The organism is Enterococcus sp. C102(2024) (assembly GCF_040888205.1).
Classification (GTDB): domain Bacteria; phylum Bacillota; class Bacilli; order Lactobacillales; family Enterococcaceae; genus Enterococcus; species Enterococcus faecalis.
Genome location: NZ_JBFOHH010000007.1, coordinates 115,344 through 173,014, shown reverse-complemented (window position 1 = coordinate 173,014; position 57,671 = coordinate 115,344). Strand labels below are relative to the sequence as shown.

52 protein-coding genes and 1 other RNA gene (1 of these 53 only partly in view) are annotated in these 57,671 nt (G+C 36.5%); 13 read left to right on the top strand and 40 right to left on the bottom strand.

Annotated features, from left to right (window positions below):
* From AB3I34_RS13135 to map, 3 genes are all read right to left on the bottom strand, one after another.
* On the bottom strand, positions 1 to 668 hold the 5' portion of the coding sequence (locus tag AB3I34_RS13135; protein WP_002366956.1) for an MraY family glycosyltransferase. Its footprint begins 469 nt before the window's first position; only the first 668 of its 1,137 coding nucleotides appear in the window; the start codon lies at positions 666 to 668; the stop codon falls past the left edge of the window.
* 110 nt (positions 669 to 778) lie between these two features.
* Complete coding sequence (locus AB3I34_RS13130) at positions 779 to 1,687, bottom strand: YihY/virulence factor BrkB family protein (protein WP_002383768.1); 909 nt, start codon at positions 1,685 to 1,687, stop codon at positions 779 to 781.
* Positions 1,688 to 1,702: 15 nt separating this feature from the next.
* Positions 1,703 to 2,467 (bottom strand): type I methionyl aminopeptidase, encoded by a 765-nt coding sequence (gene map, locus AB3I34_RS13125; RefSeq protein WP_002356886.1) that lies wholly within the window; start codon positions 2,465 to 2,467, stop codon positions 1,703 to 1,705.
* A 174-nt stretch (positions 2,468 to 2,641) separates the two neighbouring features.
* Between map and AB3I34_RS13120 the strand changes: the two genes are divergently transcribed.
* Positions 2,642 to 3,085: a flavodoxin gene (locus AB3I34_RS13120; RefSeq protein ID WP_002356885.1), complete on the top strand. Its 444-nt coding sequence runs from the start codon at positions 2,642 to 2,644 to the stop codon at positions 3,083 to 3,085.
* A gap of 73 nt (positions 3,086 to 3,158) precedes the next feature.
* Here AB3I34_RS13120 and AB3I34_RS13115 read toward each other — a convergent pair whose 3' ends face one another.
* The gene (locus tag AB3I34_RS13115; RefSeq protein WP_002356884.1) at positions 3,159 to 3,632 is read right to left on the bottom strand and encodes a TspO/MBR family protein; all 474 of its coding nucleotides are present in this window, start codon (positions 3,630 to 3,632) and stop codon (positions 3,159 to 3,161) included.
* 157 nt (positions 3,633 to 3,789) lie between these two features.
* The gene (locus tag AB3I34_RS13110) at positions 3,790 to 4,362 is read right to left on the bottom strand and encodes a TetR/AcrR family transcriptional regulator (protein ID WP_002356883.1); all 573 of its coding nucleotides are present in this window, start codon (positions 4,360 to 4,362) and stop codon (positions 3,790 to 3,792) included.
* Positions 4,363 to 4,612: 250 nt separating this feature from the next.
* Between AB3I34_RS13110 and AB3I34_RS13105 the strand changes: the two genes are divergently transcribed.
* The gene (locus AB3I34_RS13105; RefSeq protein WP_010712635.1) at positions 4,613 to 5,851 is read left to right on the top strand and encodes an aminopeptidase; all 1,239 of its coding nucleotides are present in this window, start codon (positions 4,613 to 4,615) and stop codon (positions 5,849 to 5,851) included.
* A 259-nt stretch (positions 5,852 to 6,110) separates the two neighbouring features.
* Complete coding sequence (locus tag AB3I34_RS13100; RefSeq protein WP_002356881.1) at positions 6,111 to 6,491, top strand: PH domain-containing protein; 381 nt, start codon at positions 6,111 to 6,113, stop codon at positions 6,489 to 6,491.
* A 92-nt stretch (positions 6,492 to 6,583) separates the two neighbouring features.
* Here AB3I34_RS13100 and ffs read toward each other — a convergent pair.
* Positions 6,584 to 6,668: signal recognition particle sRNA small type (gene ffs, locus AB3I34_RS13095), an RNA gene on the bottom strand.
* A gap of 40 nt (positions 6,669 to 6,708) precedes the next feature.
* Positions 6,709 to 7,230: a tRNA adenosine(34) deaminase TadA gene (tadA, locus tag AB3I34_RS13090; RefSeq protein ID WP_002362126.1), complete on the bottom strand. Its 522-nt coding sequence runs from the start codon at positions 7,228 to 7,230 to the stop codon at positions 6,709 to 6,711.
* 77 nt (positions 7,231 to 7,307) lie between these two features.
* Here tadA and AB3I34_RS13085 point away from each other — a divergent pair, with 77 nt between their 5' ends.
* Positions 7,308 to 8,159 carry a CdaR family transcriptional regulator gene (locus tag AB3I34_RS13085; RefSeq protein ID WP_002383772.1) on the top strand — a complete coding sequence of 284 codons (852 nt, stop codon included), beginning with the start codon at positions 7,308 to 7,310 and terminating at the stop codon, positions 8,157 to 8,159.
* Between the two features lie 56 nt (positions 8,160 to 8,215).
* On the top strand, positions 8,216 to 9,061 hold the full coding sequence (locus AB3I34_RS13080; protein WP_002359887.1) for a PhzF family phenazine biosynthesis protein: 846 nt from the start codon (positions 8,216 to 8,218) through the stop codon (positions 9,059 to 9,061).
* Positions 9,062 to 9,087: 26 nt separating this feature from the next.
* Here the strand turns inward: AB3I34_RS13080 and AB3I34_RS13075 are convergent, their stop codons facing one another.
* Together AB3I34_RS13075 and AB3I34_RS13070 are read right to left on the bottom strand one after the other, a co-directional pair.
* Positions 9,088 to 9,426, bottom strand: coding sequence for a hypothetical protein (locus AB3I34_RS13075; RefSeq protein ID WP_002356871.1), 339 nt, complete (start codon positions 9,424 to 9,426; stop codon positions 9,088 to 9,090).
* Positions 9,427 to 9,509: 83 nt separating this feature from the next.
* Positions 9,510 to 10,214, bottom strand: a complete 705-nt coding sequence (locus AB3I34_RS13070; RefSeq protein WP_002384290.1) for a zinc metallopeptidase — start codon at positions 10,212 to 10,214, stop codon at positions 9,510 to 9,512.
* Between the two features lie 198 nt (positions 10,215 to 10,412).
* Between AB3I34_RS13070 and AB3I34_RS13065 the strand changes: the two genes are divergently transcribed.
* Positions 10,413 to 10,766, top strand: a complete 354-nt coding sequence (locus tag AB3I34_RS13065) for a YxeA family protein (RefSeq protein ID WP_002387247.1) — start codon at positions 10,413 to 10,415, stop codon at positions 10,764 to 10,766.
* A gap of 37 nt (positions 10,767 to 10,803) precedes the next feature.
* Here AB3I34_RS13065 and AB3I34_RS13060 read toward each other — a convergent pair whose 3' ends face one another.
* A complete protein-coding gene (locus tag AB3I34_RS13060) occupies positions 10,804 to 11,808 on the bottom strand; it encodes a nucleoid-associated protein (RefSeq protein ID WP_002356866.1) in 1,005 nt (334 codons plus the stop codon).
* Positions 11,809 to 11,935: 127 nt separating this feature from the next.
* Positions 11,936 to 13,402 (bottom strand): PTS system trehalose-specific EIIBC component, encoded by a 1,467-nt coding sequence (gene treP / locus AB3I34_RS13055; protein WP_002388267.1) that lies wholly within the window; start codon positions 13,400 to 13,402, stop codon positions 11,936 to 11,938.
* A 211-nt stretch (positions 13,403 to 13,613) separates the two neighbouring features.
* On the opposite strand from treP, the gene AB3I34_RS13050 reads away from it, so the two are divergent.
* Both AB3I34_RS13050 and AB3I34_RS13045 read left to right on the top strand, forming a co-directional pair.
* A complete protein-coding gene (locus AB3I34_RS13050) occupies positions 13,614 to 13,994 on the top strand; it encodes a VOC family protein (RefSeq protein ID WP_002356864.1) in 381 nt (126 codons plus the stop codon).
* A gap of 21 nt (positions 13,995 to 14,015) precedes the next feature.
* Complete coding sequence (locus AB3I34_RS13045) at positions 14,016 to 14,498, top strand: SRPBCC family protein (RefSeq protein WP_002356863.1); 483 nt, start codon at positions 14,016 to 14,018, stop codon at positions 14,496 to 14,498.
* 43 nt (positions 14,499 to 14,541) lie between these two features.
* On the opposite strand, the gene AB3I34_RS13040 is transcribed toward AB3I34_RS13045, so the two are convergent.
* On the bottom strand, positions 14,542 to 15,654 hold the full coding sequence (locus tag AB3I34_RS13040) for an FUSC family protein (protein WP_010712636.1): 1,113 nt from the start codon (positions 15,652 to 15,654) through the stop codon (positions 14,542 to 14,544).
* Positions 15,655 to 15,826: 172 nt separating this feature from the next.
* Here AB3I34_RS13040 and AB3I34_RS13035 point away from each other — a divergent pair, with 172 nt between their 5' ends.
* Entirely contained in the window at positions 15,827 to 17,968 is a 2,142-nt protein-coding gene (locus AB3I34_RS13035) for a GH92 family glycosyl hydrolase (protein ID WP_010712637.1), read from the top strand.
* Positions 17,969 to 18,008: 40 nt separating this feature from the next.
* On the opposite strand, the gene AB3I34_RS13030 is transcribed toward AB3I34_RS13035, so the two are convergent.
* From AB3I34_RS13030 to AB3I34_RS13005, 6 genes are all read right to left on the bottom strand, one after another.
* On the bottom strand, positions 18,009 to 19,490 hold the full coding sequence (locus AB3I34_RS13030; RefSeq protein ID WP_002359882.1) for a response regulator transcription factor: 1,482 nt from the start codon (positions 19,488 to 19,490) through the stop codon (positions 18,009 to 18,011).
* 11 nt (positions 19,491 to 19,501) lie between these two features.
* The gene (locus AB3I34_RS13025; RefSeq protein ID WP_029656002.1) at positions 19,502 to 21,232 is read right to left on the bottom strand and encodes a sensor histidine kinase; all 1,731 of its coding nucleotides are present in this window, start codon (positions 21,230 to 21,232) and stop codon (positions 19,502 to 19,504) included.
* Entirely contained in the window at positions 21,186 to 21,821 is a 636-nt protein-coding gene (locus AB3I34_RS13020; RefSeq protein ID WP_002362905.1) for a YesL family protein, read from the bottom strand. Before AB3I34_RS13020 ends, AB3I34_RS13025 begins: the two co-directional genes overlap by 47 nt.
* Positions 21,822 to 21,891: 70 nt before the next feature.
* The gene (locus AB3I34_RS13015) at positions 21,892 to 23,358 is read right to left on the bottom strand and encodes an ABC transporter substrate-binding protein (protein WP_002369012.1); all 1,467 of its coding nucleotides are present in this window, start codon (positions 23,356 to 23,358) and stop codon (positions 21,892 to 21,894) included.
* A gap of 23 nt (positions 23,359 to 23,381) precedes the next feature.
* A complete protein-coding gene (locus AB3I34_RS13010) occupies positions 23,382 to 24,305 on the bottom strand; it encodes a carbohydrate ABC transporter permease (protein ID WP_002359877.1) in 924 nt (307 codons plus the stop codon).
* Between the two features lie 11 nt (positions 24,306 to 24,316).
* Complete coding sequence (locus AB3I34_RS13005) at positions 24,317 to 25,273, bottom strand: sugar ABC transporter permease (protein ID WP_002356852.1); 957 nt, start codon at positions 25,271 to 25,273, stop codon at positions 24,317 to 24,319.
* A 285-nt stretch (positions 25,274 to 25,558) separates the two neighbouring features.
* Here AB3I34_RS13005 and AB3I34_RS13000 point away from each other — a divergent pair, with 285 nt between their 5' ends.
* Entirely contained in the window at positions 25,559 to 25,717 is a 159-nt protein-coding gene (locus AB3I34_RS13000; RefSeq protein WP_002369010.1) for a hypothetical protein, read from the top strand.
* 63 nt (positions 25,718 to 25,780) lie between these two features.
* Here AB3I34_RS13000 and AB3I34_RS12995 read toward each other — a convergent pair whose 3' ends face one another.
* Complete coding sequence (locus AB3I34_RS12995; protein ID WP_025187256.1) at positions 25,781 to 26,596, bottom strand: MerR family transcriptional regulator; 816 nt, start codon at positions 26,594 to 26,596, stop codon at positions 25,781 to 25,783.
* 66 nt (positions 26,597 to 26,662) lie between these two features.
* Here AB3I34_RS12995 and AB3I34_RS12990 point away from each other — a divergent pair, with 66 nt between their 5' ends.
* Positions 26,663 to 28,390, top strand: a complete 1,728-nt coding sequence (locus AB3I34_RS12990; protein ID WP_010712639.1) for an ABC transporter ATP-binding protein — start codon at positions 26,663 to 26,665, stop codon at positions 28,388 to 28,390.
* A gap of 52 nt (positions 28,391 to 28,442) precedes the next feature.
* On the top strand, positions 28,443 to 30,221 hold the full coding sequence (locus AB3I34_RS12985) for an ABC transporter ATP-binding protein (RefSeq protein WP_025189404.1): 1,779 nt from the start codon (positions 28,443 to 28,445) through the stop codon (positions 30,219 to 30,221).
* A gap of 53 nt (positions 30,222 to 30,274) precedes the next feature.
* Here AB3I34_RS12985 and trpS read toward each other — a convergent pair whose 3' ends face one another.
* From trpS to AB3I34_RS12935, 10 genes are all read right to left on the bottom strand, one after another.
* Complete coding sequence (gene trpS / locus AB3I34_RS12980) at positions 30,275 to 31,279, bottom strand: tryptophan--tRNA ligase (RefSeq protein ID WP_002356846.1); 1,005 nt, start codon at positions 31,277 to 31,279, stop codon at positions 30,275 to 30,277.
* Positions 31,280 to 31,440: 161 nt separating this feature from the next.
* The gene (locus AB3I34_RS12975; RefSeq protein ID WP_085444105.1) at positions 31,441 to 35,220 is read right to left on the bottom strand and encodes an Ig-like domain-containing protein; all 3,780 of its coding nucleotides are present in this window, start codon (positions 35,218 to 35,220) and stop codon (positions 31,441 to 31,443) included.
* A gap of 10 nt (positions 35,221 to 35,230) precedes the next feature.
* Positions 35,231 to 36,199 (bottom strand): hypothetical protein, encoded by a 969-nt coding sequence (locus AB3I34_RS12970; RefSeq protein ID WP_085444104.1) that lies wholly within the window; start codon positions 36,197 to 36,199, stop codon positions 35,231 to 35,233.
* A gap of 100 nt (positions 36,200 to 36,299) precedes the next feature.
* The gene (locus AB3I34_RS12965; protein ID WP_002389246.1) at positions 36,300 to 36,971 is read right to left on the bottom strand and encodes a hypothetical protein; all 672 of its coding nucleotides are present in this window, start codon (positions 36,969 to 36,971) and stop codon (positions 36,300 to 36,302) included.
* A gap of 12 nt (positions 36,972 to 36,983) precedes the next feature.
* Positions 36,984 to 37,901 (bottom strand): carbohydrate ABC transporter permease, encoded by a 918-nt coding sequence (locus tag AB3I34_RS12960; protein ID WP_002383582.1) that lies wholly within the window; start codon positions 37,899 to 37,901, stop codon positions 36,984 to 36,986.
* Positions 37,874 to 38,776: a carbohydrate ABC transporter permease gene (locus AB3I34_RS12955; RefSeq protein ID WP_002356840.1), complete on the bottom strand. Its 903-nt coding sequence runs from the start codon at positions 38,774 to 38,776 to the stop codon at positions 37,874 to 37,876. The genes AB3I34_RS12960 and AB3I34_RS12955 overlap by 28 nt, the downstream gene beginning before the upstream one ends.
* A gap of 150 nt (positions 38,777 to 38,926) precedes the next feature.
* Positions 38,927 to 40,204: a sugar ABC transporter substrate-binding protein gene (locus AB3I34_RS12950; protein WP_002359868.1), complete on the bottom strand. Its 1,278-nt coding sequence runs from the start codon at positions 40,202 to 40,204 to the stop codon at positions 38,927 to 38,929.
* Between the two features lie 49 nt (positions 40,205 to 40,253).
* Positions 40,254 to 41,396 (bottom strand): glycoside hydrolase family 88 protein, encoded by a 1,143-nt coding sequence (locus tag AB3I34_RS12945; protein WP_002359867.1) that lies wholly within the window; start codon positions 41,394 to 41,396, stop codon positions 40,254 to 40,256.
* Between the two features lie 15 nt (positions 41,397 to 41,411).
* On the bottom strand, positions 41,412 to 43,211 hold the full coding sequence (locus AB3I34_RS12940) for a DUF2264 domain-containing protein (RefSeq protein ID WP_002359866.1): 1,800 nt from the start codon (positions 43,209 to 43,211) through the stop codon (positions 41,412 to 41,414).
* Positions 43,192 to 43,578: a hypothetical protein gene (locus AB3I34_RS12935; protein ID WP_002356835.1), complete on the bottom strand. Its 387-nt coding sequence runs from the start codon at positions 43,576 to 43,578 to the stop codon at positions 43,192 to 43,194. The genes AB3I34_RS12940 and AB3I34_RS12935 overlap by 20 nt, the downstream gene beginning before the upstream one ends.
* 175 nt (positions 43,579 to 43,753) lie before the next feature.
* On the opposite strand from AB3I34_RS12935, the gene AB3I34_RS12930 reads away from it, so the two are divergent.
* Positions 43,754 to 44,815, top strand: coding sequence for a LacI family DNA-binding transcriptional regulator (locus AB3I34_RS12930; protein WP_002356832.1), 1,062 nt, complete (start codon positions 43,754 to 43,756; stop codon positions 44,813 to 44,815).
* A gap of 40 nt (positions 44,816 to 44,855) precedes the next feature.
* On the opposite strand, the gene AB3I34_RS12925 is transcribed toward AB3I34_RS12930, so the two are convergent.
* The 11 genes from AB3I34_RS12925 to AB3I34_RS12875 form a co-directional block, all read right to left on the bottom strand.
* A complete protein-coding gene (locus AB3I34_RS12925) occupies positions 44,856 to 45,689 on the bottom strand; it encodes a hypothetical protein (protein WP_085444102.1) in 834 nt (277 codons plus the stop codon).
* 207 nt (positions 45,690 to 45,896) lie between these two features.
* A complete protein-coding gene (locus AB3I34_RS12920; RefSeq protein ID WP_002356829.1) occupies positions 45,897 to 46,220 on the bottom strand; it encodes a PTS sugar transporter subunit IIB in 324 nt (107 codons plus the stop codon).
* A 9-nt stretch (positions 46,221 to 46,229) separates the two neighbouring features.
* Positions 46,230 to 47,825 carry a solute:sodium symporter family transporter gene (locus AB3I34_RS12915; protein ID WP_010712645.1) on the bottom strand — a complete coding sequence of 532 codons (1,596 nt, stop codon included), beginning with the start codon at positions 47,823 to 47,825 and terminating at the stop codon, positions 46,230 to 46,232.
* Positions 47,826 to 47,848: 23 nt separating this feature from the next.
* Positions 47,849 to 48,739, bottom strand: a complete 891-nt coding sequence (iolE, locus tag AB3I34_RS12910; RefSeq protein WP_010712646.1) for a myo-inosose-2 dehydratase — start codon at positions 48,737 to 48,739, stop codon at positions 47,849 to 47,851.
* A 21-nt stretch (positions 48,740 to 48,760) separates the two neighbouring features.
* Positions 48,761 to 49,780, bottom strand: a complete 1,020-nt coding sequence (gene iolG, locus AB3I34_RS12905; protein WP_010712647.1) for an inositol 2-dehydrogenase — start codon at positions 49,778 to 49,780, stop codon at positions 48,761 to 48,763.
* A gap of 23 nt (positions 49,781 to 49,803) precedes the next feature.
* Complete coding sequence (locus AB3I34_RS12900; RefSeq protein ID WP_002356824.1) at positions 49,804 to 50,811, bottom strand: Gfo/Idh/MocA family protein; 1,008 nt, start codon at positions 50,809 to 50,811, stop codon at positions 49,804 to 49,806.
* A gap of 173 nt (positions 50,812 to 50,984) precedes the next feature.
* Positions 50,985 to 52,442 carry a CoA-acylating methylmalonate-semialdehyde dehydrogenase gene (locus tag AB3I34_RS12895; RefSeq protein WP_002370405.1) on the bottom strand — a complete coding sequence of 486 codons (1,458 nt, stop codon included), beginning with the start codon at positions 52,440 to 52,442 and terminating at the stop codon, positions 50,985 to 50,987.
* Between the two features lie 39 nt (positions 52,443 to 52,481).
* A complete protein-coding gene (gene iolB, locus AB3I34_RS12890) occupies positions 52,482 to 53,321 on the bottom strand; it encodes a 5-deoxy-glucuronate isomerase (protein ID WP_002372122.1) in 840 nt (279 codons plus the stop codon).
* 38 nt (positions 53,322 to 53,359) lie between these two features.
* Positions 53,360 to 55,276 carry a 3D-(3,5/4)-trihydroxycyclohexane-1,2-dione acylhydrolase (decyclizing) gene (iolD, locus tag AB3I34_RS12885; protein ID WP_010712648.1) on the bottom strand — a complete coding sequence of 639 codons (1,917 nt, stop codon included), beginning with the start codon at positions 55,274 to 55,276 and terminating at the stop codon, positions 53,360 to 53,362.
* A 10-nt stretch (positions 55,277 to 55,286) separates the two neighbouring features.
* Positions 55,287 to 56,321 carry a 5-dehydro-2-deoxygluconokinase gene (gene iolC / locus AB3I34_RS12880; protein ID WP_002362153.1) on the bottom strand — a complete coding sequence of 345 codons (1,035 nt, stop codon included), beginning with the start codon at positions 56,319 to 56,321 and terminating at the stop codon, positions 55,287 to 55,289.
* Between the two features lie 158 nt (positions 56,322 to 56,479).
* Positions 56,480 to 57,496, bottom strand: a complete 1,017-nt coding sequence (locus AB3I34_RS12875) for a LacI family DNA-binding transcriptional regulator (RefSeq protein ID WP_002384266.1) — start codon at positions 57,494 to 57,496, stop codon at positions 56,480 to 56,482.
* Between the last annotated feature and the right edge of the window lie 175 nt (positions 57,497 to 57,671).

Sequence of the window (57,671 nt, the reverse complement as noted above, 5' to 3'; positions counted from 1 at the left end):
GCCCCAGTATCTCCTAGAAATATTTTAGCTGGATAAAAATTGTATGGGAAAAATCCCGCAATGCTCGCAACTAAAATAAAAATAACAATTGGAATATAGACCGTTTTAGCATGTAGGAAAAAATACCCTGTAATACCAATCGTGGTTAATCCAATAATGGATACGCCTGATGCTAAACCATCCAAACCATCAATTAAATTTACTGCATTCGTAATCGCTAAAATCCACAATAAAGTTAGTGGTAAACTAAACCAGCGTAAATCAATCATTCCAACAACTGGCAACGTCACAAAATCTATCCGAATTCCAGCAACAAAATAAATAACTAATGCTGCTAACAAAATACCGATTGTTTTTTTCATTGGAGTAATCTCTTTAATATCATCAATGAGGCCTGTCAAAACAACCATTCCACCAGCCAAAATAATCGGCCAAATATAATCTTGTGGGATAATCGAACGAAAAATCAATAAACATGAACTAGCAAAAGCAATGTAGATTGCAAGTCCTCCTGCTGTAGGCATATTTTTGGTATTGATTCGTCGCTCTCCTGGTGCATCATAGGCGCCAATCCGAAACGCTAGAAGCTTAACAAGTGGTGTTAATAGCAAAGATAAGATAAATGTCATAAATAAACGTATCAAAACTTCATAAATAAATAGTGACATAGTCGAACCCACTTTCTTCTCGTTCAGGGTATATTATACCGTAAACTGAAGCATTTACAAGCTGAAACATGTGTTCTGGCAACGGTTTAGACTTTTTTAAAGAAATCCATTTATTTTTTCTTTTTAAACCATCTAAACAAGCGTTGTTCAAAACTTGGTTGTTTTTTTTCTTTATCTCCAGATAAGTATTCATCGACGACAGCGTTGACAATTGCTCCTAAAATAATAATCGTGGCAGCAAAATTCAACCATAACATCAAGATGATAAAACTCCCAATGATTTGATAACTTGCGATTCTAGAACTAAAATATTTTACGTACAAACCAAAAATTTGTGATAATAGCATCCAACCGACTGTCGAAAAAATAGCCCCTGGTAAAATAGAACGTAACGATAATTTCCGATTAGGAACGACCGCATAAATCAAACACATAATCACTAATAAAACAACGGTCGTTAACGGCCATTTTAACGCTTGGAAAGTATCGATCACAGACGTTGAGTAATGGAAAATTGGTTGCAGTAATTCAATAATGTACTGACCCAGACCTAAAATTACTACTACACCAACAATCGCTACCATAAATAACAAAATAACTAAAAATGAGACCACTCTTACGAGAATAAAATTTTTCCTTTGTTCGACACCAAAAGCTTTATTCATCGCGTTTTGTAGTGCATTAATACTTTGACTGGCACTCCAAAATGCTGCTAAAGCGGAAACAGAAAGCAACCCGCCTGAACGTTGAGTCAGTAGTGAACGAATCGCTGGTTCTAAGTTCTTATAAACATCTTTCGGAATCGCCTCTGCAATATAAGGCAACACAGAATTAGGGTCGATTCTTAAATAAGGTAAGACATTACCTACCGCAATCAGTAATGGAAACAGCGAGAGTAATAAATAATAGGCAACAACCACTGAGCTGTTGCCTATTTCGGCTGTGACCATGTGACTTTGCGTTGTCTCAATAAAACGCATCAAAGATTGATTCTTTTTGATGTTGTCGAGAAACTTCATCACACACTCTCCTTATTAATAAGTCAATTCTTCGCCTTGTGACGTTAAGATTCTTGGACCTTCTTTCGTAATCGCTAATGAATGTTCATATTGACAACTTAGACCGCCATCTTCAGTATAAGCAGTCCAACCATTTGGGTCCATTTTCATGCGCCAAGTTCCTGTGTTAACCATCGGCTCAATGGTAATAACCATTCCCTCTTTTAAACGTAGTCCTTTACCTGCTTCACCATAGTGAGGGATCATTGGACTTTCATGGATAGTCGGGCCAATGCCATGACCTACAAAGTCGCGAACTACCCCGTAGCCTTCTCCTTCTACATACGTTTGAATTGCATGACCAATGTCGCCAATTCTATTTCCTACTTGTGCTTGTTCAATCCCAAGATATAGCGCTTTTTTGGTTACTTCCATCAAGCGATCAATTTCAGGTGTTGATTCACCCACGACATAAGACCAGCATGAATCAGAGATTGCGCCCTTTAAGTCGACACACATATCTACTTTGATTAGGTCGCCATCTTTTAATACTTTTTTACGAGGAAATCCGTGGCAAATTTCATCGTTGATACTACAACAAGTAGCATATTTGTAACCTTCATAGCCAATTTGAGCCGCCACGCCACCATGACTTTCAATAAAGTCTCTCACAAATACTTCAATATCCCAGCTTGTAATGCCAGGTTTAATAAACGTCCGTAAATGACGGTGAACATCCGCTAATAATTCCCCTGATTCATCCATCATTTCAATTTCTCGTGGTGATTTTAATGTAATCATACTATCTCTCCTAAACTTGTTTCATTCAAATTATTTTATCACATTTTTTGCAAAAAAGATTGTTCAAACACCAATTTTCAAAAAGTCCCTTAATAAAAGCACTCGCTAGTCTTTTATAAGAAATGCGCATCTGCTATAATAAGTGACAGAATTGTATGAGGGGGAAGAAAGTTTATGACGTTAGCTAAAATTGTGTATGCAAGCATGACTGGGAATACAGAAGAAATTGCCGACATTGTTGCAGAAGCATTTGAAGATTTAGAATTAGAGGTCGAAATTGATGAGTGTACGCAAGTCGATGCCGCTGATTTTGAAGAGGCCGATATCTGTGTAGTAGCTACATATACGTATGGCGATGGCGATTTACCTGATGAAATTGTCGACTTTTATGAAGACTTACAAGAGATTGATTTATCAGGAAAAATCTTCGGCGTTTGTGGTTCAGGAGACACGTTTTATGATGATTTTTGTAAATCGGTGGACGACTTCGAAGCAGTCTTTACTCAAATTGGGGCAAAAAAAGGCGCCGACAGCGTTAAAGTTGATTTAGCCGCTGAAGAAGACGACATCCAACGTTTAGAAGAATTTGCGAAAAAATTAGCAACTGCCGCAGAATAACTACGTTGAAATAAATAAAAAAACACCAGAGAAAAATGGCTAGTTTCCATTTTTCTCTGGTGTTTTGATATTCCTAATTTAAAAATAAAATACTGTAATTTAAAGCTGCCGCAAAAGTAACCCAAAGAATATAAGGAATCATCAACCAGCCACGCGTTATTAATTTATAACGCAAGTAGTCCCACTGTTGAACTATTAATAATAGCCATAACAATGAGATATCAATCACAGATAATAAATTATTTTGTAAAGAAAAAAAGAAAAATGTCCAGAAAAAGTTCGCAATAAATTGTAAAATAAATAGCGTAATCATCCGTTTTTTCTGTTGTTTATTTGGATGAACTAAGATGAAATAAAAAGTAATGCCCATAAAAATATACAACACCAACCACACCGGTCCAAATAACCAGCCTGGCGGAGCAAAACTTGGTAATCTCAACGCTTGATAATATTCTCTCGCATTTACTGAAAATAAGCCCGACAAGAGCCCTAGTCCGGTAATTCCTACAATACTTAGCCATAAACGCTTATCTTTCACTCGGTTCATGTTTTTTGCCCCTTTCTATTTCTCTTCTTTACTGTAGCATGGTTGCGAATAATCTACCATTAATACACTTAACAAAAAAAGACCGTTCTTTTAAGAAACAGTCTTTTGCTGTTACCTCACAGAAGTTATCAGCATGAGGTTACACTTTTTTTAATTTTTATAGGTCAATATCAATTGGTTCATCTCGTTCAAGAATTGCTTCAATACTATCTTTCATTAAATGAATGATTTGTTCTTCTGAAGGATGGATAATTCCAGAAGTCATCAATGCAGCCACACCAGTAGCGACCACCCATGTTCCCATGTGTAAAGAGTCAATTTGAACATCGTTTAAATTAGCATACTCAGGATCAGCTTTTACCGCTTCAGTAAAATAGTGATAAGAGAATTCTTGCATTTTTTTGCCGCCACCATATTCTTCTAAATAAAGCGCACGGTATAACTTACTTTCACTTGTCGCAAAATGAATATAGTTTAAAGCCAAATCAACAATTGTATTCCCGGTATGTTTTACTGGAAATACTTCTTTCGCTAAGTATTTATGAATTTTTTGGAATAAAGCATCGCGTAAATCATCCATGTTTTTAAATTCCAAATAAATCGGTTGGGTGGAACATTTCATTTTATTAGCAATATTACGTGCAGTGAACTTCGAAAATCCTTCAGTGGCGACTACTTCATAGGCAGCTGTTAAAATCTGCTCTTTCGTAATGGTTTTTTTTCTTGCCATAATTCCCTATCCCCTTTATTCATTCATATACAACGCTTCCAAATAAATGCTTATGGTTATTGTAACACGATTTTTCTATTATGCAAAATTAGAACAACTCTTTGTACAAAAGTTCACTGAGCGGGAGCACGACAACTTTTACCCCGACTTAAAATAACAGTTGATAAAGGCTTTATTTCGTTGAGTTCCCTGCTCTTCCGTGTTATGATATGAGCAGTCATTACCCATCAAAATGAAGGAGGAATCACGAATGACCTTAGAGAATTTTAATGAAAATCTAAAGAAATATGCACGTTTAATTGCTGAAACGGGTGTCAATGTTCAGGACAATCACACGGTTGTTTTACAAATCAGTGTCGATCAAGCGCCCCTTGCCCGCTTAATTACGGAAGAAGCTTATCGCTTAGGCGCGGCCGAAGTAATTGTTCAATGGAGCGACGAAACCATTCAACGTGAATTTTTAGCTCATGCTGCAACTGATCGTATTGAAAATGTTCCTCAATATAAAATTGATCAAACCGATGATTGGATTGCCAAAGGCGCAAGCCGAATTAGCGTGGTTTCTTCTAATCCTGATGCATTAGCTGGCGTGGATACACAACGTGTAGCAGCTTTCCAAGCGGCTAATGGGAAAGCATTGGTCAACCTACGAAAAGCAACGCAAGCCAACAAAGTAAGTTGGACTGTTGTAGCTGCTGCTAGTGAAGGTTGGGCAGCTAAAGTCTTTCCAGAATTAGCAACAAGTGAAGAACAAGTTGATGCACTTTGGAATGAAATTTTCAAAACAACACGAATTTATGAAGAAAACCCAGTCATTGCTTGGGATATCCATGATAAAAAATTACAAGAAAAAGCGGCTGAATTAAACGAACAACAATTTACTGCTTTACACTACACAGCTCCTGGGACAGATTTAACGATTGGTTTGCCTAAAAACCATTTATGGGAAGGCGCTGGTAGTTATAACGCGCGTGGGGAAGAATTTATGGCTAATATGCCAACAGAAGAAGTTTTCACCGCCCCAGATAGTCGCCGCGTTGATGGTTATGTTTCTAGTACAAAACCACTAAGTTATGCTGGCACTATCATTTCGGGAATGAAATTTACATTTAAAGATGGAAAAGTTGTTGACTTCTCAGCTGAACAAGGCGAAGAAGCATTGAAAAATCTCTTAGCTATTGATGAAGGTGCCAAACACCTAGGGGAAGTTGCTTTAGTACCCGACCCTTCACCAATTTCACAATCCGGTTTGATTTTTTATAATACATTGTTCGATGAAAACGCCTCTAATCATTTAGCCTTTGGTTCGGCCTATGCCTTCAACTTACAAGGTGGCACGGAGATGAGCGAAGAAGAATTAGCTGCAGCTGGTTTAAATCGTAGCCAAACGCATGTGGACTTTATGGTAGGATCTGACAAAATGAATATTGACGGCATTAAAGAAGACGGGACGGTTGTTCCAGTTTTTAGAAATGGTGATTGGGCATAGTCCTACCAAATGTTGAAACCAAAGTTTTTAGCTCCAAGAAATAAGAAGAAACTGCTTTTATTCAGTAGGTTCTTTTAAAATTTAGAAAGTGAGGCCTAAGTTGCAGCGACTTAGGCCTCACTTTCTTATGCTAAAAAATCAATTGCATTCGAAGGACCTTTAACGTTATAATCAAATTGAAAGCGGATTCTTTTACACGATATAAGTTTACTTTTAAATAAAAGAATTTTTTTCAAAAAAGTAGAATTGGAGAATTAACATGGGATTATTTGATGGATTATTAGGAAATGCAACACAAAATAATAATGAAACAGCTGAAAAAGAATTACGGGATGTTTTAATCCCTAACGAAAAAGTAGATATGGCCTTCACTTTAGTAAGAGATTTAATTGTCTTTACAGATAAACGCTTAATTTTAGTCGATAAACAAGGAATTACAGGTAAAAAAGTTGATTATAAATCGATTCCCTACAAATCTATTTCACGCTTTTCTGTTGAAACTAGTGGACATTTCGACCTAGATGCGGAACTAAAGATATGGATTTCAAGTGCTGAATTACCTTCAGTAAGTCTTCAATTTAGAAAAGATAAAGATATTGTTGCTATTCAACAAGCCTTAGCAGCTGCTGTATTATCTTGAATCCACTAAAAAAGACAGGAAAGCGACCAACTTTCCTGTCTTTTTAATTTTAGATAAAATAAAAAAGGCTTCTCAGCCTTGATACGTTCCTTATTCAATCAGACACATGGCGGCACTTGCTTAGTGCTGCTTCCTTCCGGATCTGACACAATTCACTAGCCCGCCATTGTCCTAGCCTTTCGGCAAAACCTAGTATAACGTATTTTTATTCTTTTGACTAGTCTTTCTTTTGATTTTTTAAAAGTTTCTCTTCTTTTTTCTTTGCCCGTAACTTTTTAAAGAACTGAACTAGCAATAAGCGACACTCTTCTTCTAAAACGCCTGCTTCGACATAGGCCACATGATTGAAGCGTTCATCTTCTAATAAATTCATCAAAGTCCCAGCAGTGCCTGCTTTAGGATCGGTTGCGCCATAATAAACTTCTGGAATTCGTGCCAAAAGCATCGCCCCACTACACATTGGACAAGGTTCTAAAGTTACAAATAATTGGGTTTCTTCTAGACGCCAATTTTCTATCCCGCGACACGCTTCTTGGATTGCATACATTTCTGCATGCGCCGTTGCTTCTTGCCGTGCTTCTCTCAGATTATGCCCGCGGCCAATAATTTCCCCTTGCCGAACAATTACAGCTCCAATAGGCACCTCAGCCAAACCTTCTGCTTTTTTCGCTTCTGCAATGGCTTCTCGCATAAAAAATTCTTTTTCTTCTTGTGTTAACGTTGTTTCTTTTTTTCCCAATTAATTTCCACCTTTCGGCTTTTTCCCACTAAACTTCTGTCTTGCTTCATGGTACAATAAATCAGTGAGGTGTGTCTATGATTATTGAAAATTTATCTCAGCTTTATCCCAAAGGCTATTTATCAAAAACAATTGGTTCCGAAGCCACCTATTCAATTCCTGTTGACGACCAATTTTTCATTGTGAATAAAGCTTTCTTAAGTATTAAAGAACAGCATTTATTGGAAGCGCTTTTCCCAATTTCTGAAAACCCAACAATTACTGGTAACCATCCTTGGTTCAGTTACTTATTTCAACAGGCAAAATTACCTGCCGAAGGGACCTTTCGTATGTTGCAAATTCAAACGAATGTCACAAAAGAATTACAAGCTGAATGGCAATTTAATTTAACAAAGATGTTTCCAGATACAGTTGATTGTTTCAGTCCAAGTAATAATATGTATATTTTAGTTGAAGAACAGTCAAAAAATACCTTTCAACAAGAAGAAATTCAAGGGATCTTTTTAACATTAGATACAGACTTTGATTGCACTAGTGCTGTATTTGTTGGCAATTTTTATTCCTCTGAAGACATTCTCCGGCGTTGTTTCCATGAAGAACAACGTATTTTTTCAGAAGAACTTAATTCCTCTAGTCGGACGACTGTTTTTAGTTTAACTGATGTTGCCCTCCACTATTTTACCAAGGAAGCCATGAGCCAAAATGTACTTGTTGAGTATTATCGTCGTTTATTAAATAAAGACACCGATATTCAGCCAATCATCAGCGCTTTGTGGAAAAATCAAGGCAATATCAGCTCCACTGCAAAAGATTTATTTATGCATCGAAATACGTTACACTATCGGTTGGAAAAGTTTTTTGAACAAACTGGCTTATCTTTAAAAAAAATGGATGATTTAATCTTTTGTTATTTGTTATTAAGAAAGTAGTACGTCCATTTTTTACTCGTATGTTTTTTATTCCCAATTAGAAAGTAGGCGTTCCAATGAAAATTACCGCATATGTCGCTAGTGCATTTAGTAAAAACCACGAAGGTGGCAACAAAGCAGGCGTTGTTTTTATGACACAGCCCTTAACGAGAACCCAAAAAATGGCCATCGCCAAAGAACTAGGATTTGCAGAAACTGCTTTTATTTCAGACTCAAAGATTGCTGATTTCCGCCTTGAATATTTTACACCAAAAGAAGAAGTCGACTTATGTGGCCACGCGACAATTGGCGCTTTTACCATTATGAAGCACTTAAATAAATTATTGCAAACAGCATATACAATTGAAACGAACAGCGGTTTGCTCGCAATCACGGCTAACGGTGAACAACTATTTATGGAACAAACTGTCCCAACTTTTTATGATACGCTCACTTTAGAAGAATTGAGCGGCTGCTTTGATTTAAACGCAGTGGCAACTGCTTTTCCTATCCAGATTGTGTCAACGGGCCTAAAAGATATTTTGGTTCCCATTAAAAATGCGCAATTATTACAGGATTTACAACCAAACTTTGAAAAAATTAAGTTACTTAGCCAAAAGTATGGAGTTATTGGGATGCATCTTTTTGCTTTGTCTGAAGAAAATATCATTTGTAGGAATTTTGCACCTCTTTATGACATCGATGAAGAAGCCGCTACTGGTACATCAAATGGTGCGTTAGCTTGTTATCTGTACCATCACCAAATTTTACAAAAAACCAATTACACCTTTGCCCAAGGTTATACCTTAAACGCTCCTTCAGAAGTCTTAGTGCGTTTGAACACTACATCCCAAAAGACAATTGATCAAGTTCTAGTTGGTGGCAGAGGCTATTATGTTGAAACAAATGAATTATTTTTATAAAAAAAAGATGGCCTAGGCCATCTTTTTTACTTCATTGCATCTTCAATAAATGTGAAAAAGCGTTCTTTTAAAGAATCTGTATTGTCTTTAACTTTTTCGCCATATTCAGCTAATTTTGAACCGCCATCTTTCACACGATCCACAACATTTAAAACAGAATCTAATTCATCATCAGATAAATCATCGACAATCGATAATAATTTTTGGTTTCCATCAAATTTATCGTCTACAAACTTTTTAACTTTATAACGATTGGAAACATGAGATACCTTCTTAATAATTTTTTCAGAAGCGATGACTGCAACAGAGACACTTGCAACTGCAGCAATGCTTAAACCGATACCAATTTTTGTTGATGCTTTCATTTCCTTCAGCTCCTCTGTTATTTTCTACTTTAATCATAACATATTATTACTTTTATGCGTAATAGAAAGACCTTTACTAGCACTTAGTCTCGTCGGTTATTGCCACCAAATAAAATAACCAAACGTAAAAGTTGTAAAAAGGTCGAAAGCGCCGCTGCTACGTAGGTAAGTGCAGCGGCAAAAAGAACTTTTCTGGCCATTGGGACTTCTTCTTCTGTTAATAACCCACCTTCAGAAAGAATACTTAATGCACGTCTAGACGCATTAAACTCCACCGGTAAAGTCACCAATTGAAAAATCAAGGCTAATGAAAAAGCCAAAATTCCAATGTTGATTAATGTTTGATTCCAACTAAATAAAACACCAATCAAAATTAGTGGAAAGGAAATGGTTGAACCGATGTTGGCAACTGGAACAATAGCTGCACGAAGACGTAAAGGCACATAGTTCGTATGATCTTGTACCGCATGTCCGCATTCATGAGCCGCCACGCCAATAGCCGCGACCGATGTCGATTGAGCAGTGGCTTCGGATAAGCTCAACATTTTGTTTCCAGAATTATAATTGTCAGTTAAATCACCAGCAATTTGCTGAACTCCAACATCATTAATCTGTTCTTTTTGTAAAATATATTGTGCTGCCTGCGTGCCTGTAACATGTTTACTGCTTCGTACTTGATCATATTTACGAAAGGTACTGTTAACATATGCGGAGGCCGCACCAGAAATCGCAATTCCGATAATTACCAATATATAGGTTGGATCGATTCCAAAATAAAAGGGCATCATTGTCCTCTACCTCCATCTTTTTTTCTTTATTGTAGCATGATAGTGAAAAAAAGGGAGCGACAAACGTTGTCTTTTGTTTAAAAAAATGATGAATTTTTCAAGAAAGTGCCGAAACTAACAAAATTGTCACTCAATTAACGGAAAAAAATATGGCAAATTTCCTAAAAAAAAGGCATACTATTCCTTGAGGTGAGGAAAATGAAAACATTACTAAAAATATTAATTCCCATAGTCATTTTAGCCGGTGGTAGCTGGGGCGTTTATAATTACTATTACGGTGGAGAAGCCTATTATACACAAATCACAACATCTGGTGAAAAGAAAGATGAAAAAACAAATTCTGGTGAAGCAATGACCATTTATTACTATCAACAACCTGCGTTTAATAAAAACGGTGAAGAAAAAACCGTGGAATTAAACGAATCCCGTGATCAACCTTTGCGTATGAAAGCCTATCTAAAATTGAAAGTTAATCCCCGTAAAGGCGTGATCAGCTGGAATGAAGTGACAGAAAAAGAAGTCCCTGAAAAAGCTTTAGAAAAATTAAAATAAAGAAAAGACCGTTGGCAAGCGACCAACGGTTTTTTCTTTATAATTGATTACTAATTTTTTCGATATTTTTTAGCATGATGGACACTGTGCCATCTGGATTATTAACAAATTCAATTAAATCCCCATTGCGGTAAACATCTAACGGAACAATTAATTCAATACCGTTATCCATTTTTAACTTCTGTTTGCCAAATTTCTTTTCAGAAATTTCGCGAGATTCTCTGACTGGCGGTGTTTTGTCGACAAACTTCGACTCATTCACTTCTTCTTGGTAAGCTAATTTAGCTGATACATTTTCTTTAAATACTTGCTCAGCAATCTGCTCATTGTCAATCGTTCCCGTTTCCTCAATGCTATCATATACCGCTTCTTTTACAGAAGCCATTAGTTCAAACTCATCTTCGTTAAATTTCTTTCCAATGCGTTTGACTGCTTTTTTAATTTCTTTGATATTTTCTTCCATGGAAGGTGCCGCTTGCGTCTCAATCACTTTTTCAGAGAAATACCAGATTTTTTCTCCTGAAAATTCATATCTTTTCTCTAGTAATTCAAACGCTAATGTATCTAAGTCAACTGTAATTCCTTCATCTGGTTTTTGTGATTTTGAAGACAAAATTGCTCGATTGATAATCAGTTTGTTATAAACGGATTCTTCTTCATAGTCGACGTAATGCGTGTAACTTTCTTTATAGTTTAATTTAATCATTGCGACATGTAACACCGTATCTAATTCATATAAAATGAACAAAATATCAGCACTAGGCGCATCTTCGCTTCCTGAATAAACATCATACCAATGTTGGGTAACTTCTTGGCTTTTCTTTACAAAATCACTAGGAATCCCACGTAACGTGTCAACAAAGGAACTATTTTCCGCCAATGTTCCAGTCTTTGTTTGTGCAGTCGAAAGTTTTGAAATTTTTGCAGTTAAATACGTTCGAATATACTCGGTCGTTAAATCTAGTTCCTTTTCAGAGAAAACCGGCGTCCCAGTTTCTCGATCAATAATGTGTAAAATTGCTTTTTTTAAATAAATATCCATTTTTACGCTCTCCTTTTCTCAACCTTTTTAGTCTAACTGAAAGAGAGAAAAAAGCCAATAGTTTCTATAAAAAGAAGAAGAATTCGTAGACAAATGTCTACGAATTCTTCTTAACTTCAAAAAGCGATTACCCTTCTTCGCTGTATAACATCCCTGTTGCTTCATCAACTGGATCGACTTTATTAAAGATGCCTTTCTTTCTGAAAATATAAGTTAAGCCCATTGGTACGATAATCGCAATCACCATTGCGACTAAAAACGGCAAGTAATATTGTGGCACAATAGATAAAATTCCTGGCAAGCCACCGACGCCGATACTTGTCGCACGAACGCCCATTAAAGTGGCAAACATTCCGGCCATTGCCGAACCAATCATGCCCGCAACAAATGGATAAACATATTTTAAGTTGATCCCAAACATCGCTGGTTCAGTCACACCTAGGTAACAAGAAATCATCGCTGGAATCGAAACTTGTTCTTCTTTTTTGTTTCCACGATGCATAAAGATAACCGCTAAAACAGCTGAACCTTGTGCAATATTTGATAGAGCAATCATTGGCCATAAGTTGGTTGACTGAAAGTCAGCAATCAACTGTAAATCAATCGCATTACTCATATGATGCAACCCAGTGATGACTAATGGTGCGTACATAAAGCCAAAGACGGCGCCAAATAACCAATTAAATGTTGACGTTAATCCTGCATTTACGATATCAGAAACCCAACTACCAATCGTCCAACCGATTGGTCCTAAAATGACATGTGCAGCCAATACTGTTGGTACTAAAGCAAACAATGGGACAAAAATCATTGAAATTGCTTGAGGAATCACTTTTCTAAAGAAAATTTCAAGATAGGCAAGCAAGAAGCCGGCTAACATGGCTGGGATAACTTGCGCTTGATAACCAATCATGTTAACTTGAGCAAACCCAAAATCCCAGAAAGGAATTTCTGCTGCTTTAGTCGTCGCAACTGAATAAGCATTCAGAAGTTGTGGTGAGACTAATGTAATCCCTAGGACAATCCCCAAGATTTGTGTGGTTCCCATTTTCTTCGTAATACTCCACGTAATCCCAACTGGCAAGAAGTGGAAAATTGCTTCGCCGATTAACCATAAGAATGAATTGACTCCATTCCAAAATTGAGAAACTTCCACGATTGTTTGACCATCAAGAAAGCCAAATGGAACCCCTTCCAAAATATTGCGGAACCCTAAAATCAATCCCCCGATAACAAGTGCAGGAATTAATGGTGTAAAAATCTCAGCTAAAACAGAAACAACTCGTTGAACAGGACTCAAATTACTTTTGGCAGCTGCTTTCCCTTCTTCTTTTGAAACCCCTTCTAAACCGGAAATTGCAGAAAAATCATTATAAAATTGTGGGACTTCATTCCCAATAATTACTTGAAACTGTCCAGCATTGGTAAAGGTTCCTTTTACAGAAGGAATATCTTCAATCACAGGTACATCCGCTTTTTTTGGATCTTTTAATACAAAACGCATTCGAGTTGCACAATGAGAAACAGCTGAAATATTTTCTTTGCCTCCTACTGCTTTCAACAACTGTTGTGCATCGCTTTGAAACTTACCCATTTTACATTCTCCTCTCAAACTTGTATATACAATTAAGTTGTATATACATCATACTTGATTATTCTTTTTTTGGCAAGCGCTTTCTTTCAAAAAAATAATTTTATTTTTTTGCAAATCCCTTGTCTTTTCTTAAAGAGTCAAACAGAACGCTTTTTTAGCTGCTTCTTTATTGCTATACTACAGAGGGAAAAAACGAAAAGGAGTATGAAAAATGTTTTTTAAAGAAATTCATCATGTGGCAATCAATGCCTCAAATTATCAAGCAACTAAAAATTTTTATGTCGAAAAGTTGGGCTTTGAAGTTCTTCGCGAAAATCATCGTCCCGAAAAAAACGATATTAAATTAGATTTAAAATTAGGCAGCCAAGAATTGGAAATTTTTATTTCTGATCAATTTCCCGCTCGCCCCTCTTATCCTGAAGCTTTAGGATTACGTCATTTAGCTTTTAAAGTTGAACATATTGAAGAAGTGATTGCTTTTTTAAATGAGCAAGGAATTGAAACAGAACCGCTACGAGTAGATGATTTTACGGGTGAAAAAATGACCTTCTTTTTTGATCCAGATGGACTACCTTTAGAACTTCATGAATAATAAATAAAGGAGAGAAACAAAATGAAAGATACCTTTCGCTTAGAAAACCAGACGATTTATTTTGGTACAGAACGGGCAATTTCAGCCAGCCCTCAAACGATTTGGCGCTACCTGACTGAGACAGACAAGCTAAAACAATGGTTTCCAGAATTAGAAATTGGTGAATTAGGTGTTAACGGGTTTTGGCGGTTTATTCTGCCCGATTTTGAAGAAACAATGCCTTTCACTGATTATGCAGAGGAAAAATATCTGGGCGTGACTTGGGATACTGGTATCATCTATTTTGACTTAAAAGAACAAGCACCTCATCAGACCCTGTTAGTCTTTTCAGAATCTCTCCCAGAAAATTTTACAACACCTCGCCATAAAGATATCGCTGGTTGGTCAATTGTTCTCAACCGCTTGAAGCAAGTAGTTGAAACCCCTGATGCAGCACCAGAAAAAATAGATTTTCCGCAAATAGAAAATCATTACTTAGAAAAATTAACGAATTTAGAAAATTAAAAAGTGTGGCACAACGGGTAAATCACCCTCTGTGCCACACTTTTTAAAAACGTAAGATACGCTGATAAACAAATAAACCTAAATCAATTAAGCAAACAACAAAAATTGCCAATAATACAAAAGAGACCCGCAACTCTGCGGCGTACATCCCTCGTAAACTAATTGTTGCCAAACATAACCCAAAAATCGTTGCCATTGTCACTTGTAACACGGTTCCTGGTTTTAGGGCATAAACAAAAATGCCAATCAAACTAGAAACAACGAGGTGTGTCAGTGGCAATTGAAGCCAATTGACAACAAACAGACTGAGGAAACATCCTAAAAGAGTCCCCCAAAAACGTGTCTTAATACGCGTGTTCATTTCTGCCTTCACTGGATGCAAGAGTAGAAAAACATTCATCGGAATCCAAATTATTTTAATGCCTCCTACACTCCACATTAAAATAAAACTCAGCGTAATGGTGAAACTCATACGAATAGCTAAACGAAATCGTTGCACCCTTTCGTCAGGACTTTCTAAAAATTGTTTGAAACTTGTGATCCCAAAAAAAGTCTGTTGTAAGTCGTGCCAGAAATTAATAACCGCCAATTTTTGTTGCTTCATATTTAATTGAATGCTTTTAAAAAAGCGAACATGGCCTCTACTCTTTAAGCTGGTTAGCTGATTTAATCCTGTTTGCCACCAAGCGTTTAGTGTTAAAGCCAATAAAAAAAGACCAATTAAAAAGGCCACAACTTGAGATTGCATCAAAAATGTATTTCCTTTAACCTGAATTAACTGACAAAACGTAAACATCATCAAATAACTATGGTACCGCATCGGTGTCGCAGATGAATAAAATAAATAAACAATTAAAAATGTCACACTACTATTTAAAATAATAGACCAGCTAAAGGAACTACTAGCTATAAATGCTAAAAAACTGATCACAAATTGCCTGATACTCATTTTGAGCAGCGCTACAAACGAATAATCTTTTTTATAGTTAATTTTAAACATAATAGTAAATACAGGCACCATAATTAAATAGCTTGGGGAAAATAAAAAATCCAATGTATAAAAACTAACCAAAAAAAAGGCGATGACTGGGAAAATGGCCCAAACATACGCAAAAAATTGCTGACTTTTTGTACTAAAAAAATAAATAACAATCACTCCAATATCGATTCCTTATCCATTGTAACATGCTTGTCAATTCCCTCTCCAAATTGAATATACCAATTCGTTAAAAATAAATAAAAAAGCGAATAAATACGCTTTCATTTCTCGTTTTTTGTGCTATAATCAGCCTATATGATATATCATTTAAAACAAAGGAGCTACTTTCATGAATATTCAAGCGATTGATACGCGACACGGAACTGCCAACCAACATAGTTTTTCAAATGGAAATTGTCTACCCTATACTGGCGTGCCATTTGGGATGAACTTTTACGCCCCGCAAACAACTGACCAAAAAGGCAGCTGGTGGTTTCATCCAGAAGATCGAACATTTCAAGGCTATCGAGTAACGCATCAACCAAGTCCTTGGATGGGTGATTTTAGCCATTTATTAATGACCCCTGTCAGTGGTTCATTGTCGGAACTTTCTTTATTCCATGCCCAAAGTTCTTATCGTCCAGAAGAAAGCCTTTTTTCTCCTGTCGAAATTAACTTAACTCAATTACGCTATCAAATAACTTCTCAATTAATCCCAAGCATGTATGGTGGTATCTTAACCATTGATTATCAACAAACAGATAATCACTTACTACTAACTCTGCCTGGACGTTATCAAGTAAAACAATTAGATGACCATCAAGTGGCTGTAAAAGTCATCAACTATTCTGGTTGTGAAGATCCAGATTTTAGTTTTTATTTTGTGCTTCATTTTGAACAGCCTTTAACCAAATGGTTTGCCCCTTCTTCAGGTGAAGATGGCAAAATCCTTCTTTCTTTTGGAAATATTGCTCAACAAGTTGTTCATTTTAGTAGTTCATTTATTTCTGAAAAACAAGCGCTGTTAAATTTAGCGCGAGAAATCTCTTTGCGTTCTACTGAGATGCTGCAACAAGGAATCGCAGATTGGCATAATTATTTCGATCGCCTTAAAGTAACGCATGAAAATCCTGAACATACTAAAACGTTTTATCATACACTGTATCGAACATTCCTATTTCCGCAAACCTTTTATGAATTGGACGAAAATCAGCAGCCGATTCATTATGATACGTTCTCGCAAACGGTTCGTCCTGGTGTACTATATACCAATAATGGCTTTTGGGATACTTATAAAACGGTTTACCCATTGTTCTCACTAATTGCTCAAGAAAAATACGAAGAGATGCTAGAAGGCTTTTTAAATAGTTACAACGAAACAGGTTTCTTGCCAAAATGGTTATCTCCAGATGAGCGTGGTTTAATGCCCGGCACCTTGATTGACGCTGTCATTGCTGATGCCGCCGTGAAAAAGATTCGTCCTGACTTGATGCCTCAGTTCCTAGAAGCGATGAAAAAAGGCGCCACACAACAAAGCGAACGAGAAAATTATGGACGTCAAGGAACTCTGGATTATCTAAAATATGGCTATGTTCCTTCAACCTATCATGAATCTGTCAATCATACCTTAGACTATGCGTACAGCGATTTCTGTATTTCGCAAGTTGCAAAAACATTGAATGATTCAGAGACCGCAACGTTTTATCGTCAACAAGCCTTGAATTATCAACAACTTTTTAATCCTGAAACTGGCTTTATGCAAGCAAAGGATACTGAAGGCAATTTCCGTCCTGACTTTTTAGATATTCGTTGGGGCAAAGATTACGCCGAAGGAAGTGCTTGGCAATCAAGTTTTGCGGTTTATCAAGATTTTGCAGGTTTGATTAAGCTATATGGTAGCGAGTTAGCTTTCGAAAAAAAATTAATTCAGCTCTGCAATCAAGCGCCTAACTTTAACGTTGAAGGCTATGGTTTTGAAATTCATGAAATGAGTGAAATGGCGGCAATTGATTTTGGTCAATTAGCCATCTCAAATCAACCAAGTTTCCATTATCCGTTTCTATTCAGCTACATCGGCAAACCAGAGATGGCTCAACCACTTTTAAAACAACTAATGCAAACATTTGATGCTTCACCAACTGGCTATCCAGGTGATGAAGACAATGGCAGCATGTCTGCTTGGTATATTTTTAATAGCTTAGGCTTTTATCCCGTCACACCAGGAACTGGTGAATATGTAATCGGGATGCCTTTAGTCCAGACGGCGGAAGTAAAACTGTCAAATGGTAAACAATTAACCATTCAGACATCACCAAACAAAGTCCAACAACAATTTATTCATGAAATTCAGTTAAACCAAGAAAAACATACTGCGCCTTATTTTACTCATCAAGAACTATTAAACGGCGGGACTTTAGATTATCAATTAGGGATCGTCCCGAATCCACAAAACACAGCAGAACGACCGTTTTCATTAAGTACGGAAAAATAATAAAAAGAAAGATGTTCATAAAAATTGAACATCTTTCTTTTTATTCTTCGACACCTGCGTAATTTGATTGGTATTGCTCTCGAAATTCTTTTGGCGTAATTCCATTTAATTTTTTAAACATTTTTGAAAAATAGTTGGTATTGTTAAATCCTACTTTTTCTGAAATTTCGTTGATTGTATCATCCGTGTACAATAATAATTTTTGGGCATGCTTGGTACGCACTTGATTCAAATATTGAGAAAAACTCCGCTTGGTTTCTTTTTTGAAAATTTGGCCTAAATAACTAGGGTTCAAATGAAGCTCATCCGCCACCGTTTTTAAGTTTAATTCTTCTAAATAGCCTTGTTCAATTCTTTCTACAGCTTGGCTAACACTTTCTGAATATTTTTTTATTTTAGGTTTATTTTTCACTTCTGCTAAGACTTGCTGCATTAACGCATACAGTGTATTAAGATTGTTGCTGGCTCGAATTTCTTCCACGATTTTTTCATAGTTTTCTTCTAACACAGTTGGATACTGACGGGAAATATCTGAAAAAAGTAAGAAGACTACATAGCGTACATATTCTGGCGTAGCGTGTTGTTGACTTAACTGATTGAAAATAGCATCTAATTCCCGTTGAATAGTCTGCATATCCCCAATCATCAAGGCTTGGTTAAACGCTAGAAAAGTAAAATCTTCTGCCGAACGATTCATTTGTTCTTTTTGATTATTTGGCAGAAATTCTTGATAAAACGTTTCAATTGCTTGCAACTGTTTTACTTTCTCATAACTTTCATAAACCGTTTCCCATTCATTGACAGATTCCCCTACAAAAATCTGACCTTGACCAGCTAGAATCGCTTCAATTTCACGAATAAATAAGAACGCTTCTTGTCTGGCCCCTTTATAGATAAGTAACAATTGGTGGTACGTACTCATCCAACTTTCAATAAATAACAGTTGACCTTTTTTCATAAATAGTTCCTTGATTGTTTCTAAAAATGGCATCTCAGCTTCAACCAATAAAACGGTAAAATCACCTGGTTTTATAGTCGCAAATTGCTGCATTAACTCTTCGTATTCCCCTTCGCTGATTTCATCATTAAGCCAACGCATCAAGCCATTTTCTAGATATAGACGCACGCGGGCATGGGATTTTTTTTGTTGGTCCAATTCTGTTTTAATTCTCTGGATATTGGCTAATAGTTCTTGTTTATTGACTGGTTTCAAAAGATAATCTTGGACCTGCAAAGCCATGCCTTTTTTGACGTAATCAAACTCTTGATAACCTGATAAAATTAAACTAATAAATTGATGTCCTTTTTTCTTTGCTTGCTCAATTAATTCGATCCCGCTCATTTCCGGCATCGTAATATCTGTTAATAAAACATCAATGGATTCTGTTTCTAAAAAAGCCAATGCTTCTTGCGCACTACGTGCTGTTTTAACAATTTCAAAGCCTAACTCTTGCCAAGGAATAATCCATTTTAAGCCTTCTAAAATCATATATTCATCATCAACAAACATCACTCGATACATCTTTTCACCCCTTATGCTACAAACGAAAGACGAATTGTCGTCCCTTCTCCTTCTTTCCCTTCAATGGTTAAACCATAACTCTCCCCAAAAAAGCGTTGTAAACGTTCATGAACATTTCTTAACCCAATGGATTGTTCCGTTTCTATTTCTGTTTGATTTAAACGTGCGCGAATTTCCTCTAACCGATTGGCGGTAATTCCTTTTCCATTATCCACAACAGCCACAATAATTTTTTCATCTTCTCGGTAGGCGTGGACCTTGATAGCATTGTCTTGTCGTTGATAGTCAATACCATGCACAAAATAATTTTCGACAAGCGGCTGAATAATGAACTTAGGAATTTCAACATCAGCAATTGTTTCTTCTATTTCGAACTTATAGGCAAATTGGTCGGGATAACGCATTTGATACAAATACACATACTTTTCGCAAAATGAGATTTCCTCTGCCAAGGTCGTGGTTTTTTCTTGGTTAATATTATTCCTAAGTAACGTTGAAAAAGCATAGACAACATCAGCTAGTTCTTCTTGTTGCCGACTCAAGGCATACATGCGAATATATTCCAATGTATTATAAAGAAAATGAGGATTAATTTGCGACTGTAACGCTCTCATGTGGGCATCACGTTGCTTAATTTCTAAAGTATAAATATCGTGAATGTATTGATCTAAACTGTCTACCATAAAATTAATCGCAGAAGCAATATCATTCAATTCTTCCTGAACTTGATTCGTGTCAATTCGTTCTTTTAAATTGCCATCGCCAATGGCTCGTGTTGCTTCTAAAATTAATTGGACTTGTTGAGAATAGCGTTTAAACAGGCGGTTTAAGCCCACTAATAAAATAACAATCAAAAGTAACCCAATCCCTAAAATGGCCGCATAATTCATAAACAATTGCTGAAATAAGACTCGGCGGCTTGTTAATAAGAGAATGGTACTCCGACCACTGCTTTCTATTTCCGTAATATCGTAGCGATTATGAAAAACCTGTTGAATGTCACTATCGGTGTGCATTCTTTTATCTAGTTGCCGCTCTTCTTCTTTGGTAAATTGTGCTTTTTCAGAAAAAATTTGATTCCCAGCACTATCATAGATAAACGCATTAATACCTGATTTTTTCAATAAGTCTGCTTGGTTGCCTAGCAACTCTTGACTTGAAAACACAGTGTACAATTCTCCCAACGGTTGTCCTGTATAAGGATCGGAGATAATTCGCATTAGTTGAAAGCCATGTTTTTTAATTGATGACATATCCATTTTTTTCCCATTTGTAGCTGTGCGATTGGCGAACAAAACCTGATCAAATTCATCTAAGCGAATAATCACTTCTTCTAAGTCAGGAAAGGTGCTAAATAATGTACTTAAATTATTTCCAAAGTGGGTACTGACCCGATCTTCCGACCATTGGCTGTACGTATAGTCAAAGTACTCAGGAGGAGAAAGTTCCATATATTTTCGCATGTTTTCAATTTTACTTGCAGAGCCAGCTAATTCATTAATCATATTCGTCGCCGCATTATTTTTATTCGTTACATAGCTGTCAATTTGGGAAACGGCGTTATTTTTTTGTGAATCAATTGATAAGTTAATTGTATAAGTAACATAAACGCACAAAGCAGCCACCGTTAACAAAATAATACTTGTTAACAGTAGACTGTATTTTTGTACTAATCGATTTAATAAATATTTTTTTTTAAACAGTTTTTTGAAGATTCGCTTCATTTTGTTCCAACTTTCCATCAATAAACTGGCGATTTTTACGCGTGACATAGGCACACCACATCATAATTAAGGCAAACGAAGCAAATAGTAGCAGTCCTTTCATTTTCCAGGTTAAAGCAACGATACTAATTACACCGAATAAGACTTTAAAAAATACACCGAGGTTTAAAAAGATACTGATAAATGAAAGCTTCATTAAATCAATAGTTGAGATAAAATAGCTTCCTTCATATAGTAGCATATAAATATAAAAAATAACGAGTATTAGGGAAACAAAAAATAAAATAAATGTAATAATTAACCACATTATTCCGGTAAATTGAACGGCTAAATAAATATTATAAAAAACAAATCCTAAAGTGAAGAGAAAAAGTAGAAAATAACAGTTACTTCTTTTAAAATGTGCTTTCCATGATTCAAATGCTCGTTTAACGGTAATTGCTTGATAATTCATGCCCTCTTCCAAAATGAAATCAGTCATCATTTGGAGTGCTGGACCAACACCAAAAATAATCCCTCCAGCTAAACTAAATAAAACAAACAGTAAATTTAGTTTGATTACTGTCCAGGAAAGGTAAAACAACCGTTGAATCCCTGTACTTTCCATCTTCCTCTTCCTTTCTATTATGTAAAAGGCTGAGCCAAAAGCGCTCAGCTAATGCCTCAGCCTCCTGTGATTATTTTTGAGATTGGATATATTCGTCTAATTGTGTTTGCATTTCTTTTTGAACTTTATCCCAGCCAGCTGTTTTTAGGTCATCCATTAATTTTGGAAGTGTTTCTTCTGGATCAACAGTTCCTGTATTTAAGCTTGCTGCGTAACGGTTCATAACTGTAGCAACGTTAGTGATTTCAGTTTTCACTTTATCATTTACAAAAGTAAAACCAAGAATTGGTGAATCTTTTGCTTCTTCGATGCTCTTATCACGTTCTTTAACCATGTCTTCAGTGACAGATTCTTCTGGCCAAATGATTAAGTTGTTTCCTGTGTTCCAAGCACTCAAATGAGTTGTTGGTGTGTAATCTTTCAACAATTTCACACGATCATCGCCAACTTTTTCATATTGTTTGCCTTCTTCACCATAAACAAGTCCGTTTAACAATTCTGGATTGCTGTTTAATAAACCTAACAATTCAACAGCTTTTTCTTTGTTTTTAGACGTGTTTGCAACAACATAGTTAGCCATTTGCGCTTGAGCTGTTGTTTTTAATGGTTCTGTTAGTGGACGAGAAACAAGTGGTTTGCCAGCAGCTTGTGTTAAGATTGTATCACCATAATCCATAGGTCCTTGTGTTTCTTGACGCATGAACCAAGTATTGGTATTTAAGTCATATGGTGTTGTACTTGTAGCAGCATCTGTTGGAATCAAGCCATCTTTATACCATTGATGTAAGACTTTTAAGTTATTAATCATGTCTTTGTCGGCATATTGGTTAATAATTTTTGGTGAGCCAGTATCAGTTGTTTTTACTGCAAATGGATATTGGTTACCAATAGGGAAGTCATAATTACCTGTTGCAAAGAATGTTTGACCGATAGCAAAAGCAGCAATATTTGGTTCTTTTTTATGGAATTCTTTTAGAACTTCCGTTGCACTTTCATAACTACCATCGACTTTACTAATATCTAAATTGTATTTATCGACATATTCTTTATTAAAAGTTAAAACTTGTTGACCGTAAGAGTTACCTAAAATTGGGAACGCATACAGTTTTCCATTGATCGTATTTCCTTTAATATAGTTATCTGGTAATTGATCATAGGCTTCTTTTGCATATTTAGGTGCTAAATCAGTTAAATCAGCATAGGCGCCTTTTTGTGCATTCGTTGCATAATTTTGTGCTAATGAAATATCATAGCTTTCACCAGAAGCAACGATTGTTGACATTTTTTGGTCCCAATCGCCCCAACCAACAAATTCCATTTTTAATTTTGCCCCAATTTTTTTCTCGATAATTTTATTCGCATTATCGATTAATTGGTCATAATTATCTGGTTTGTCCCCAACACGATACATTAATAACGTTGGTGTACTATCATCACCTTTTGACGCTGCATCTTTTGAAGATTTACCGCACGCGCTTAGTCCTACAGCTAAAGCTGCTGCGCCAGCTACGGCTAATCCTTTTTGCCATTTTTTCATTCCTTATTTCCTCCTGTACAATTTTATTCTTTCACGCCGCCGATTGTTAAACCACCCACGAAATATTTTTGGAAGAATGGGTAAGTTAACGCAATTGGTAACGTAGATAAGACAACAATCGCCATTCGAGCCGATTCACTTGGTAGAACGCCTAAGCCTTCTTGTGCTGCTGCACCCATATCCGTACTTCTTGATAAGAACTCTAAGTTGTTTTGAATTTTCATCAATAAATACTGTAATGGTACCAAGGTATCTTTTTGAATGTAAAGTAACGCATTGAACCAATCGTTCCAATAACCCAAAGCCGCAAATAAACTAATTGTGGCAATCCCTGGAACGGCTAGTGGTAACACAATGCTGACAAAAATGCGCATTTCACTTGCGCCATCAATACGTGCCGATTCAATAATACTGTCAGGCACGGTTTTCTTGAAAAACGTTCGCATCACTAAAATATTAAATGGTCCTAAAGCTAAAGGCAAAATTAACGCCCAAATTGTATCTTTCAATTGCAATAAGTTTGTCATTACTAAATAGTTCGCAACCATCCCTGGTGAAAATAACATTGTAATTAACGCAAACAATGTAAAGAATTTTTTAAATGGAAAGTTTGAACGAGAAATGACATAGGCATATAATGACGTCATTGTTGCATTGACAATCGTCCCTGTCACCGTAATGAAGACCGTTACCCCTAAGGCATGAATAATGCGTTGACTCATCGCCCCTTGGAAAATGTAACGATAGGCCTCCAATGAAAATTCTTTTGGCCAAAACCGGTAGCCGTTTGCTGCTAATGATCCTTCACTTGTCAATGAAATCATAATAACAAAGAAAAACGGAACCACACAGGAAATAGCAAAAATAGCAATGACAATATTGAAAATCAAATTCGCTGTCGGGTTGAAGGATCGAACGTTAACGCTAGTGACTTTTTTCTTTTTCATAATCCTTCCTCCTAAAATAGTGCTGAATCTGGTTCAATTCGACGAACAACTAAATTCGCAATTAATAACAAACATGCCCCAACGACAGATTGATATAACGCTGCAGCTGCCGTCATGCCTACATCACCAGTAGCCGTTAAGCCATTGTAAATATAGGTATCTAACACACTTGTCACGTTGTAAAGCGCACCTGAGTTTCTTGGTACGATGTAGAACAAACCAAAGTCTGCTCTGAAGATACCGCCGATGTTTAAAATTAATAAAACAGACATCATTGGTAAAATTTGTGGAATCGTAACATTTTTTATTTGTTGCCATTTGTTGGCACCATCTACCATCGCTGCTTCATAGTATGTCGGATCAATCCCCATCACAGAAGCATAGTAGATAATACTGTTGTAGCCTAGACTCTTCCAAACATTTAGGAAGACAAAAATTACTGGCCACCAACGTGGATCTGCATACCAGTTAATCATTGTGCCGCCATTACCAGTAATCCATTGATTCAAAATCCCTTTATCTGGACTTAAAAAGGCATAAACAAAATAGTTAATAACCATCCAAGATAAGAAATATGGTAGCAATGACATCGTGTGATAAACTTTAACCAAGCGACGATTTCTTAATTCACTCATAATAATAGCAAAAGCAATCGCGAAGAATAAGTTAAAGGCTAAAAAGACGACATTGTACAAAATGGTATTTCTAGTAATTAACCAAGCATCTTTTGACGCAAATAAAAATTTAAAGTTTTCAAAACCAACCCAAGGACTTTCTCTTAGACTAGCTAAGAAACCATCTGGTGAAATATGAAAATCTTTAAATGCGACCACATTGGCTAAGACTGGTATATAGAAGAAAAATATAAACCAGATAAATCCTGGTAACGCCATAAGGATTAAGGCCTTATAACGCCATACATTTTGAAAAAAACCGTTTTTCTTCTTCATTCGTTTCGCTCCTTTCATAAATATAATAGCGTTTTCATAATATCTTTTTAAGGAACAAATTATAGGATTTGAGAAACAAATTATAGATTTTGTATCATTTTAAGGTAAAAATTTGTCAAATAGACTTTTCTTTGTGAAAACGTTTATCTGATATTTGTTTAACAACTGCTTAAGAACCTTAAAAATAATTGAATAAATCTCACTCATAAAGCGATTTCACTAGTGCGTATTTGTTGTATAAAAGCTGAGAACTTGTTATTTTCACAAAGGATATTATCTAATTATTTTTGAGGAGGACTATTTTTGAATTTTATCCGTAAAAACACTAGAGCAATTCGTTTAATTGTGGTATATTTTTTTGCAGTTTTAATGCAAGCTGGTTCTTTATTATTATTAGCTATTTCACTACTATTTTTCTATTTGCCTTTATGCACACACAATATGTTGGATTTCTTGTTATAAATAAAAAAAGGAACTAGCTTAGCTACATTTGCTATTGCTAGTTCCTTCTTTGTTTCAATTACTTCACTTTTCCCCTAGAATTTCAATCCAACCATAATAATATTCAATATATTGATTCTCCTCTTCTAGTTGTGTCAAGATATGCTCCCCGACAACGATGCCTGTTTCAAATCCTTGTTTTGCTAAACGCTTTTTTACTTCTTCGATATTATTCAAACGGGTATCTTGTGTATTGACTTTTAAAATAAAGCCTTTGTATTGGCTACTTGATTCTTTGAGCCAAATCACTTTATCTAAACTTTTTTTATTCACATGATTTGCCAAACAAATCCCATACGTCAGTTCATTGGATTCACTTAAATCCCCGTAAATACCTAAAGTTGAAATGTGTTCCATATAAACTTTCATCTCTTCTGGATCCTCAATATCAACAACAACAATTTTATCAAAAGGAATTGGTTCATCTGAAAAAACCAATGTTTCTAAATCAATTAACGCATGTAAATGTAATTTTCTTTTCTTAATTTCTTTGTATTTATGTTGAAGCCTTTTTATTTCTTGCCCCAGTTGTTCTTCTGTTGCTTCCATGGTGGCATAGAGATCGGTAGGTGTCTTTTTATACAAATTCAACATATCTTTGATAGGAATCCCCATTTTTCGATAAAAATCAATATCATATATTTTGAACAAATCTTCTAAATCAAACGTTCGATATCCGTTTTCTTCATTGCGTGTGGTACTAATCAACCCTTGCTCGTCCCAATAACGAATCGTGGACTTAGGGATATTTAACAACTCAGAAACATCTTTTATTGTGTAATTTTTTTCCATCCTGTTCCCTCCATCAAAAAGTTTAGCATTTCTACTGTTGACATTCAAGTTACTTGAACGTGTACAATGACTCTTTGTAACAGCTAAAACGGTATTGTTTAAGGAGGAAATTTCATGAAATTAATGAAAGAGTTTATTAAAGAAAATAAATGGATTGTTCTTGCGACAACTTTAACCATCTGTTTGCAAATCGCAGGAACCCTTGGCGTCCCTAAATTAGTTGGCAAGTTGATTGATGTGGGCATCGTTAGCGGTGACCAACAAGTAATTAAAACGATTGGCATACAAATGTTTCTTGTGGCATTCATTGGAACAATTGCCGCAATTATTTCTAGCTATTTGTCTGCTTTAGTAGCTGCTAAGTTTGGTTTTCAAGTTAGAGGATTGTTCTTTAAAAAATTTCAACAATTCTCGATGAAAAATGTTGATAAATTTGGTTCAAATTCTTTGCTAACTAGAATGACCAACGATGTAGATAATGTTCAAACAATGATTGTGCTGTTTTGCCAATTAATCTTTCCAGCGCCTATTATTAGTTTATTTGCCTTAGTGATGACATTTTCTTATTCAGTTTCACTCGCTTGGGTAACATTGGCTTCCATCGTATTTTACTTAGTCGTTGTTTATTTTTTAATGAAAAAAGGTACCCCTTTATCTTTAAAAATTCAACCAAAAATGGATCGAATTACTACGACTTTACGAGAGTTCTTTACTGGAATTAATATGATTCGTGCGTTCAATAATCAAGACTTTGAAGAGCAGCGAACCAATCAAACATTTAAAAATTATGCTGAACGCATGAGTAAAGTGAATCGAATCTTTGCTTGGATTACTCCCGTTGCCTTTTTATTAATGGGCGTTGTGTACGCCTCTATTTTGTGGTTTGGCGGTAATTTAGTTGCAGTAGGCACCCTACAAATTGGCACCGTTACAGCTGTGATTGAATATACCCTTCTAACTTTGGCCTACTTAATGATCGCGGCTATGGTATTAGTTGTCATTCCACGGTCCGTTGCTTCCTTGAATCGCTTGCAAGAAGTTTTGTCAGAAGAAATTGAAATTAGCGATCCTCATACTGAAGCAACCATTGCTTATCATCCTGAGAAAGCCTTGATTTGCTTCGATCACGTCACGTTTCAATACACAGAAACAGCTGATCCTGTTTTAGAAAATGTTAGTTTTGTCATCCCTAAAGGAAAAACAACGGCGATTGTTGGTGCAACTGGCGCTGGTAAAAGTACTTTAGTTAAGTTACTTTTACGAATAAATGATGTCACAGCCGGCACGATTAGCTATTCTGGCACAGATATCCGCTCATTATCTCAGCAAACGATTCGCCAAATCATCAGTTATGTGCCACAAAAAGCCTTTCTTTTCAGTGGGACAATCTTATCAAACTTATTAATGGGAAATGCCAAAGCAACTACAGAAGAAATAAGAACGGCACTAGAAATTTCACAATCTTCTGAATTTATCGATTCCTTACCACAAGGGATTGAAAGTTTCGTAGCACAAGGCGGGTCCAACTATTCTGGTGGTCAAAAACAAAGAATGTGTATTGCACGAGCCTTAATCAAACCGGCAGACGTTTATATTTTCGATGACAGCTTTTCCGCATTAGATTACAAAACTGACGCCGCTCTACGTGCCGCTTTACATGCACAAATGGCGGACAAAACTTTACTCATTGTTGCTCAACGGTTAAGTACAATCATGAACGCTGACAATATTATCGTCCTAGATGAAGGAAGGATTGTTGGTCAAGGCACCCACGCTGATTTACTTACCACTAATAGCTATTACCAAGACTTTGCTAAATCGCAAGGTATCTTACCCAAGTAATTAAAGAAAGGATGTGACTGCTTGAAAGAAAGTTTTCTTTTCAAGCCATACAATGAAAAAAACAATGAATCTTCAAAGCTTTAAACGTTTCTGGAAAATGATTAAACCTGAGCATCCAATCTTTTATGGTCTAATGATCTGCAGTTTAATTGGAAACTTATTAATTGTTGCCATGACCTATATTATGGCAATCGGGATTGATAACCTCTTAGAAGCGATCAAGCGTGTCGGGCTCAAAGGCATGACACTTCCTTTAGTTGAAGAAGCGCTCTTTGGTCCCGTCTTACTTTTAATTCTCTTTTCAATCATTAGTAGTATCACTTCTTTTATTCAGGAACGAGCAATGGCTTCTTTAAGCGAACGGGTTACTTTAAGAATTAGAAAAGAAGTGACAAAAAAGTTTAAAACTTTACCAATGGCCTTCTTTGACAATCACCAAGTGGGCGATATCATCAGTCGTTCAACAACTGGCTTAAACCAATTGTCACAAGTTCTTTTAACAGGAATCAACCAATTTTTCACTTCCGTCGTGACTATCCTATTTGCAGGAATCATGTTGTTCTATATTGATGCAAAATTAACCATTTTAGTGTTGCTGCTAATTGGCGGCAGTACTTTCATGACGACAAAAATCGCGAATAAAAACAAGGTGTTTGCTGATCAAAGTCAAGCTGAATTAGGTCAATTAAATAATAAGATGGAAGAATATTTAGCAGGAAATTTGGTCACAAAAACCTTTAATCAACAGCAAAATGCTGAAAAAACAATTGATGCTGTTAATCAACAACATTATCGTGCCTTTAAAAAAGCACAGTTTCTAAATTTTGCGATTTATCCAGCTATTCGTTTTATCAATCAGTTGGCTTTTATTATCAGTGCTATCTTAGGCGCAATGCTCGTTTTATCTGGTGGTATTACGATTGGTTTCTTGCAAGCGTATTTGCAATATATCAACCAAATTTCTGAGCCGATTTCTACCGCTTCTTATGTCATTAACTCAATTCAAGCAGCGATGGCTTCCATTGATCGGATTTTTGTTATCTTAGATGAAGCTGATGAACAGCCAGAAGCAACTCATTTAGAAACTATTTCTTCTCCTAAAGGAGCCATTGAATTTAAAAATGTTCAATTTGGCTACACACCAGAAAAAATTTTAATGAAGAATGTTGATTTTTCTGTTCAACCGAAAAAAACAGTGGCCATTGTAGGACCCACCGGTGCTGGTAAAACAACATTAGTCAACTTATTAATGCGTTTCTATGAAATAAATCAAGGTGCCATTACTTTTGATGGGATTGATATTACGAAACTTTCTCGACAAAATCTAAGAAATTTATTTGGCATGGTTTTACAAAACACTTGGCTATTTGAAGGAACCGTAGCAGATAATATTGCCTATGGAAAAAAAGATGCTTCTCGTGAAGAAATAATTGAAGCAGCTAAAATTGCTCAATGTGATCATTTTATTCGGACCCTTCCTCAAGGATATGACACAATTATTTCTAGCGAAAATGGTGCATTATCACAAGGGCAACAACAGTTATTAACCATCGCCCGAATCATTTTAGCAAATCCGCCCGTTGTTATTCTCGATGAAGCAACTTCGAGTGTGGACACACGAACAGAAGCCCATATTCAAAAAGCGATGGAAACTGTCACAGAAAATCGAACAAGCTTCGTTATCGCTCATCGATTATCCACAATTGAAAATGCTGATTTAATTTTAGTGATGAAAAATGGCGATATTATTGAAAAAGGAACGCATCAGGAACTATTACAAGCTCCGACTCTTTACGCCAGCTTATATAATAGTCAATTTCAAACCACTTAAAAAGAACTGGAACAAGTCATTCTTCTTTTGACTTGTTCCAGTTCTTTTATTGCTTAGAAATATTGAATTCCCATCGCTTTTTTGACTTCTGTTAAGGTTTGTGCTGCCACTTTTTCAGCAGCAAGACTTCCTTTATGCAACATTTCCATAATCGCTTCTGGATTTTTAGCCAGCTCTTCACGACGTCGACGAATCGGTGCGAGTTCTTCTTCTAGGACATCAATTAAGTAACGTTTAATTTTCACATCTCCTAAACCGCCATGACGATAGTGCTCTTTTAATTCTTCAATATATTCTTTCTCTTTCCCAAAGACATCCAAGTAAGTAAAGACCATATTTCCTTCAACTTGTCCTGGGTCCTCTATACGAATATGATTTGGATCGGTATACATACTCATTACTTTTTTCTGTACCACTTCAGCTGGATCTGAAAGATAAATACCATTGCCTAAAGACTTACTCATTTTTCCGTTGCCATCAATTCCTGGCAAGCGTCCCATGCCTTTTGGTGGTAACACAGCTTCCGGTCTAACTAAAACTTCACCGTACGTCTGATTAAAACTATGCACAATTTCTTGCGCTTGTTCCAACATTGGTTTTTGGTCTTCCCCAACTGGGACTAAGTTCGCTTGAAAGGCAGTAATATCAGCAGCTTGTGAAACGGGATAAATAAAGAATCCTGTCGGAACACCTTCCCCAAATTTTTTTTGCTCAATTTCTGCTTTGACCGTTGGATTCCGACGAACACGTGACGTGGTCACTAAATTTAGATAGTACATTGTTAATTCAGCTAACTGTGGAATTTGCGATTGGATAAAAATTGTTGTTTTCGTAGGGTCTAAACCAACTGCTAAATAGTCCAAAGCAACTTCTAAAACATTGGCTGAAACTTTTTCGGGATTTTTTGCATTATCTGTCAATGCTTGTAAATCTGCAATCATGACAAATAATTGATTTGTAGGGTCTGCTTGCATTTCTACTCGTTTTTTTAAGGAACCTACGTAATGTCCTAGGTGCAATTTACCAGTTGGACGATCACCTGTTAAGATAGTATTCATTGTCTACACACCTTTATCGTTTACTTTCATTTATTATTTTACCTTGTTTTAAAAAGAATGAATAGTAGGCAATAGAATATTTATTGATTCTAGATAATCGAAGAGACTAGAAAGATTGCAAGGTACAGCAATTCTTGTTCCAATCTCTTCAAACAGTTCGTTTATTTTGTGACTTTAATTGAAAATTGTGCAGTCACTACCGGTAAAACTTTGCTTGTTACTTTGATTTGATAATTTCCTGCAGCAGTCGTTGCTTCTGTCCTAATCAGACCGTTTTCATCTACACTTACTGTATTGCCAGCATCTGGTGTAACCAACTCATACGTTACTTGCGAGCTCCAAGCATCCGTTTCTGTGTGCGGCGCTTGACCAATCACTTTAGATTGAATTTGATAATTTTCGCCTGATTTTATAGTGGCTGTTTCTGTAGCAAATTGAATTCTTTCAGGAATCGCATGAGTTTGCACGACTTGGAAGATTTTTCGTTCATCGGGATTCGCAATTCCTATTTTTTCTTCTACTGCAGCAGGGAACTGGTAAGTACCTGGCGGGCTACTTGGCGAATAATTACTAACATCGTCATCCCAAGAAATAACCTTCAATTTCGTTTCGCTACCATCATCTAATTTTGCAATTACTTCAGTTGGCAAATTCAGTTCGCCTCGCGAGGTGCCTGTTAGTCGATCCAGCGTAGGCAATTCCTTGAATCCAACAATATGTTTAGCGGTGACTTTTACATTGGCAATAATTGGCATTGAGACACCTGCTGCTCGTCCTACAACAGTGAATGTTCCTTCTTTTTGATAAGAAGATGCTGGAACTTCTGACCAATTGACAGTCACTTCTCGTTGTGAACCATCCGAATAAAAAATAGTTGTTTTTTCTGGTAGATTAGGGGCTTGACCCGCTTCTGTCGTGACCTCAATCGACTCATGTTTGACTTCGAAAACATTCGATAAAACAATTTTAGGAGCTAAACTATCCTCTGTTAGCTGTTGACCAGTTGGCAAGGTCAATTTGCCTGCTAAAAAGTCTTGATAGGCCTTTTGTGCGCCTTCTTTTGAAAAAGCATCAAACCCAGCATTATCAGAATCATAACCAGGCAAACGACTGTCTGTAATCGCTAATAAGAAACTTAACTTGGCTGGAATTTTCTCACCACTTTGAATTAGCTTCCGTAGATAGTTACTAATATCGATAGAGATTGTATTTTGATTATTCATAATTGAACTATTTGTAAAAGATTGTCGAGCAATAAATTCTTCATTTGGTACATTTAAATTATTTGGGCCATTGTTCCAAGTAATGGTGTTACTCATCCAATTAGTATCTGTTCCATAAACATCTACTTGGAACTGCGTATTTTTCAAACGTTCATCATTTGTATTTCCAGCACCATTCCACGCATCATAACGCATCACATTTAATTCTAAATTGGCACTTTTTAGTGATTGATAGTTCTTCAATTCTTGTGTATCAATTTCAACGTAAATCCGGCGATTATACCCCACAGAACTAGCATTTTTTAATTTTAATGCGTAATTGCCCGTATAGTTTACTCCATAAGGATATTTATAGGCGTCTCCTGAACTAATGGCAGCAGTACCGCCTGCTATAGCAGAGTATGCTCGGTTACCATCACTCTTTTGAACATAGGCAGTTTGAGCTGTTTTTAGTTTAACGGTATCTTTTCCTTCACCAAGTTCACCCTCAAAAGAGACCTTGGCTGTTACTTTGACAGCATCTATCGGTAAGCCGATAACTGTTGCTGCAACTTCAACTGTGCCTGCTGTATTAATTTTTTCTTGAGGGATTGCTTCCCATTGTAACTTAAATTCTTTTTTGCCTGTCGCAACCACTTCTTCATTAACGACTTCTTCGTACGTTAATTCAACTTGCTCTGGCAAATTAGGATACACACCTGTTGCCGAACTAATTTCTAACACTTGATTTTGATAACGAATACTTTTTTCAATTGTGGATGCTTGTTGCGCACCAATATCTAAAACTTTATTTTTCAAGCTATTTCCAAAGAAGTCTTCGGCCGCACTGTTCACTTCCGACAAGCCTTTACCAATCGCTGGAGAGGTTTCTTTTAACTGGAACATTTGTGCTCGCTGACGTAAGCGTTCTTTAGAAGTAAATTCAACCACATTATCTTTTGTTGGTTTCAATGTCGTAAATTCTTGCTCTGCCAACTCTTTCACTTTTTCAGGGTTATCTGTGATTTCTAATTGTGGTTTTTCAAAAATGTTTCCACTTGATACTAATTTTTCAACAGTTGCACCACTTTTTTCTGTAGCAATTTCTTTTGGCCAAATAACATTATTTTTGAAATATTTTTCTGGATTATCGACCATTTTACGTTCAATTGGTTGTGTCCCATTTGTTGGATAATTAGATAAGAATTTTAATTGTCCGGTACCTTCTTTGTATAAAATATTATTGTAAAAATTGGCTACTGTACCACTGTTGTCAGAACTATTTCCTTCACCAAATAATGATGTTGAAATGCCGTCGCCAACATAAATCGTATTATTGTGGATAGTTGGCATTGCCGCTCCATCATTTTTCACCCAATAATGGAAAATACTTTGTTCTTTATAATTGTAGCCACCAGCTCCGCCTGGATTGTCTTTACCTGTTCCTCGGTTACCACCGCCGTCATTAGCTGAGATATTGTACCGAATAACCGAATTTTTTTGATCAGACATAAGCAATAAAAAGCCGCCAGTATTATGATGTGAATAGTTATATTGATAAATAACATTGTTTGACTGCATGTCCACATCATAAGCTTCGGCATCGTTAAATCCATATTTGATTCCGTATACTTCGTTATATTGGAACAGTCCGTCATCTACAGACATTGCCCAAACGCCCGCGTAATTTTGTGTACCATAATCGGCATTGCACATTCGGACAGCAACATTTCCTTCGACGACACCGCCACTTTTGGATTCTGACAAGACAATTCCGTCGCCAGCAATATCTTCTAAATAGTTATTACGAATCGTAATATTAGAAAACGTTTTGTAGAAAGTGTTGCCTCTTGAGGTATCTGAATCAGCTTTTGTTCGAATTCCTTCAAGTCCCACTCGTTGAATCACATTATTTTCAATCAAAATATCATTAAATCCAGTCGTTGTTCGATGATCATTGGCTGCTGTTACTACATTGCCATTCTCATCAAACCAACTTCCTAAAACAATAATTCCACCTACCGCTTTTAATCGTTTGGTTGCAGTATTCCCACTTAGATTCAAATAATATTCTGTTTGAACATCATGAACATAGTTATTCCTTATCGTGACACTATTGAACGTTCGATTTTGTTCATATCCTAGGACTAATATCCCCGCTCTTTGAGCATCTCCTGGTTTCTTATAGCCTTCGAGATTATCTAGCTCTGGTGTATTTGTCACTTCTAAGTTTGAAATATCCCAATATTCTTGGTTCACTAACTGCACAGCCCCTGAGATTGCACGTTTGAAAGTCCCTGTGCTGTAGGTGCCACCACCGTTAATAATCGGACGCCGTGTTGTTTCAAAAATGGTTTCTCCTTTGTCATTCGTATCATAAAAATCAATGACAATCTTTTGTGCCGCTGTCCCATTCCCTTTTGGATGCAACAATTGGTTATTCCAGGTACTTTGCGCATTCAGCAGAAGATGGTCGCCTGGCTGAAACTCCGTCTGATTCACTTTTTCAAAATCACGCCAAGCACTGGCTGGAGACTGCCCATCATTGGCATTATTTCCTCCTTCCCCATCCACATAGTAGGTCGTCCCATTTTGAGCGACACCTACTGAACGAAAAAGTAACGGTTGATCACTCACTGTTTCCCCATAAGCAGGAAGACTAAATAATTGAAGCTGGGAAAAAACAAACAAAATAGAAAGGAAAATGGTTACACTTTTAAAATACGCTTTTTTTCTCATTTTCTGCTCCTTAACTGTTTTTATTTTGATAATTTTGAAAAAACTTTTCTCTGTCTTTCTCCAACAAGTCTACTTTGGTTGCTTGTTGATACGTAGCTAATTTCTCTTTGTAGCATGTGTTGATATAGGCATTTTTGCCAAATTGTGGTGCTTCTTCAAACTGTAAAAGTTGCCCTCCTTCCTTATTAAAAATATAAAAGTATTGGTTTTCGTGGTATCCTTTCACCACGGTACCAACAGCTTTTTCACTAAGAATCTCCCCAACAGACAACGAATAAATATCCTCTTTTTGGATTTCTGCACTCTTCAATTGATACGATTCAATAACAAGATTAGGTAATTTATTTTGCCACTCCAATAACGTCTCCTCATAAGATAGATTCGGAGAGATTGCTTCGGTTATTTTTTCTAATTCTGCTTGCTTACCTGAAAAAGTTGGAATTTCAATTGCTTCAACAAAGTAATCGGTCTTTTTATATTTATCATCCAATTGCTCAAAGGCCTGCCGCAATTCTTTTTGCGTTGGCTTTTCTTTCTCCATTAATTTCTCTTTTATTTGGTCCTGTAATTGTTGATCTTTTGCATCTAAAAATTGCCAGAGCGTTAAACTGCTCTTTTGGTCTTGCCATTCTTTTTTTTCTTGCCCAAATGTTTGTGAGTGGGCTATTTCTAACTCCGTTGCCAGCTGTTTAATCATTTTATGTTGTACTAAATCCTCCGTTGCAACCTTCAGTAGTTCCTGAGTGGGTGATTTTCCGTTATACGTTTTGCGCCAGAAGTTTTTCCCAAACGAAGTTAAATTATTCTGATCAGAGAATTGCTTCGCTACACGATTCATATTTTTATCGCCATAAACAATTAATTCTTCGACTTGGATTGCTTCGTTATTAATCATACTTTGCTGGCTGGTAGTAAAAATAACGAGCACAAAAATAGCACCTATCAAAAAGCTACTTAAAATAATTATTTTTTTCTTCATTCGTTCGCTCCCTCCACTTTAATACACAAGGCAAGAACAAAATAAGCAACCCCACCTTCATTCATTTTCCTGAAAATCGAGATTACTTATTAGGTAAAAATTATTTATTCTTTTTTTGCTTTTCATGCAATTTCCCAGTATTTAAATAAATAATCCCTAGGAAAAGGACAGGGGTTACAACAAACCCAAACTGTGGCTTCAAAAACATCATTGCAAACATTGAGAATAGTAAAAAAACATTTAGACAGCTGACATACCATTTCCGCAGTCCATAGTAAACAGAAATCCGAAACACATCTTTAAAAGAAGCTTGCGGGTTTCGTACTTGAAAATACCAAGCATTCAGCATAATAGCTAACCCAAAAATTAACAGGAGGACCATCAATGGAATAAACCATTTACCAATCGTTGTTTTGGCAAAAAAGAATATATCTGTCACACTGATGATGCTACTTCCTAAGCCTAGCAAGCTGATAAGAAAGCCTCTTAACCCAAACTGACGAAACTTTTGGAAAAAAGTTTTAAATGGATCCAGCTCCTTTTCTTCTTTAAAAGTATCGATTAAGCCTAAAAGTGCAATCATCCCTGCCCCCATCGGCAGCAACGTTACTACAAAAAGTGGGAGGTTTCGTGGATCAATGTCTAAGCTAATCACCGCTATGAAAAAAGGAATGTTCACTAAGAGAAGCCCTAGATTACCGATAAATAAAATGTAAAGCCAGCGAAAAATTTTCATATAAATATTATTATCAAAGGTTTGCTTAGTAAACATTCAAACTTCCTCCTAATTCTTCATTCCAGATGTAGCAATACCTTCAACAAAGTATTTTTGCATTGCTAAAAAGACAATCCCTACTGGTAAAATAGAAACCACTGATGCGGCCATGATTAAGGCATATTCAGCATCAAATAAACCGACGAACATTTTCAAACCTAACTGAATCGTTTTATTCTCAGTAGAAGATAAATAAATGAAAGGTCCCATATAGTCATTCCATGTATTCACAAAAGTAATAATCGTGAGACTGGCTAAAGCTGGTTTGGTTAATGGTAAAATAATTTTCCAATAAATTCCCCACTCACTTAACCCATCAATCCGCGCACTTTCACATAGTGAATCTGGAATACTACTGTAATATTGTTTCAGTAAAAAGACTCCAAATGCATTAAATGCTTGTAATAAAACAAGTGACCATAACGTGTCAGTCAAACCTAATTGACGCATCATAATAAATTGTGGAATCATATACGATTGCCAAGGAATAGCAATTGTTGCGATGTACGTAATAAAAAGTGTATCTCTTCCTCTAAAATTCATTTTTGAAAAGCCATATGCTGCAAAACTTGAAGTAAATAGTTGAATAATCGTAATCACAATACTTAAAAATAACGTATTTTTAAAGAAAGTTAACAATGGAATGCGTTCCCAAATAACGGAATAGTTTTCTGGATGCCAACTTTTAGGAATCCATTGAATTGGAATGGTGAAAACTTCATTGTTTGTTTTAAATGATGCTGAAACCATCCAAATGAAAGGCACCAAAGTAATTAACGCAAGTAAAGTTAAGAGAATGATTACAAGGATCCCACCAGGTGTGACTTTTTCTGCTTTTTTCGTTTTTGCTTTTCGAGTATTTTCTTTTTTTGAAAAAGTTGCTTCCATCTTTTCTCCTCCTAAACTTTCTCTTGATGTTGATTCCATTTAAATTGAGCCACAGTAATCGCTAGAACGATGATGAATAAGACCATCGCAATGGCTGATGCATAACCAAAATTAAATTTGACAAAGGCTTCATTGTAAATTTCATAAACTAACACATTCGTTGCACGTCCTGGTCCACCACCAGTCATAACTTGAACTAAGTCAAAAACTTTGAAACAGTTAATTACAAGCATGATAGTCACGAAAAAGGTCGTTGGTCGTAATGAAGGTAAGGTAACATTTAAAAATTGATTCCATTTACCCGCGCCATCCATTGACGCTGCTTCATATAATTCTCTTGGCACACTTTGTAAACCAGCTAAATACAAAATCATATAATACCCCATAAAGCGCCACACACTAACGATGATAATTGCTGGTAAAGCCCAAGTAGAACTAGATGTCCAGCCAGGAGGATTTTCAATAAATAATTTCAAAAATTGATTAATTGGTCCCATTGTTGGATGAAATAGCATATTCCAAACGACCGCAATCGCAACTAATGACGTTACATAAGGAAAGAAAAAAGCCGTTCTAAAAAATTTCATCCCTCTAATTTTACGATTCAACAAAATCGCTAGTCCTAATGAGCAAATCAATGTTAACGGAACAACACCAATCGTATAGATAAACGTTTGTTTTAACGAAATCCAAAACGTATCATCATGAATCATTTTGGTGAAATTTTTCATTCCGACAAATTCAGGGGTTGAAAAAGAATCCCAACTCATAAAAGCTAAAATCAGTGAACAGATAACCGGGATTAAAGTGAAGAGGAAAAAGCCAATAAAGTTTGGTGCGATAAAAGATAACGCAGTCCACGTATTTTTTCGTCTCAATTTATTTGCTGTTTTTGTTTTTGAAGTAATTTCCATAATTGTATTCTGTTAAGTGAACTTAACAGGCCCTCCTTCCAAACTCAAGCTACATTCTTTATTTAAAAAAATAAGCTGAAATTCATTGTAGGTTACTCATTTCAGCTTATTTTTTTCATCAATCTTTTGTGTTTTTGCTGGAAATAATAATTAGTCTATCTCTGCTTTGACACGTTTTTCCATGTTAGCAATACCATCTTTTGGTTTTTCGTCGCCGACCATAATTAAATCATGTTCTTCTTGTAATACTTTATCAATTGCGGCACCGTTTTTATCAGATGGGAATTCTAAATTAATTGTATCTGGGTTAAAGGCTTTTTGTGAGACTTCATCTGAAGGCATTCCTTTTCTTGCAAAGTAGATTTTATCAATTTCATCTGTTTTATAAGAAGGAACCACTCCTACTTCTGCTAAAAGTTTTGCACCTTCTTTACCTGAAGCAAAGTCTAAGAATTTTTGAGCAGCTTTTTGTTTTTTACTGTTTTTATTAATTGCAAAACTTGTCGGTGAGCCAAAGGTAGTTGCTTTACCTTTTTCTTGTTGTGGTATTTCGGCAATCCCCCATTCGACATTTGTTTTGCCATCATCAATGTTGGTTAATAAAGTCCCCATGTACCAGCTACCCATGTACATCATCGCCGCTTTTGAATTTTCAAATTGTGATTGATACGTTACTTTTGTTGATTTTGCTGTTCCAAAATCCATTTGTGATTGATCTTTTTGCATTCTCAATGCGCGATCATAATAAGTTTCCATATAATTGTATTTTGGTTCAATCAAATTGGCATTGTTTTGAGCAGCAGCAATCGCTTGAACGGTTGAGCGCCAAGTATGTTGATAGGCACCATATACTTGTTCTTCTGGTTTAGATAATTTTTTCGCTAACGCTTCATATTCGTCCCAAGTTAAGTTATCGGGATAGGCAATTCCGGCTTCATCAAACATTTTTTTATTGTAATACAATACCCAGAAATCTGTACGGTAAGGCTGAGCATAGGTTTTACCATCGATTTCATACATCTCGTAACTTGCTTTGGCAGGTTCGATATCTAAATCTTTAACGTGATCGGTTAAATCCACCAATTGATTGCGTAGCGCGTAATTAGAATATGAAAGTAAGTTTTTCATGGTTAAAATATCCGTCGTATCTCCTGATGAAAGCATCGTTGTTACTTTTGTGTCATAATCATCTGAAGCAATGTCCACCGGTTCAATAGTGATATCAGGATTTTCCGCTTCAAAAGCTCTGAATAATTTCTCAAATTCTGGGGTCGTGTCATAATTCCAAGTAGTTACTGTTAATTTTGTTTTGCCATCTTCACTCTTTTCAGTTGCTTTCTTTTCACTTGAACCACCACATGCTGTTAAAGTTACTGCCGCCACTGCTAACAGCGCTGCCGCTGTTAAGCCTTTTTTCCAAAATTTCATTTGTACTACCTCCGCTATTTATTATTTTTTAGGAGTTTTCCTCCATGAATTACCAAAAAGAATACCAGCTTTTCGCTAAACGAGTTAACGCTTCCAAATAAAAGTAGTCGCCCCAAATCATGCATTCATCGACTCCTGTATTTGTTTTTTTATCATAGACACCATGAAGCAATAGGCCGTTCGACTCTGGTTGTAAAACCGTTGTATACTTTTCCGCTAATGCTTGTAATAGTTCTAGCGCAACCTTTTCATAATAGCCATGTTTTTCATCATTTAATGGAAGCTGACGAGATAATTCTAGTAAGCCACATGCGGCAATTGCAGCAGATGAGCTATCACGTTCTTCTTCACTCCCTTCATTGAAAATTAAATCCCAGTAACAGATTTTGTCCTCTGGTAATTCTTGAATAAAGTAATCAGCAACATTTTTTGCTGTTTCCAGAAAACTACTATCTCCTGTATATAAATAACTTAACGTAAAGCCGTAAATTCCCCAGGCTTGGCCGCGAGCCCAACAAGAATCATCTGAGTATCCTTGCTGTGTCTTTCCGTACAAGGCTTCGCCTGTTTCCGTATCAAAATAATACGTATGGAACGTAGTGTGATTTTCTCGCACAATATATTTTTGTGTTTGTTTCGCATGATTGTAGGCAGCTTCATAATACTCTTGCTTGCCAGTCATTTTTGCTGCAAAGTATAATAATGGTAAGTTCATTAAACAATCAATAATCATTCTACCTCGTTGCTCTGGATCGTCTAAATTCCCCCAAGCTTGAATAATCTTGGCTTTTGGTGAATAACGTTTCATTAATAAGTCCGCAGCTTGCAAGGCCATTTCTTTTGAGGCCTCATGACCATTGACTTGATAATCAGCAATGGCTGTTAAAATATACAAAAAGCCTATATCATGTGTTTCCAGCTCAATTTGTTCATCCAAGCGATGTTGAAAAGAAGCCATCTGTGTGGCAATCACCTCATCGAACTCTGTTGAATTTGTTAATTCCTTTGCTAAAAATAACATTCCTGGCCAAAAGCTGGCCGTCCAGTCAATATTTTCTTCAGGATAATAAATTTGATTTAAACTTGCCGCGGGTGGAACTAATTCTTTAAATGTCTCTAAATTTCCTCGAACTTTGTTTAAAGCAAAACTGATTTGCTTCGGCAACCACTCAATCTGTCCATTTTCTGTCATTGTGTATTTCTCCCCCTAATTCCCCAAAATTACAACTTTTTCTTCAACTAAAAGCTGATTTTCTTTTAACCTAACTTTAACTGGCTCAATTTGTTCATTCGGTAGTACGCCTGTCACCAATGAAATTAAAAGATGTTTCCCTTTCGACAAGTTTGCTTTCAAATATGGCAACTCCGTTAACGGATAAAGTAAATTTGTATTCGGTTCTGTTCGAATAATCGCAGCTTCAGAAAAGCCGTTGATATTTTCTACTTTTGACACACCTTTTGCATTTTTTACCTCAGCCATTTGATCAGAAACGCAAGTGACCTTTTCATCGAAGAGCGGGATTGAGAAGCCACCTTCATAAGCCACTAATGCACGTTGTGTCTCAATTTCGTGGATCCGTAAATGCTGGCCTTCTAATGGTACAATTGTCGTTTTGATTGCTACATCGGACCAAGGATGCCATTGATGAATGATACGATCATCAAGAATTTCGTACTGATCATCTAATCCTTTCGTGCGGAAATAGTGGTCGTCTTCAGCTAAAGCCAAGCAATTATCATAAGCACCTTCGTAATACCAATAATCACTCTTTATAGTACTGAAACCAAAATGGGAAGAATAAACAAATTTACTATATTTATCATGTGCATGAGCTTGATAATTAATAAATTGTCCCGCTGGAAACATTAAACCATGTGTCCCTGCATCATTTACTTGATAGTAGTTCCGACTTTCTGGTGAAGGTAAGTGTTTTTCTGGAAAGCTAATAGGCTGTGTTTCTGCTTGCCAATAAGGATGATCTTTTGGAACCGCTAACAAAATGAATGTTTTAAAGGCCCAATAAGGTGAACCAGGACCATTATAGCCTTCGGCAAAGACCATATTTTGATAATCATAACCTACCGACAATAATCCATCTGTTGTAAAAATATCTTTGTTCATCCATTGATGAAGATGTCGGCTGATTAGACCTTTAATCTCACCCCACGGCAATGCTTCAACATCTGCAAAAACTAAAGCACTAAAAAATGACACTTGAGCAAAACGATACGTTAAGCTACGTCCAAAGGGAATCGCTTCTCCTGGCTGAGTAAACCAATATTTAAACTCTTGCGCGAACAAAGTTGCTCGTTCCTTCATAATAGCCACTCTTGCGGTATCTTCCGGGGCAAAACGACAATACAATAAACTATAATAATGAATAGCGAAAGAAACATAATAATCAACTTGTGTCTCGACTCCGTCATAATACCAACCATTACCGACATAAAAACGATCAATTACAGCCAAATCAACAGCGATCTGTTCTTTTGAATACGGCATTTCACAATGTTTCATCGCTAAATTCAGCAACACTCTAAAGAAATGCCAATTATTTGGCGGAATAATGTTTTCATTGGCTTGTATCAGCCAACTGTGTAAATTGTTTTGCTGTTCTTTTGTTAATTGGTCCCACGTTTTTTCTTTGTTTAACAAAAGAAATGTACTTAATGCTGCCATCTCAACAATCAATTGATCATAATCTTTTGTTTTTCCCCAATAAGATGAACTCTCAGGATCGGTTCCTTCGATAATTCCCGTTAGAAAGTCATTCAAATACTCACTTTCATTTTGCGTTACATAAGGACCTAGTCCCCATAATGGTCGTAAAAATGCCTCCGCATCACGTGTCCCTTTAGAATAAACCGTTCCGTGTGTCCCTAAATCCAGATGACCTTGATACTCTCGATCAAAAAACAATTCCAGTGGCGCTAATAAATCTTCAAATCCTTCTGCAACCTCTTCGTATGTTTCAAAAGGATTCTGTCTAATTCGTGGCTGAATCATGATTCTCCTCACTTTCAATTAATGTCCCTTTCAAAAAGCCGTAATATTCTCCGTAAACTGTCACTTCGTCACCAATTTTCAATTTTTTCTTTTGCTCATTAAAAACTTGATATTTACTAGAACCACTTTTCAAAATAAAACGATCACCTTTTTTTATTAAACTAGAACGACTGTCGCTCTCAACAATCTCCCCTTTCAAAGAAATATATTCATTTAAACGAACGTCACCATTTTGTAATTCTGTTTCTGAATAAGACTGTGCCGTTTCCTTTAGATTTTGAAGAGATTCTTCATCAAATTCTTTTTCACCGGATTTACAACCTGTTAAAGCAAGTAAAATTAGTAAAAAAAGTGAAAATCTTTTCACTAAACCACCTTCTCCATCGAATTAAAGCGCTTTCTTTGACTTTATAGTATATTTTTTTAGTCAAAAAATCAATAGTTTTTGCTAAAAAAAAGTAAAAAAAGCTTTTTCTTGCTTTTTTTTACTAAAAAGAAATATACTATATGCTATAATAGTACTTGAGAAGGAGGCATTTAGAATGGCAACTATCACAGATATCGCAAAAGTCGCGAATGTTTCAATTTCAACTGTATCGCGAGTTCTGAACTATGATCCAAACTTATCCGTTACAGAGGAAACCAAGCGAAAAATTTTTGAAGCAGCAGAAACCCTGAATTATACGAAATATAAAACTAAAAATAAAAACAAACAGCAGGAGCAACTGACACCTAACCTTTCCGTACAAACAGCTCCGCAAGAGCCTTCGATTGCCGTCGTTCAGTGGCGTTCAGATGACGAAGAACTAACGGATATTTACTATATGTCGATTCGTTTAGGCGCTGAAAAACGGGCCGAAGAGTTAGGTTACAATATTCTAAAAGTTTCTCAATTGGAACAACATAACCTTCAAGGGATTGATGGCATTTTGGCAATTGGTAAATTCACTCAAAAGACGTTACAAGAGTTGCAGCAACTGCATCCAAACCTTTGTGTAATTGGCAGTAATTTCCCACTGGAAGAATTTGATTCTGTAAATACTGATTTTTATCAAGCAACCGAGATTGCCTTAACCCATCTTTTGGAATTGGGCCACGAAAAAATTGCCTTTATTGGTGCCGAAGAAAGCGAAAACATGTATGGTTTCCGTCGCTATAAAACGCCGACAACCAATGCTTATCTTGACATTATGCAGCATTATCACTTGTTTAACGAAGATTATTTTATCTTAAAAGAAAATGGCATGTTGGATGTCAAAACGGGGGAACAATTGACAGAAGAAGCGTTAGAGAAATGGGGAAATGATTTACCTACTGCGATTCTTGCTTATAATGACGCCTTTGCAATCGGTGTGATACATACGTTAGCCGCACACGGTATAAAGGTTCCTGAAGAAATTAGTGTCATGGGGATCAATGATATCTCTATTTCTCAATATGTCTCACCACCGCTATCCTCTGTCCATGCCTTTACTGAAGAAATGGGCGAGACAGGCATTAATTTATTGCACAAACGAATTCAAATGCCTAGCATTCCTCGTAGAGTCCTGTTAAACACAGAATTGGTTGTCCGCCAATCAACAACTAGCCCACGCCAGAAATAAAAAATAAGGACCGCTCCTATAAAGGAACCGTCCTTATTTTTTATTTGTTTTGACCAAATAATTCAATTTGTGTTAATGCTGGAAATGGTGATGGTTCATCTGCTTGAATTAACTCTGTTAGTATCACCCACTCCGCTGCCCGTTTCGCAAAGGTAAAGCTCTGGCGTTGCTCAGTCTTAACAGTTTTAAAGACCTCATGTGTACCGTCGGAAAATTTTAAAGTCACTTGTTGCCAATAATTATCATGAGGAAAGTCCGCTCGTAATGTTAAGATCACTTTATCCAACAAGACTTCACGCCCAAATTCAATTTTTAATGCGGCATCTAACTGCTGATTAATCCCCCATGATTGATAAGGATACGGCCCATGATAAAGATTAGCAAAGGTACCGTCAATCGCATTGCAAGCAAAAAAAGTAGCATCATTTCGCGTTTCCACGTTGGCAGATGCATGAGGATACGCACCAGTAAAATGTTGTAAATCATGTGGATTTAACGCCCAATTACGATAACTCTTAATTTCTTCTTTCGTGGCAACACGCACACTTATATAAGGTTTCTTGGTTTCAAAACGATACGCTGCTCGCGCTTCGATAGCGTTTTCATTTTTTGTGATTGGAAATGTCCATTTTTGTTCTGGAACATAAATTAAACTGCTATCAAGCGTAGCATCTAACTTCACCATTAAATAAGTATTGGGCGTATCTAAACAAACTTGAATCACATCGCCGTCTTGTAATTGACAATCCCAAGCAGCTAAACAAACAAAATCTTTCCCTGTAATAGTTAACTCTTTCAAAGAATCTGAATCATCTATCTTAGCTTTTCTAATTTCTTGTTCTTGATTTAAAATCGATAATGAAATACACGTCATATGCTTCCCTCCTAGTTTTACCTTTATTATATATTATTTTAGTAAATTAATCTATTTTTTACTAAAATAATAACTTTAGCTTTATTTCTATAAAAGAAAAGCATTTGATATTCACTATGAAACGTAAGATTTTGATTCTGCTCTTTTTGAACACAATAAAAAAGCAAGACATCAACCAAAGTTGACTGATGTCCCACTCTCTAAATCTTACTTTTCGATACTTGCGAGTATCTTCTCTGTGTTCATATAACGAAAATCTTCTTGATCGATAAAAACAACCTGCCCCTGACAGCCTTCTAAATATTTTTCCACTTTTTCTTTGACACGAGCGACTTGTGGGGTCAACATTAACACATCATACTCTTTATAACCAAGTTTTTCCTCAATCCGACAAACAGGCGCATAATCTAAATCATAAGATAACTCTTTTTCCCTAATTGCTTCAAGTAATTTTGAAACTAACAGCGATGCACTAATTCCTGTCTCACAAATAATCAATATGTTTTTGCTCATAAACTTCTCCTCATTCATGAAATATTTTTATCTAGCAAATCCGATTGGTGAAAATGCTGCATAGGTTAGGATAACCACGACAACTAATATACTTGCGACAAGTTTTGTATGTTTCCAAGGTTCAATATTTACTTTCGTATCAAAAGAATTTAAAACAAATTCGCCATCTGGTTTTATTTTAGAAACTACTATTAAAATAAGAATGTCTAAGAAGAAGAGCAGGCTTAAGACATATAAAAAATGGATATCTTTCAAAAATACTTTTGACAGTGCATACAAAACAATGTGGATAGCAATTGTCATTTTTGCTCCAAAAGCAGTTGCTTTTTTGGAATAAAATGCAAAAAGTATAATCACTAACAACGGCATATTGTATAATCCATTAAACTCTTGAACAAATTGATACAATCCAGCTGGTGCAAAAGAAATAAACGGTGCAACGATAATTGAAATAATCCCTACAATAACTGTAACTGTTTTTCCCGCACGAGCAATTTGTTTGTCATCTGCTTTCTTATTGATAATTGGTTTGTAAAAATCTAGCGAAAATAGAGTGGAGGTTGCATTTAAAGCCCCCGCAAAGGAAGATAAAATTGCTCCAAAAATAACTGCAGCAAAAATGCCGAAAAGCATTTTTGGTAAAACTTCAGTTACTAAATATGGATATGCGTTATCAGGATTGGACATCAACACATCCCCAAAAAGATTTCTTGCAACAATTCCTGGAAATACTAAGAATAATGCGCCAAACACTTTGAAAATCCCCACTAAAAAAGCCCCTTTTTGTGCTTCTGCTAAATTTTTTCCTGAAAGTGCTTTTTGAACAATCATCTGATTGGTACACCAGAAATACAAATTATTAAACAACATCCCTGTAAATAATGTTGGCCATGGTACAACAGCAGAATCAATTGCACCTACAGAGTTCAGTAACCATGGTGTGTTTTCAACAACCTGTTCAATCCCACCAATAAAACTGCCATCACCCAGTTTCATTAAACCTAGTATTGGAACCAACAAACCACAAACCAATAAACCAACGCCATAAATCGAATCGCTATTGGCACTTAAAGATAGGCCGCCAATCAGCAGATAAAGAATCCCAACAATACCAATCACCATCGCCACAAGAATGATTGCGACAATAGGTTCGACACCCAGCAGCTCATCAATATGAAAAATCTTATTGAATACTAGTGATCCAGAATAAAGAACTACTGGTAAAAAAGAAATCATATAGGTAACAATAAACAAGATTGAAATAATTCGTTTTGTAACTGTATCATAACGAATTTCAATGAAATCTGAAACCGTATTAATACCGTATTTAAAATATTTTGGTAAAAAAATGACTGCCAATGCGACAATTGCAATTGCAGCAGTTACTTCCCAAGCCATTACTTCCATTCCTGCATGATAGCTTTGACCGTTTTGTCCAACAATTTGCTCTGTGGATAGGTTGGTCATAATAATTGTCCCAGCAATCGGTAAGGCTGTTAAGCTTCGGCCACCCATGAAGAAACCTTCTGATCCAGAAGTATCTACACTTCTGGATCGAGAATAGGCAAAAATCCATACGCAGATGACAATTACTAGGAAACTGATTATTGAAAATAGATTCATTGTCTAGCTCCTTCTCGATTAGATTAAAGATCGGTGACCTTTCGGATATAGTTTCGTGCTTTGACGGCATATTCAAACGGATTGGCTTTGGCAGGATCTTGTTCCGCTTCAACCACAATCCAACCTTCATAGCCACTCTCTTCGATTGCTGACCAAATTGGTTTGAAATCAATCATACCATCCCCAGGGACTGTAAAGACGCCTTTTTTCACGGCCTTTAAGAAGCTATCTTCTTCTGTTCTGACTTCCTCTGCCATTTGTTGGCGAATATCTTTGAAGTGAATGTGTTTAATCCGGTCTTGATAGCGCTGATAGATTGCGATTGGATCTTCTCCTGAGAAGACAAGATGGCCAGTGTCAAACAATAATTTAACTTTTGTCGGATCCGTCATTTTCATTAATCGATCGATTTCTTCAGTCGTTTGGACTCCTGTCCCCATATGGTGATGGTAAACAATCTCCATACCTTTTTCATGTGCCAAGTCTCCTAGTTTTTCTAATCCTTCAGCTAGTTTTTGCCACTCTTCATCAGAAAAAATTGGTTTCTCATTAAAAACAGGAGCCGTCATAATTCCTTGTATGCTGTGTCCTTGTTCAGCCACAACAATAACCTTAGCATCCATTGCATGTAAAAAATCTCGATGTTTTTTGAAGTCTTCCGCGGTTTCTTCGAAAGGTTTTGTTGTTAAAAATGTACTAAACCAGGCACTCGCTACTTTTAGTCCACGAATATCTAAATATTGTTTTAAAACCTGTGGATCTTTTGGATACTTGTTGCCAATCTCCGTACCTGTGAATCCAGCTAGCGCCATCTCACTAACGCATTGTTCAAACGTATTTTCGCTTCCTAGCTCTGGCATATCATCATTTGTCCATGCAATCGGCGCAATAGCTAGTTGAATTTGTTTCGCCATTATGTCACTCTCCTACTTCATTTATAGTTGTACCAAACGATTCGTATCAAATGATTCTTGACAAGCTAATGCAATTTTTGTTGATTGTAGGCCATCTTCTGCATTAACTGCTGGTTGACGTTTTTCTTGAATACAGGAAATAAATTCTTGTGCTTCTCGAATGAACGCTTCTCTAAATCTTTCTGGAAAGTTTTGAGAGCAAGGTCGCACAACCCCTTGATTATTCATAACAGTCACTAAATTTTTTTCAGGTACTTGCGCTACTCGTAACATCCCTTTGGTGCCCATGATTTCTGTTTCGACATGGTAACCATGTGTAGCATTTCTTCCAGCAACTAGTAAAGCCATTGTTTTATCTTTAAGACTCATCATAGCTGCTCCGGTTTCCAATTCACCGACTTGATCTAATTCTGGATATGCAGCATTTTTACCAATTGCCCAAACTTGTTCTACCTCTTGACCAGTAAACCAACGAACCAAATCAATATCGTGAATCGCCATATCTAGAAATAAACCGCCACTATCATTGTTCATTGCAAACTTAACGAAGCTTTCCAGTCCATCACTCGGATCAATTCCATAACAACGGATTAACGTGACTTCCCCGATTTCCCCATCTTCTACCATTTTTTTCGCATACTGATAAGATTCATCGTAACGGCGCATGAAACCTAACATAAATACTTGCTCGGGATATTTTCCAATAACCTCTTGTGTTTTTTTTATGTCCTCAATTTCAATTCCCAATGGTTTTTCAGTAAATACGTGTTTCCCATTTTCCATAGCTAAACGGACTTGTTCACAGTGGAATCCTGAAGGTGAAACAATAAAAACGGCATCAATTACAGCGCTTTGAACCATTTCTTCATAACTAGAAAACGTATACTTAACACCTAACTCCTTCTGTGCAAATGCTAATTCTGATTCAACTAAACTACAGGCGGCCGTAAGTTCACAGCCACTAACAGCAGAAGATAAATTTTTTGCGTGTACCTTGCCTAATCTACCTAGTCCTACGATTCCTACTCTAATATTTTCCACAAAACCCCTCCTTTTTTTAAGAATTATTTGGTATATAACGCTGGTTGTTCATCTATTTCAATCATTACTTTTTCCCCTGACTCACGAGACTCATGACAAGCCATCATTGTGATTGCTGCCACGTAGCCATCCCAAGCAGTTGGACCAACAAGTTTATCGTTTTTAATTGAATCAACCCATAACTTAAATTCGTAATCATACGCATCTAAAAAACGCGTTTGCCAGTCGGGCGAAATTGGTGTGTAATTTTTCTCCGCAGCTTTAATTTTGGTATAGGCTGGATCCGTCATTCCGACTTCTGCCGTTTCAAAAACTACGTCACACTTAATGTCGTAGCCAAAACGACAATTAACAAAAATTTCTAAATCAATTGTTACACCTGATTTCGTCTGGAAAATCAGTAATTGAGGATCATGTAAATCTGCATGTGTATGGCTGGTTTTTTTTGGTAAAATCATTTGTACTGAGGCATAATCTTCGTCTAATAGCCAACGAAGAACATCGATTTCATGGATTGCAGTATTACTGATTGCCATTGGCGTCTTATAATTTTCATCAGCGCTTGGATTTCTATGCGCACAATGGAGCATCAGCGCTTCACCATACTGTTTTGATTCAATTGCTTCTTTCAACTCAATGTAGCCACGATCGTATCGACGCATGAAGCCCACCTGTACCAATTTTTTACCATAAGCGACTTCTGCATCTACAATTCGGCGACATCCTGCGGCATCCATTGCTAATGGTTTTTCGCAGAATACGTATTTTCCATGCTTGATTGCTTCCAAGACATATTTTTCGTGTGTTGGGTCCCAGGAAGTAACAACAACAACTTCCACTTCTTCAGAAGCAATTAATTCTTCGCCTGTTTTGAAAAATTGAGCCCCAATCTCCTCAGCAATTTTGCTTGCCGCTTCAACATTAATATCTGATACTGCTGTTACAAAAGCGCCTTGTGTCTTGTGATTAATTCTGTTAATATGTTCGATTCCAATCGCCCCTGTACCAATTACGCCTACTTTTACTTTCAATTATTTGTCCTCCGATTTCTTTATTTTATGCGCATTATGTATACGCTTACAATTTTATTTAGTCAATCATTATTTTCAGAAAGTCATGTCTTATATTTGTACTAATAAAAGATACTTTCACCGCTTTAATCATAGAATCCTCGAAGCTCCTTTGACAGAGCTTCGAAGTAAAACTAGTTTATTTCGCTAGGAGCGTATCGAGCAGTTACAACTTTTCGATGTGTATAAAATTCTACACTGTCTTTTCCATTGGCGTGTAAGTCACCATAGAAAGAGTGTTTCCAGCCGGAAAAAGCAAACCAAGCCATTGGTGCTGGTACACCTAAGTTGATGCCTAACATTCCTGCATCAACATTCTCTCTAAAGTAACGGATAGCTGAAGCATTACTCGTATAGAGGCATGAACCGTTAGCAAATTCTGATTGATTGGTCAGTGTAACTGCTGCTTCTAGATTTTTCACTCGAACAATTGAGGCAACGGGTGCAAAAATTTCATCTTGCCAAATCTTCATGTCCATCGTGACACGATCAAAGATCGTAGGTCCCACGAAGTAGCCTTTTTCAGGAATATTTTCACGGCCATCTAACAATAAGTCCGCTCCTTCATCAATACCTTTTTGAATGTAATCAAATGTTCGTTGCTGCGCCTCTTTTCGAATCACGGGGCCTAAAAAGACTCCTTCTTCCAGACCATTTCCAATTTTTATCGTCTGTGCTGCAGCCTTAAATTTTTCAACGAATTGATCTGCAATAGTTTCTTCTACAACGATCACCGAAGCGGCCATACAGCGTTCACCGGCTGATCCAAAAGAGCCACCGATAATGTCTTTTACTGCACGATCAAGGTTGGCATCTTTTAAAACGATGACATGATTTTTTGCGCCAGTTAATGCCTGGACTCGTTTCAGATTTTTTGTTCCTTCTTTATAGACATATTCACCAACATTTTTTGAACCTACAAAGCTAATTCCTTTTACTAATGGATCACGCAATAAAGTATTAACAACATCGTGTGCCCCATAGACAACATTAAAGACGCCACTTGGAAATCCTGCTTCTTCTATTAATTCAACAATTTTTTCCATCAATAATGGCGTTTTTTCGGAAGGCTTCAGCACCACCGTATTCCCTGCTGCTAACGCCATTGGGAAAATCCAAAACGGTACCATCATCGGAAAATTGAAAGGAGTAATTCCCCCCACAACACCGATGGGATAACGGTAATTGGTAATTTCAATATCTGTAGCCGCTGTGGATAGAGAATCACCCATTATTAAATTCGTAATGCCCGCTGCGTGCTCGACATTTTCAATCCCTCGCTGAACCTCACCTAATGATTCTGACAAAGATTTTCCATTTTCAAGCGTAATTAATCGTGCTAGCTCTTCTTTATTCGTCATCAATAAATGATGCAATTTGAAAAGATAGCGGCCACGAACTGGAACACTTACTTTTTTCCATGTTTGAAAAGCCTCATCCGCTACTCTGATTGCTTCTGCAGTTTCTGCTTCACTAGATAATGGAACATTTACTAATGCTTCTTCTGTTGCCGGATTGACCACTTCTTCAAATTCAGTGGCTGCACTTGTTACCCAGCGGCCACCTATATAATTCTTTAAAAATCGAGTCATTTATTTTCCTCCTAAAAAAGTCTACTTATTTTTTTGTTTCTAATTGTTAGTCAATTCGTTCCGATTTAAAATCCACTCGTGTTTTTTCTCGTTATGAAACTTCCAAATTCGTTCAGGTCCTGCCATCACATTTAAATAATAAGAGGTGTAGCCATCTGGCACGCCGACAGGATGATATCCCTTAGGTACCTCCACAACATTTTGATGCTCTACAGTCATCGTTTCATCTATAGAACCATCCTCTGTATATACTCGTTGGAAAACAAAGCCTTGCTCTGGATTCAGCTCATGATAATACGTCTCTTCTAAATAAGATTCGTCAGGTAAATTTTCTTGGTCATGTTTGTGTGGTGGATAGCTAGAAAAGTTACCACCTTCAGTGTAGACTTCAACCACCAACAAACTACTGGCAGTATCGACATTGTCTGGTAAAATGTTATGCACTAGTCGTTTATTCTGATATATCCCTCGTTTTTCAACCGTATTTTCCTCAGCGGTAATCACGTGCACTGGCAACGTTTTTTTAGCTGGCGAATAACAAAGGGCCAAACGAACAGTATCAGAAGTTGCTATTAGTTCAAACGACGTTTTTGCTGGAATATAGATACTATCTGTCGGAATTTTTTCAAAAACAGAGGTTCGTTTACCTAAATTCTCGTACCATTTATCGCTCACCTTAACATTGATTTTGCCAGTTAATACAACGATACAAACTTCCAGTTCATTACCAGCTTCTTGATACATTGCTCCATTATCTAATTCAAGAACTTGAAACTCAATATACTGTAAATCAGTGTTGTTTTTTCGAATATTTTGAACTTGTCGAACACCGGGAGCTAGTTCTTTTATCAACGGTTGATGTTTCAATGTTTTTTTCAATTCATTCGCTCCTAACTTTTTGGTTGTATAACGAATACCTAATATTTTCTAGCAGTTGCAAGTTTTTCTTTTTTAACTTGGTATGCTTCTTGAATCGCTGGTTTTTCTGATACTTCAGCAACACCGACATTCCACCAACTACCATCGTAACCAGCAGTCATCGTTTTAGGAAGAACATTTATTTCAATCAATGTCGATTGCGTTTGGTTTTTCGCGTCGACAATCGCCTGTTTTAGTTCTTCAATCGAATGGACTTGATACGCTTTGGCACCATATCCTTCAGCGATTTTAGCATAATTGATATTCATAATTTCGCCTTTTGTATTTCTAAATTCCGTCCCTTGACTTATGCCGCCATTCTCCATTTGCAGATTATTAATGCATCCGAACCCAGAATTATTGAACAGAACAATATTGATTTTTTTGTCATATTGTAATGCAGAGACCAGTTCGCTATGCAACATCAAAAAACTACCGTCACCGACTAATGCGTAAACCTCTTGATTAGGATTAGCAAGCCGTACCCCCATTGCACCAGCAATTTCATAGCCCATACAAGAATAGCCATACTCTAAATGATAAGTATTTTCCTTTACAGGATTCCACAATCGTTGCATATCGCCTGGCAATGACCCTGCCGAACCAATCACAATCGCATCATCTTCGACAAAATCATTCAGATGAACGAAAACCTCTGTTTGTGTCAGAGTTGTATTCAAAGAATCAGCATAATCATTTAAAATATCCTGTGTAAAGTGGTTTTTGATTTCCGGATCAAAATCTTTCCGTTTAAAATGAGTTGTTTTTAATCGCTCCCGCTCTTTCACCCATTCGTTCTTCAGTTCAGTGATTTTTTCACCATAAGCCGTTCGATATCCTTCAATCATTGGCAGAATTCCTTCTAAGGTTGCTCGAGCATCTCCCACAATTTGAAACGCTTCCATTTTGTAAGTCTGTGGTCGACTTACGTTAATATTTATCATTTTTGATTGTTCAAAATTAAAAATACTTTTTGATGCAGTGGTAAAATCCGTATAACGCGTGCCAATTCCAATAATCAAATCCGCTTGCTGAACAGCTTTATTAGCAGCCGAGGTACCTAAAATTCCCAAGCCTCCAAGATTATTTTCAAATCCCCATGAAACAGTTGATTTACCAGCATGTGTTTCAACCAAAGGTATCTGATGAACTTGAGAAATTTTCTGAAGGATCTCACCTGCTTCTGAATACTTGCAACCGCCCCCCACAATAATTACTGGGTGTTTACTATCCTTTATCAAGTGACTAGCTGTTTCAAGCTCACGAATTGTCGGCATCCGTCGATCGATATAATGAACTCTTTTTCTAAAAAACTCTACTGGATAATCATAGGCTTCTGACTCAACATCTTGTGGCAAACAAATGGTGGCAGGTCCTGTAGTTGCAGGATTGGTCATAACTTCAAATGCCCGTAGCAATGCTGACATCAGCTGTTCTGGCCGATTAATACGATCCCAATAGCGAGAAACCGCTTGGAAAGCATCGTTGGTAGAAAAGGTTACACTTGATTCATGTTCCAACTGCTGTAATACGGGATCTGGTTGCCGAGTAGCAAACGTATCTGCTGGCAGAAACAATACAGGTATATTATTAGCGAAAGCCGTTCCAGCAGCAGTCAATAAATTAGCAGAACCTGGACCAGCAGACGCTGAAACTGCGAATATTTTCTTACGTAAACTTTGTCTAGCAAAAGCGATAGCAGCATGAGCCATCCCTTGTTCGTTTTTTCCACTGTAACTTTTTAAATGTCCCGGATCTTGTTCCAACGCTTGACCAATCCCTAAAACATTCCCATGACCATATACATGAAAGATTCCTTCCACATAAGGTGTTTCTTTTCCATCAATGCTGATATATTGTTGATTCAAAAATTTTAATAATGCTTGTGCTGTCGTTAAACGAATCGTCTTTTCCATTTTATCCACCTTAAATCCTGGCGATCATTTCGCCGTATATTTCCTTCTCCAGTTTAATGAACTCTTTTACTTCTTGCGTCGTTGGTAAAGAATCTGAGCAATTGTTACTTTTGACCATCATCGAAGCTTCCGCTGAGCCAAACTCCAAGCAATCGATAATTTCCCAACCTTCAAATAAACCATATAAAAATCCAGCTGCATAGCCATCACCGCCACCAAATCCCTTACGTGCCTCCACTGGAAATGGTTTAATTGAAAACTGTTGTTGATCTGCTGTATAAGCTGTTGAGCCTTTCATTCCGTGTTTAATAACGACTATTTGAGCGCCACAATTATGCCAAAAAACAGCGCTTTCATTATCTGTCATATTTGGTTGAATCAATCTTTCAGTTAAATCAAATTCTTCTCTCGAGCCCATAATAATATCTGATTCTTTCGCAACTATTGAATAATAAATAGCGATTTCATCCACATTTTTCCAATTGTATTCTCGATAGTCGATATCAAAAATAATTTTGACGTTGTTTTTTTTCGCTAACATCACAGCTTTTAACACGGCTTCTCTTGAAGGGCTTTCCGCCAAAGCAGTCCCTGAAATTAATAAGGCTTTTGAACGTTTCAAATAATCTTCATCGATATCTTCGACACTTAGTTGTAAATCTGCAGCTTGGTTCCGATACATTAAAATGCTACTTTCTTTAGGTGATAGCATTTCTGTAAAAGTCAGACCCAACTTTTCGCCATGCTGTGCTTTACTTATCTGAGAAGTATCAATGCCTTGCTCATTAAAGTAATCAATAACATATTCTCCGAACTGGTCATCGGATACTTTCCCAATGAAGCCAGCTTTCATCCCATGTTTGGTGATACCCACGGAAATATTTGCAGGAGAACCTCCCACAAACTTTTCAAACATATGAACATTTTTTAAAGGCTTAAATTCTTCTTTAACTTGCTCATTATAGGCAGGGTTAAAATCGATAGCCACTCTACCTAAAAGAACTAGATCAAATTCTTTTGATTGATCAAAGCTAATATAACTCATAGATCCACCTCTTCTTCGTTCTTCTATTATTTACAAACGAATTATAGCACGCTTTCAAAACGCGTGCAACATTAAATTTGCACATTATTTTTGCGTGCATTTTAAAAGAACGCAAAAAAAGAAGCATGAATTGCTTTACAGCAAGATTCACACTTCTTTTAAAGATTATATTTTGTTTTAATAATGATATCTGTAAATAACATCTCTTCTGTTATAAATTTATTATTCTGTAGTTGATTCGCTAATAGTAGCAAAGACCGATAGCCCTGCGTAAAACCATCTTGATCAATTAGAAAATCAACTTGATTTTTTTTCAGCATCTCGATATTTTTCTCAGTTAAATCATAGATAATCACATACGGTCTGTCTTTCCCTGCCCTTTTTTTCAACACACGAGCAATTCCTGCTTGACCTCCTGAAAACACAACGACACCTTTTAAATTAGTATAGTTCTCTAATGTGTCACTTAAAATCTTTTCGACTTCATCGCTCGAATCAAAACTGCTTTGAACACCTGTTAATTTCAATTGTGGAAATGACTGTTTCAATTCTTCAACAAAACCAGCAACTCGTAAACTATTCACACTATTTCCAAAATATCCAGTAATAGCTAGGACATCTCCCTCTCCTTTTGTCAACATTCCTAATAATCCAGCAGCTGTCTTCCCGCTTTTAAAGTTATCCATTCCGACAAAGCACTGACGTTTACTACCAACAATGTCCGAATTGAATGTAATGACCTTAATGCCTTGTTCCGTAAGCTGATTGATTTTTTCTCTAATCGCCACACTATCAACTGGCATGATGGCAATTCCTTTTACACCAAGTTCTAACAAGCGTTCAAGTGCCTGTAACTGCGCCGCTTCATCGACCCCGTCTATTTCCTCTAAAAAGCAATCGATATTTCTTTTTTTTAGATCACCTATAACTGCTTGTAAACCTGATCGAATTGGAATCATAAAAGATGATTTTGCCAATTGTGTCACAACACCTAATTTGATTGCTTCTTCTTTGGCCATCTTTTTTTTCTTCGGAACATAGTTCATTTCTTTCGCTATTGTTTTAATTTTTTCAGCAACCTCAGGATTGATTCGGCCGCGATTATTCAATGCTCGATCCACAGTTCCCCTAGATACTCCTGCTTTTTCAGCAATTTCTTTTATTGTTCCAGCCATTTGTTCTCTCCTTATTTACTTGATTTGCAAAATTATTTTGATTATTTATAAGCTTTCGTATGTATATTCTATCACAATATAAAAAAGCACGCAATTTTGCGTGTTTTATTTTAAAATATAGTTTACTTTAATTTATATTTTCAAAAAAAGCGTGGGACAAAAATCACTTTGGATT

Coding starts and splice junctions, on each gene's coding strand:
- AB3I34_RS13130 (WP_002383768.1), bottom strand. CDS start 1,687: ATGAAGTTTCTCGACAACATCAAAAAGAATCAATCTTTGATGCGTTTT.
- map (WP_002356886.1), bottom strand. CDS start 2,467: ATGATTACATTAAAATCACCACGAGAAATTGAAATGATGGATGAATCA.
- AB3I34_RS13120 (WP_002356885.1), top strand. CDS start 2,642: ATGACGTTAGCTAAAATTGTGTATGCAAGCATGACTGGGAATACAGAA.
- AB3I34_RS13115 (WP_002356884.1), bottom strand. CDS start 3,632: ATGAACCGAGTGAAAGATAAGCGTTTATGGCTAAGTATTGTAGGAATT.
- AB3I34_RS13110 (WP_002356883.1), bottom strand. CDS start 4,362: ATGGCAAGAAAAAAAACCATTACGAAAGAGCAGATTTTAACAGCTGCC.
- AB3I34_RS13105 (WP_010712635.1), top strand. CDS start 4,613: ATGACCTTAGAGAATTTTAATGAAAATCTAAAGAAATATGCACGTTTA.
- AB3I34_RS13100 (WP_002356881.1), top strand. CDS start 6,111: ATGGGATTATTTGATGGATTATTAGGAAATGCAACACAAAATAATAAT.
- AB3I34_RS13085 (WP_002383772.1), top strand. CDS start 7,308: ATGATTATTGAAAATTTATCTCAGCTTTATCCCAAAGGCTATTTATCA.
- AB3I34_RS13080 (WP_002359887.1), top strand. CDS start 8,216: ATGAAAATTACCGCATATGTCGCTAGTGCATTTAGTAAAAACCACGAA.
- AB3I34_RS13075 (WP_002356871.1), bottom strand. CDS start 9,426: ATGAAAGCATCAACAAAAATTGGTATCGGTTTAAGCATTGCTGCAGTT.
- AB3I34_RS13070 (WP_002384290.1), bottom strand. CDS start 10,214: ATGATGCCCTTTTATTTTGGAATCGATCCAACCTATATATTGGTAATT.
- AB3I34_RS13065 (WP_002387247.1), top strand. CDS start 10,413: ATGAAAACATTACTAAAAATATTAATTCCCATAGTCATTTTAGCCGGT.
- AB3I34_RS13060 (WP_002356866.1), bottom strand. CDS start 11,808: ATGGATATTTATTTAAAAAAAGCAATTTTACACATTATTGATCGAGAA.
- treP (WP_002388267.1), bottom strand. CDS start 13,402: ATGGGTAAGTTTCAAAGCGATGCACAACAGTTGTTGAAAGCAGTAGGA.
- AB3I34_RS13050 (WP_002356864.1), top strand. CDS start 13,614: ATGTTTTTTAAAGAAATTCATCATGTGGCAATCAATGCCTCAAATTAT.
- AB3I34_RS13045 (WP_002356863.1), top strand. CDS start 14,016: ATGAAAGATACCTTTCGCTTAGAAAACCAGACGATTTATTTTGGTACA.
- AB3I34_RS13035 (WP_010712637.1), top strand. CDS start 15,827: ATGAATATTCAAGCGATTGATACGCGACACGGAACTGCCAACCAACAT.
- AB3I34_RS13030 (WP_002359882.1), bottom strand. CDS start 19,490: ATGTATCGAGTGATGTTTGTTGATGATGAATATATGATTTTAGAAGGC.
- AB3I34_RS13025 (WP_029656002.1), bottom strand. CDS start 21,232: ATGGAAAGTTGGAACAAAATGAAGCGAATCTTCAAAAAACTGTTTAAA.
- AB3I34_RS13020 (WP_002362905.1), bottom strand. CDS start 21,821: ATGGAAAGTACAGGGATTCAACGGTTGTTTTACCTTTCCTGGACAGTA.
- AB3I34_RS13015 (WP_002369012.1), bottom strand. CDS start 23,358: ATGAAAAAATGGCAAAAAGGATTAGCCGTAGCTGGCGCAGCAGCTTTA.
- AB3I34_RS13010 (WP_002359877.1), bottom strand. CDS start 24,305: ATGAAAAAGAAAAAAGTCACTAGCGTTAACGTTCGATCCTTCAACCCG.
- AB3I34_RS13005 (WP_002356852.1), bottom strand. CDS start 25,273: ATGAAAGGAGCGAAACGAATGAAGAAGAAAAACGGTTTTTTTCAAAAT.
- AB3I34_RS12990 (WP_010712639.1), top strand. CDS start 26,663: ATGAAATTAATGAAAGAGTTTATTAAAGAAAATAAATGGATTGTTCTT.
- AB3I34_RS12985 (WP_025189404.1), top strand. CDS start 28,443: ATGAAAAAAACAATGAATCTTCAAAGCTTTAAACGTTTCTGGAAAATG.
- trpS (WP_002356846.1), bottom strand. CDS start 31,279: ATGAATACTATCTTAACAGGTGATCGTCCAACTGGTAAATTGCACCTA.
- AB3I34_RS12975 (WP_085444105.1), bottom strand. CDS start 35,220: ATGAGAAAAAAAGCGTATTTTAAAAGTGTAACCATTTTCCTTTCTATT.
- AB3I34_RS12970 (WP_085444104.1), bottom strand. CDS start 36,199: ATGAAGAAAAAAATAATTATTTTAAGTAGCTTTTTGATAGGTGCTATT.
- AB3I34_RS12965 (WP_002389246.1), bottom strand. CDS start 36,971: ATGTTTACTAAGCAAACCTTTGATAATAATATTTATATGAAAATTTTT.
- AB3I34_RS12960 (WP_002383582.1), bottom strand. CDS start 37,901: ATGGAATCAACATCAAGAGAAAGTTTAGGAGGAGAAAAGATGGAAGCA.
- AB3I34_RS12955 (WP_002356840.1), bottom strand. CDS start 38,776: ATGGAAATTACTTCAAAAACAAAAACAGCAAATAAATTGAGACGAAAA.
- AB3I34_RS12950 (WP_002359868.1), bottom strand. CDS start 40,204: ATGAAATTTTGGAAAAAAGGCTTAACAGCGGCAGCGCTGTTAGCAGTG.
- AB3I34_RS12945 (WP_002359867.1), bottom strand. CDS start 41,396: ATGACAGAAAATGGACAGATTGAGTGGTTGCCGAAGCAAATCAGTTTT.
- AB3I34_RS12940 (WP_002359866.1), bottom strand. CDS start 43,211: ATGATTCAGCCACGAATTAGACAGAATCCTTTTGAAACATACGAAGAG.
- AB3I34_RS12930 (WP_002356832.1), top strand. CDS start 43,754: ATGGCAACTATCACAGATATCGCAAAAGTCGCGAATGTTTCAATTTCA.
- AB3I34_RS12925 (WP_085444102.1), bottom strand. CDS start 45,689: ATGACGTGTATTTCATTATCGATTTTAAATCAAGAACAAGAAATTAGA.
- AB3I34_RS12920 (WP_002356829.1), bottom strand. CDS start 46,220: ATGAATGAGGAGAAGTTTATGAGCAAAAACATATTGATTATTTGTGAG.
- AB3I34_RS12915 (WP_010712645.1), bottom strand. CDS start 47,825: ATGAATCTATTTTCAATAATCAGTTTCCTAGTAATTGTCATCTGCGTA.
- iolE (WP_010712646.1), bottom strand. CDS start 48,739: ATGGCGAAACAAATTCAACTAGCTATTGCGCCGATTGCATGGACAAAT.
- AB3I34_RS12895 (WP_002370405.1), bottom strand. CDS start 52,442: ATGACTCGATTTTTAAAGAATTATATAGGTGGCCGCTGGGTAACAAGT.
- iolD (WP_010712648.1), bottom strand. CDS start 55,276: ATGGAAAAGACGATTCGTTTAACGACAGCACAAGCATTATTAAAATTT.
- iolC (WP_002362153.1), bottom strand. CDS start 56,321: ATGAGTTATATTAGCTTTGATCAATCAAAAGAATTTGATCTAGTTCTT.
- AB3I34_RS12875 (WP_002384266.1), bottom strand. CDS start 57,496: ATGGCTGGAACAATAAAAGAAATTGCTGAAAAAGCAGGAGTATCTAGG.